Raw genomic sequence first — 56,801 nt, 5'->3', positions numbered from 1 at the left:
TGGCGGGCGAGGGCGGCCTGGTCGCCACCCGGGACGCCGCGCTCGCCGCGACGCTGCGCACCGCGCGCGACTACGGCAACCCGGGCGACTACGACACGCTCTTCCCCGGGCTGAACGCGCGGATGAGCGAGCTGCACGCGGCCGTGGGCCTGGCCTCGCTGGCGGGGCTGCCCGAGCGGGTCGCGCACCGCGGCGCGCTGGTGGCGGCGTTCGCCGCGGAGGTGGCGGGTGTGCCGGGCCTGCGGCTGGCCCTGCCGGAGCCGGGTGACACCTCGACGTTCAAGGACCTGACGCTGATCGTCGACGACGCGGAGGCGTTCGGCCTGGACGCGGCGCAGCTCGGCCGGGCGCTGAAGGCGGAGGGGGTCGACAGCCGGCGGTACTTCCACCCGCCGGTGCACCGGCAGCGGGCCTACGCGCATCTGGGGCAGGCGGAGGCGCTGCCGCTGACCGACCGGCTGGCGGGCTCGGTGCTGACGGTGCCGCTCTGGTCGCACATGGAGGAGGCCGCGGTGCGCGGGGTGGCGGGCGCGGTGCTGAAGGTGCAGGCGCACGCGGGGGCGCTGCGCGCGGCCGGGATCTGACGCCTCTCCCGTCGGCGGGCCCGTGCGGTACGACAACTCACCGGAACAGGTGAACTCGGCTGGACCGCACGGAGCTTGCGTCGGCAGGATGGCGGGCCGGGCCTCCGTCGGCCCGGCCCGCCCAGGCCCGTACGGCCTGACGTACGTTTCGAGGAGTCACCCGGTGTTCAAGGGATTCCGCAGCTTCCTGCTGCGCGGCAACGTCGTCGACCTCGCGGTCGGCATCGTGATCGGTGCGGCCTTCACGGCCGTGGTCACCGGCTTCGTCACGGCGTTCCTGACCCCGCTGATCGGCGTGGCGACGGGCGCGGTGGGTGATTTCAGCAAGGAGGCGTTCAGCGTCGCGGGCACGACGTTCCCGTACGGGGCGTTCCTGAACGCGCTGATCGGCTTCCTCCTCGTGGCCGCGGTCATCTACTTCGCGGTGGTCGTGCCGGTCGGCCGGCTGCAGGCCCGGTTCGAACCGGTCAAGGACCGGCCGGTCGCGAAGACGGACTGCCCGGACTGCCTCAGCACGGTGCCGGCGGCGGCTGTGCGATGCGCGCACTGCACGAGCGGGCTGGCCGGCCGTCCCGGGTTTCCCTCGCAGCCCCTCCAGGTGCACTGACCGGCGGTTTCGTTCCTCCGGCCCGGCTCCGCACCGCGGGGCCGGGCCGGACGGCACGTGCAGCCGGTGCGCACGCCTCCGGTTCGGACGGCGGAGGGTCGGCCGGCCGACGGCGGGGGTTCGCCCCGCGTTCGACGGGCCGTCGGCAGGGCAGGTTGGCCGGAAGTCGCCGACAATATGTCGGATATGAACACTTTCGAGCCGTCGGATCGAGCGAAGACTGTGTAAACAGTCGAAATCCCACCTCTTCCACTCTCCTCAGCAGGCATGTTGTGGGCTTACGGTATGCCCCATGACCTCGCCCCGCTCCTACGACGGAGTCGGCTACCCCTCTCCGTCCTTTGCCTCCGGCACGCCCATCTACGACAGCCTCGTCGCAGAACGCGGTGTGCCCCAGATCGCCCCCATCAACGTGCCGGCGGCCCTGCCCCCGGCCTCCTCCTACGGCAGCGGCTACACCGGTGGCTACGCCACCGGCTACGGCAGCGGCTTCGACTCCCCCGCGTCGAACCTGCCCGCGCTGCCCCCGGCCCGCCTCGCCCTGGGTCCCGGCCCGAGCAGCGGCCCGGCCACCTCGTACATCCCCGCGCAGACCGGCCCGGCGATGTACCAGTCCGCCCCGCAGCCCGCGGTGCCGGGCTACGGCAGCGCCCCGCAGTCGTACGCCCCGCAGCAGCAGGGCGGCAACCCGGGCCAGTTCGGCGGTCAGGGACAGTTCGGCGGCAGCCAGGCACAGTTCGGTGGTCAGGGACAGTTCGGCGGCGGCCAGGGCTTCGGCCAGAACAGCTTCTCGTCGGCGCCCACCGGGATGACCGGCCAGCCGTTCGGCGCGCAGGGCTTCGGCGCCCAGGGCCAGCCGCAGGGCTTCCCCGACCAGAGCTTCGGCGGCAACCAGCTGCGCCCGGCCGCGCCCGTCGCGCCGGTGCGCCCCGTGCCGCAGTACCCCGGTCAGGCCTACTACCCGCAGGCCGGCTGACCGTACCCGTCCATCCGGCGGAGCGCGCGCCGGCCAGCGCAGGGCAAGGTCTCTCCGGGGCCGTCCGGACCGCCTACCACGGCGGACCGGGCGGCCTCCGCGCATTCCCGGGCACCGCACCGGGGATCCGCCGCCGACTGGCAGGATGGTGGCATGCCGCAGCTGACAGGACTCCACGTCTACCCCGTCAAGTCGACCTACCGGCTCAGCCCGACCGACGCGCGGGTCGAGCCCTGGGGACTCGCGGGCGACCGGCGTTGGATGCTCGCGGGCCCCACCGGCCGCGCCGTCACCCAGCGTGACGAGCCCACGCTCGGCCAGTACCGCGTCCGGCCCCACGAGGACGGCTCGCTCACGATCACCGACCCCGCCGGCGCCCGGGTGCACGTGCCCGCCGCCTCCGCCGCGGCCGGCGACCAGGCCGCGCAGGGCGACGTGTTCGGCACCCTCTTCCCCGCCGTCGAGGCCGCCAAGGAGGTGCAGGTCTGGCTCGCCGACCGCCTCGGCGACGTACGGCTGCTGCACCTCGACGAGCCCGCCACCAGCCGGCAGATCGACCTGGCGCACGCCCGCCCCGGCGAGACCACCAGCATGGCCGACGGCTTCCCGCTGCTGCTCGCCACCACCGCCTCGCTGGACGCGCTCAACCGGCACCTCGCCGCCGACCACCCCGGGGACGACCGGCGCGCCGAACGGCTGCCGATGGAGCGCTTCCGCCCCAACCTGGTCGTCTCCGGCACCGCGCCCTGGGCGGAGGACGGCTGGCACCGCATCCGCATCGGCGCCGTGGAGTTCCGGGTGGCCAAGCCCTGCGGCCGGTGCGTGGTCACCACCACCGACCAGGAGAGCGGCGAACGACGCGGCCCCGAGCCGCTGCTCGCCCTCGGCCGGCACCGCCGCTTCGGCAAGAAGCTCGTCTTCGGCCAGAACCTCGTGCCCGAACGCCCCGACGGCGTCGCCGGCGACGACCTGGGCACCGTCCGCCTCGGCGACGAGGTCACCGTGCTGGAAGAGGGCCCGCGGCCCGAACCGGACCGGCGCCGCTGACCGGCACCGCCGACCGGCACCGTGCCGTCGCCCGCTCGTTGGAGACGGAGACGGCCGCCGCCCGCCGGACGGCGGCCGCACCGGACGGGCGGCCAACCATCGCAGGGCCTCGACGAAGGTGGGAACACAGACCGCATGGCTGAGCACAGGGTCCGGGTCACGCAGGACAGCGGATCCCGCTGGCGCCGCCGCGCCGGGGAGTACGAGACGCTCCGGGAGGGCCTGGAGGCCGCCGAACCCGGCGACACCGTGACCGTGCGGGCCGGCACCTTCCGCGAGAACCTCCTCGTCGACAAGCCCGTCACCCTGCTCGCCGCCGACGGGCCGGGCAGCGTACGGATCAGCCCGCCCTCCGGTGTGCCGCTGACGCTCACGGCCGCCGCCACCGTGCACGACCTCGTCGTCGAGGGCTCCGACCGCGCGCTGCCCGCGGTGCTCGTCGACGCGGACGGCGCCCGGCTCTCCGGCTGCCGCATCGACACCCAGGCCTCCGTCGGCGTCGAGATCGCCGACGGCGCCTCCGCCGTCCTGCGGTCCTGCACCGTCGCCAACCCGGCCGGCCTCGGCGTGCGGCTGCGCGCCGGCTCCCGCGCGGGCCTCCAGGAGTGCGAGGTGTCGGCCGCCGGCCAGGCGGGCATCGCCGTGCTCGGCGGCGCCGCCGCCGTCCTCGACCGCTGCCGGGTGCACCACACCGGCGGCGCCGGCCTGCTGATCACCGGTCACGGCAGCGGCGCCGAGGCCACCGGCTGCGAGATCTACGAGATCCGCGGCAGCGGCGTGCAGGCGGAGGACGGCGCGGTCGGCCGGCTCACCGACTGCACCGTGCACCGGGTCACCGGCAACGGCCTGACCCTCGACACCGGGGCCGAGCTCTCGCTCACCGGCTGCCGGATCCACGAACTCCCGGAGAACGCCGCCGACCTGCGCGGCCGCGCCCGCCTGCGGCTCGACCGCAGCACCCTGCACGGCTTCGGCCGCGGCGCGCTCTCCGTGTGGGATACCGGCACCGAGGTGGAGGCCACCGGTACCGAGATCCACTCGGCGGGCGGCGACTACCCGGCGCTCTGGGTCAGCGACGGCGCCCGGATCGCCCTCACCGACTGCAGCCTGCACGACCTGCCCGACGCCCTCTTCGTGCTCGACCGCGACTCCCGGGCCTCCGCGGTCGACTGCTCCTTCAGCCGCATCCGGTCGTCCGCGGTGTCCGTGAGCGGCGGCGCCACCGCCGACCTGACGGGCTGCCGCATCCAGGAGGCCGGCACCGGCCTGTGGTTCCGCGACCACGGCAGCGGCGGCCTCCTGACCGGCTGCGAGATCGCCGACGTCGCCTCCGGCGTGATCATCGCCAAGGGCGCCGACCCCGTCCTGCGCGACTGCACGGTGCGCGGCGCCGGCGACGCCGGCGTGTACGTCTCCGCGCAGGGCCGCGGCAGCTTCGAGGACTGCAGGGTGTCGCACGGCCGCGGCTTCGGCTTCCACGTCATCGACGGCTGCCGCACGGTGCTGACCCGCTGCCGGGCCGAGCAGAACGGCCGGGCGGGCTTCGAGTTCTCCGAGGCCGGGCCGGTCACCGAGGGCTGCGTGTCGGACGACGTCGCGCCGCCGCCGGCGCTGCCGGTGCCGCGCCCCGCGCTCCCCCCGGCGGCCGTCCCCGCCGCCGCTCCCCCGGCGGCCTTCCCGCCGTCGGCGCCGCAGCTCGTCGCGGCCACCGCCCGGCTCACCAGCGCCGGCCCCGCCGCGGCGGGCACCGCGATCGCGCCGATCCCCGACTGCCGTCCCGCCGACGAGGCGCTCGCCGAACTCGACGCCCTGGTCGGCCTGGCGACCGTCAAACAGGAGGTGCGCACCCTGATCGACCTGATCACGGTGGGCCGGCGCCGCCGCCGGGCCGGCCTCAAGGCACCGTCGCTCCGCCGCCACCTGGTCTTCACCGGCGCCCCCGGCACCGGCAAGACGACGGTGGCCCGGCTCTACGGCGAGATCCTGGCCGCGCTCGGGGTGCTGCAGCGCGGCCACCTCGTCGAGGTGGCCCGGGTCGACCTCGTGGGCGAGCACATCGGCTCCACCGCGATCCGCACCGCGGCCGCCTTCGACCGGGCCCGCGGCGGGGTGCTGTTCATCGACGAGGCGTACGCCCTCGCCCCGGAGGACGGCGGCCGCGACTTCGGCCGGGAGGCCATCGACACCCTGGTGAAGCTGATGGAGGACCACCGCGACGAGGTGGTGGTCATCGTCGCCGGGTACACCGCCGAGATGGAGCGCTTCCTCGCCGCCAACCCGGGCCTCTCCTCCCGCTTCTCACGGACGGTCACCTTTCCCGACTACAGCGCCGACGAGCTGCTGGAGATCGCCCGGGCCCAGTGCGCCGAGCACGAGTACGCGCTCGCCGACGCCACCGAGGACGCCCTGCTGGTGCACTTCGCCGCCCTGGAGCGCGGCCCGGGTTTCGGAAACGGCCGCACCGCCCGCCAGGTGTTCGAGACGATGGTGGAGCGGCACGCCGTACGGATCGCGCATCTGGACGACCCGTCGACGGAGGAGCTGCAACTGCTCGTCCCGGCGGACCTGCCCGGCTGACCCGGCGGCACCGGGGCCGGGCGACCGCGTGCGAGGATGGGCCCCGCACCCGACCGGAGGAGGACCCGTGGCCGACAACGCCAACCTGCTCGCCGAGCAGCGCCGTGCGCTGATCCTCGACGAGGTGCGGCGGCGCGGCGGCGTCCGGGTCAACGAGCTCACCCGGCAGTTGAACGTCTCCGACATGACGATCCGCCGCGACCTCGACGCGCTCGCCCGGATCGGCGCGATCGAGAAGGTGCACGGCGGGGCGGTGCCCGCCGGGGCCGCCAGCACCCACGAGCCCGGCTTCGAGGCGAAGTCGGCGCTGGAGCTCTCCGCGAAGGAGCAGATCGCCCGGGTGGCGGCCGCCCTGGTCGCGCCGGGCGCCGCGGTCGCGCTCTCCGGCGGCACCACGACGTACGCGCTGGCGCTGGAGCTCGCCGCCGTCGAACGCCTCACCGTCGTCACCAACTCGGTGCCCGTCTCCGACGTCTTCGAGGCCGCGCACCGGGCGGGCGGCCCGGCGTCGACGGTCGTGCTGACCGGCGGGGTGCGCTCGCCCTCCGACGCGCTGGTCGGGCCGGTCGCCGACCGGGCGATCCGCTCGCTCCGCTTCGACGTGCTGTTCCTCGGCACGCACGGGATCTCGCCGGAGGCCGGGCTGTCGACGCCGAACCTCGCCGAGGCGGAGACCAACCGGGCCCTGATCGCCTCGGCCCGGCGGACGGTGCTGGTCGCCGACCACACCAAGTGGGGCACCGTCGGCCTGTCGACCTTCGCCGGTCTCGCCGAGGTCGACACCTGGGTGACGGACTCCGGCCTGCCCGCCGCGGCGGCGGAGACCGCCCGCGAGTACATCGGCGAGGTCCTGCTGGCCGGCCGCGACGACTGACGCCCGCCGCCACCCGGCCGCGACGACTGACGCCCGCCGCCGCCCGGCCGGGACGGCGGGCGGCGACGGGCGACGGCGGGACGTCGTGCGGGGCCGGACTCAGCCGATCCGGTGGCTCTCCGGCGGGCCGAGGTAACTGGGCCGCAGGCCGCCGGTGTCGACCACCAGCTTCTGCAGCACCACCGTCGGGTCGACCATCCAGAACCTCAGCACGTGCACGCCCGCGCCGGTGACGGTGTGGGTGGTGGCGGTCAGGCTGACGTTGTCGGAGGTGCGGCGGGCCCACTGCGGGTTCATCGTGCCCGCGTCGGAACCGCTCACCGCGACCGTGTCCACGGTCTGCGGCGACGCGTCGTCGAAGGAGACGGCGTACGCGAGCCCCTTGCCGGGGAGGGCGTCGTTGCGCGGCGACAGGTACGCCCAGACCCTGACCTGGCCCGGGGTGAACAGGCTGACCCGGTATTCCAGGTGCGGGGAGGAGCCGCCCGGGGTCTGCCGCGGCGCGGTGACGGGCACCGGCGTCATGCCGTCGCCGGTGCGGCCGATGCCGGGGATGCGCTGCCAGGCGATGCCGTCGCGGCCGACGGCCCCGGTGTGGTGCGCGGCTTCGACGGAGATGTGGCCGCCCGCCTCGACGTGCCCGGCGAGCCCGCCGCGCGGCACCGCGGGGCGGCGCACGACGGCCTGCACGGTGACGGTGCGGCCGGCCCCGGTGACCGTGACGGGCAGCTCGGTGGTGCCCTTCGGGGCCCGCGCCCAGTCGACGGAGAAGGTGACGCGCTGCTGCGCGTCGACCCGGCCGCGGGGCCGGTCGGCGGTGAGCCACGGCACGCCGGTGGTGATCCGGTAGTCGAAGGGCCGCCGGCCGCGGTTGAACACCTCGACGTACGGCGCGGGCCCGGTCCGGTACGGGCTGAACTCCGGCAGCACAGCAGGCCGTTGCTCGTGCGGCCACCACGCGGCGGAGCCGTCCACGGCCACGCCCATCTCCGCGGTGTCGGGCAGCTCGATCCGGGTGACGGCGGGGAAGATCACGTCGGCGATGGCGACGTTGTCGCGTTCCGGCTGCTGCCAGGGGGCGTTGGGGCCGTACCGGTCGACGTCGCCGTAGTCGATGTGCGGCTGGGTCTGGAAGCCCCGCCACTTGCCGTTCGCCACCGCGGTGTTGAAGCGGTCGGCGAGGGCGAGGTCGTCGGCGAGCCGGGCCTCGGCCGCGGCGGCGAGGTCGTTGGTGAGGGCCCGGCCCTGCGGCGCGTAGTGGAGGTTGGTGAACTCCGCCTCCCGCAGGGCGTAGAGGTTGGCGGTGGCGGCGACCTCGTAGCCGACCAGCTCGAACCAGGCGTCCTGGGCGGCGGCGGGCAGGCGGCGGCCGATGCGGTCGGCGTCCTCGGCCAGCTCCTGCCAGCGGGCCGTGACGCGTTCGAGCTCGCGGTGGTCGGTGAGGCTGAACGGCGTCGCCCGGTCGTCGTACACGACGGCGGCCGGGTCGGCGGGGTTCCTCGCCGGGTCGAGGGTGATCCGGCGGTTGAGCAGCTCGGGCTTGCGCACCGACTGCAGCTGCCCGTACGCGGCGAGGAGGTCGGCGATCTCCTGGGCCTGCTGCTCGCCGAAGTGCTGGCGGGCGTAGCCGAGTTCCCACTCGGGGAGGCTCTCCAGCGGCCAGCGGTCCGGGGCCCAGGCGTAGTCGAGGAAGAACTGCGTGGGCAGCTCGTTGCCCTTGAGGTCGCCGACGTTGGCGACCCACAGGCCGTGGTTGCCGTAGGCGTGCGACTGGCGGAGCTGGTCCCACAGGTTGGGCAGCGGGGTGGTGTCGACCCACTTGTAGTTGCGGCCCTGGCCGACGTAGTCGAAGTGGTAGTAGAGGCCGTAGCCGCCGCCGCGCGGGTCGTTCGCGAGGTCGGGGAGCTTGCGGACGTTGCCCCAGTTGTCGTCGGTGAGCACGACGGTGACGTCGTCGGGCACCCGCAGCCCGCGGTCCCAGTAGCGCTGGACCTCCTTGTAGAGCGTCCAGACCTGCGGGATGCCGGTGACGTCGCGGCCGGTGACGTCGGCGAGGATCGTGCGCTGGGCGGCGATGATCTCGGTCATCAGCTCGATGCCGTCGCCGTCGGGCAGGCCGACGTCGCCGTTGCCGCGCATGCCGAGGGTGACGACGCCCTCGATGCCCTGCTCGGCCATCCGGCGCACGCCGTCGGCCCAGTACGCCTTCACCGCTTCGGCGTTGCGGCGGAACGACCACTCGCCGGTGCCGCCGTACGGGTCGTGGCCGGGGGTGGTGATCGCGCCGGAGCCGTCGCGGACGGCGGGCACGGCGTGCCGGTTCCACTCCTCGATGCCGCGCATCATGGGCGCCTCGTGCGAGGTGCCCATGACGATGCCGTACGCGGTGGCGGTGGCGTGGTTGAGCGGGTCGTCCTCGGCGAAGGCGCGCCCCCAGACGGCGGGCCAGAGGTAGTTGGCCCGGAGGCGCAGCATCGCCTCGAAGACCCTGGCGTAGAAGTCGGCGTTGAAGCCGCCGGGGAAGCCGGGGGCCTTGCCGGGGCCGAAGAAGGCGGGTGCCCAGGTGCCGAGGGCGGGGTTCTCGTCGTTGATGAAGATGCCGCGGTACTTCACGGCGGGCGTGCCCTGGCTGTGGCGGCCGGGCAGCGCGTACACCGCCTCGCGGCGGCGGGGCCGCACGTCGTCCCACCAGTACCACGGGGAGACGCCCATGCCGCGGGAGGCGTCGTAGGCGCCGTAGATCGTGCCGCGCTGGTCGCTGCCGACGATGACGAGGGCGCGGTCGACGCCGGGCAGCGGGCGCTCGACGACGGTCTGCAGGGAGGTCTCCCACCGGCCGGTGATGCCGGTGACGTCGAGGCGGCCGGCGGCGATCAGGGCGTCGATCAGCGGGCTGCGGCCGATGGTGCCGACGATGACGGCGGTGCGGCCGCGCGGCACGGTGTCGCGGACGACGGCGGGGCGCACGCCGGTGACGCGTTCGACGTCGGCCTGGAGGTCGCCGACGGCGCGGACGACGCCCGGGTGGTCGGCGCCGCTGACGACGATCGGGGCGGCCCGGCCGTTCTCGACGAGGGCGAGGGCGCCGGGGCGGGGGGTGAAGGAGATCCAGTTGCCGGGGTCGGTCGGCCGTCCGGTGCCTGCGGCGTCCCCGGCGGGGCGGGCCGCGGCGTCGGCGGCGTGGGCCTCGCCGGTCAGCCCGAGCAGCGGGCCGAGCGGGGTCGCGGCGAGGGCGGTGAGGCCCAGGCCGAGCCCCAGGACGGCGCGGCGGCCGGTGCGGGGCTGGGCTGGTCGGTCCATGGCTGTTCTCTCCCGTGGGGTGGGGGTGGTGGGGCGGGTGCGGTGCCGGGCCCCGGCGGGCGGCGCGTCCTGCGGCCCGCCGGGGCCCGGGGCTCAGCGGCGGCGGGCGGCGAGCATGAGGTCCTGGCGGACCGTGTTGGTCGCGGGCTTGGTGCGGTAGTCGTCGGTGAGGAGGTTGGCGTAGCCCTGGCCCGTGAAGACGCCGGGCACCCACGAGTACTTGTCGGTGAAGCCCCAGACGGTGAAGTCGGTGCAGTGCTCGGTGAGCAGGCAGCCCTGCAGGAGCACGCTGTACGCCTGGGCCTGGGCCTCGATCTCGGTGGCGTCGGCGGGCAGCGTGATGCGCACGTCGGCCTCGGTGATCGCGGTCTCCAGCCCGAGGGCGTCGAAGCGGGCGAGGTTGTCGGCGATGTCGTGCGGGGCCGGGTACTGCACGTCGAGGTGGCCCTGGACGCCGAAGCCGTCGATCGGCACGTGCTGCTTCCGGAGTTGGACGACGAGGTCGTAGAGGGCGGTGCTCTTCGCGTTGACGCCCTCGACGTTGTAGTCGTTGATGTAGAGCCGGGCCTTCGGGTCGGCCTCGTGGGCCCAGCGGAAGGCGTCGGCGATGTAGCCGGGGCCGAGCTTCCGCAGCCAGATGCTGTCGCGCATGGTGCCGTCGTCGTTGAACGCCTCGTTGACGACGTCCCACTGCCAGATCCGGCCCTTGAAGTGGGTGACCTCGTCGGTGATGTGGCGGTGCAGGATGTCGCGCAGCTGGGCGGTGGTGAAGTCGCCGGCGGTGAGCCAGGCGGGCAGCTGGCTGTGCCAGACCAGGGTGTGGCCGCGCACGAGCTGGTGGTTGGTGCGGGCGAAGGCGACGAGCTCGTCGGCGGGGGCCCAGTCGTAGGTGCCGCGGGTGGGCTCGACGGCCTCCCACTTCATGACGTTCTCCGGGGTGACGGAGCCGAACTCGGTGGCCGCCTTCTCGCGGTAGGTCTGGTCGGCGGCGAGGGCGGCCATGTCGACCGCGGTGCCGATCCGGACGCCGGCGCGGTCGCCGAGTTCGCCGAGGGTGCGGGAGGCGGGTGCCTTCGACCGGTTCGCGCCGCCCTCGGGGGCGGCGGAGGCGGCGGGCAGGCCGAGGACGGTCGCGGCCACGGCTCCTGCGGCGGTACAGGCCAGGGCGGTGCGGGCGGCCTTGAGCGTCGTGGTGACGGTCGATCCGGACACGAGGTGTCCCTTCGGGTGGGGGTGAGAGCTTTTCGAAACATTTCGGAGTAAGTTCCGGAAGTTTCACGGCAACCTACGGGGAGATTTTCGAAGGGGTCAATCCCCCTGCGTACAGATTCCGTGCGGAGTTGACGCACGCTCCGGTCAACCGCCGCGCCGGTTCCGGCCACACCAATCGGACGGGTCCGGGCGATGTCTGCCCAGGTACTGGCCGAAACTCTCGGACTGTCCTACGATCGGGCCGCCCCCGCACCGGGGCACGGCCGGACCAGGACGCGGAGACCGACGCGCGCCCGGAACGGCACAGGAGGGACCGGGGCACGAGGACGGCCGGCCGAACGGCCGCCGGACGACTGCCACGGGTGCGGCGGAACGGTGGGACGACCGCTGCGCGGTGCACGGCACCACGGGCGGGCCAGGAGCCGGTCAGGGGCTCACGGCCCGCCCGCGGCGCGCCCGCACGCCCTCGGGACTCGGACGGGGAGCACGGGGACCCGCACGGCACCGGCAGGCCTGCCACGGAAGGACTCACGTGGAGGGCCGCCGGTGCGAACCGTCGACGGGCCGGGCAGTCGACGGACCGTCACGATCACGGACACACCGCGATCAGCGCGCGGTGGTCGGCCGCCCCGTCGGCCGCCACCGGCCGCCACCGGCCACGGCCGCCTGCGGGCGCGCGGCACAGCGGTGCACAGGCGCGGCGGCCGGCAGGGGCAGTGGCCGACAGGCGCGGCGGCCGGCAGGGGCGGTGGCCGCCGGTGGTCAGCGGGCCGAGGGCGCCTCGTAGTACTTCAGCTCGTCGTCCTCGCGCACGAGGACCATGCCGGCCGCGGTCATGACGCGCTGTGAGGGCACGTTGTCGTGCGTGGTGTTGGCGGTCACCAGCGCGGCGCCGTGGGCGGCGGCCAGGCCGACGAAGGCCCGCAGCGCCTCGGTGGCGTACCCGTGGCCGCGGGCGGACTCGGCGAGGCCGTAGCCGACCTCGACGGTGCCGTGCTCGTCCGGTCCGCCGTGGAAGCCGATGCCGCCGACCGCCAGGCCGTCGGCGCGCAGCCGTATCTCGTACCCGCCGAAGGGCTGGGGGTCGCCGACCGCCTCACAGGCGCGGAGGAACATCCGGGCGCCGGTCCGCTCGCCGTCGGCGGGGTAGTCGGCCGCCCACCGGGTGTCGGGGGTGCGATCGCCCGCGGCGATCCGGGCGGCCTCCGGCGCGGTCAGCGGGTGGAGGGCCAGGCGTTCGGTCAGAAGATCGTCCATGGCCGTATGCCTACCATCCGGTGCGGCGCCTCCACCACCCGTACCGCAGGGATCCGGTGATGCGGCGTCAGCGGAGGCCGATCGCGGTGCCGTCGAGGAAGGCGTCGAGCTCGGCGACGTACGGCGCGATGTCGAGACCCTGCGCGGCGAGCCAGCCGTCGGCGTAGTACTTGTCGAGGTAGCGGTCGCCGGGATCGCAGATCAGGGTGACGACGCTGCCCCGCCCGCCCGCGGCGCGCATCTCGGCGACGATCCGCAGGGCGCTCCACAGGCCGGTGCCGGTGGAGCCGCCTGCCTTCCGTCCGAGAACGCGTTCCAGCACGCGGACGGCGGCGATCGAGGCGGCGTCGGGCACCCGCATCATCCGGTCGACGGCGCCGGGCACGAAGCTGGGCTCCATGCGGGGCCGGCCGATGCCCTCGATGCGCGAGCCGGTGGTGCAGACGGCGTCCGGGTCGTGGTCGATCCAGCCGTCGAAGAAGCAGGAGTTCTCCGGGTCGGCGACGCAGATCCGGGTGTCGTACTGCATGTAGTGCACGTAGCGGGCGATGGTGGCCGAGGTGCCGCCGGTGCCGGCGGTGGCGACGATCCAGGCCGGTTCGGGGTGGGGCTCCAGGCGGAGCTGGGCGAAGACCGACTCGGCGATGTTGTTGTTGCCGCGCCAGTCGGTGGCGCGCTCGGCGTAGGTGAACTGGTCCATGTAGTGGCCGCCGGTCTCCTCGGCGAGCCGCGCGGAGACCTCGTAGACCTCGCAGGGGTCGTCGACGAGGTGACATCGGCCGCCGTGGAACTCGATCAGCTCGATCTTCGCGGGGCTGGTCGTGCGGGCCATCACCGCGATGAACGGCACGCCGATCAGCTTGGCGAAGTACGCCTCCGAGACGGCGGTGGAGCCACTGGACGCCTCGATGACCGGCTTGCCGGGTCTGATCCAGCCGTTGCACAGGCCGTAGAGGAAGAGCGAGCGGGCGAGGCGGTGCTTGAGGCTGCCGGTGGGGTGGGTCGACTCGTCCTTGAGGTAGAGGTCGATGCCCCACTCCTCGGGGAGGGGGAAGCGCAGCAGGTGGGTGTCGGCGGAGCGGTTGGCGTCCGCCTGGACTCGGCGGACGGCCTCCTTGAGCCAGGCCCGGTAGGCGGCGTCGGACCGGTCCACGTCCACGGTGTGCAGGGCCATCACGAGCCTCCCTCGGGCGGGTGCCGCTCCGGCACCCTGGGTCGGACGGGGCACCCGTGTCCCTGCGGCACCACCTCCACCGAGTGTAACAGGCAACTACGATAAGTGACTGTTACCGCATCTCCAGTGAACCCTTATCGGCGGGGTGCCGGCTGGCAGGCCGGCGCGGGTGCCGGCTGGCAGGCCGGCGCGGGTGCCGGAGGCCAGGTCGGCGCGGGTGCCGGAGGCCAGGTCGGCGCGGGTGCCGGAGGCCAGGTCGGCGCGGGTGCCGGAGGCCAGGTCGGCGCGGGTGCCGGAGGCCAGGTCGGCGCGGGTGCCGGGCGAGGGCCCCACGACCCGTCCGCGCCCCACCGACACCCCGCCCGCGCCCTCCGCCACCGCCTCGCCGCGGGGCGGAGCGGGGCGGGGCGGGGCGGGGCGGGGGTCAGTCGGCCGCGATCGCCCGCAGCACGTCCAGCCGCGCCGCACGCCCGGCCGGGCGCAGCCCCGCGACCGCCCCCGCGACCAGCCCGGCCAGCAGCACCACCGCGAGGCGGCCCGGCGGCAGGGCGAACGAGCCGGTGCCCGCCGCGTCCGAGGCCCGCACCAGCGCCCAGCCCAGGAACGCCCCCAGGCCCAGGCCGCCGACCGTGCCGAACGCCGCCACCAGCACCGACTCCCAGCGGACCATCGCCCGCAGCGCCCCCCGCGTCTGCCCGACGGCCCGCAGCAGGCCGAGCTCCCGGGTGCGCTCGTGCACGGCCAGCGTCAGCGTGTTGGCGATGCCGAGCAGCGCGATCAGCACCGCCAGCGCCAGCAGCGCGTACACCACCGACAGCATGACGTCGACGCCCCCGGCGGCGCTCGCCGCGTACGCGTCGCGGTCCTGCACCTGCGGGCCGCCGAACTCCGCGGCGACCCGCTCGACCGCCGCCCGGCCCTCCGCGAGGCCCACCCCGGGCCGCAGGGCGACCGCGACCATCCCGTCGCTGTCCTGCGCGCGGTGCGGCGCCCACGCCTCACGCGTCATCAGGTAGTCGCCGGCGACGCCGCCGCCCTCGAACAGCGCGCGCACCGTGAAGCGGGCCGTGCCGTCGGTGAACGCCACCGGCACGACCGTCCCCACCCGCCAGCCGCGGGCCGCGGCCTCGGTGCGGGAGACCGCCAGGCCGTCCGTGCCGAGCGCGGCCAGGTCGCCGTCGACCCGGCCGAGGTCGACCACGCCTGCGAGCCGGCCCGGGTCGGTGACGGCCGGTTCGCGACCGCGCCCGTCGATCCGGGCGACGCCGCGGCCCAGCCCGACGGCCTGCCCGACCTCCGGCAGCTGCCGGAGCGCGGCGGCGAGCTGCGGGCTGACCCCGCTGCCGCCCGCGCCGAACGACGGGGCCGTCACCGCGAGATCACCCGCGAACGAGCGGTCGACGGTGTCGTCCAGCGTCGCGCGGATCGAGGCGCCGAAGACGGTGAAGAGCGTCACCACGGCCACGCCCGTCATCAGGGCGGTCGCGGTCGCCGCCGTCCGCGACGGGTTGCGGGCCGCGTTCCGCCGGGCCAGCACCCCGCTGACCCCGCGCAGCCGCGCGACCGGCGCACCGAGCAACCGGACGGCCGGCACCGCCGCGACCGGACCGAGCACCACCGTGCCCGCGAACGCCGCCACCGCCCCCGCCGCCGTCAGCACGACCGACGGCCCGCCGGTGGCTCCGACGGCCGCCGCCGCGACCCCGCCCGCGAGCAGCACACCGCCCGGCACGACGCGGACGGCGCCCGCCCGGCCGGTCGCCGCACCGTCCACCGCGCTCTCGCGCAGCGCCGCGAGCGGTGCCGTCCGGCCCGCCCGGACGGCCGGCACCAGCGCCGACCCGAGCGTGACCACGACGCCCACCGCGAGCGGCAGCATCACCGACCCGGCGGCCACCACCATGCCGCCCGCCGGCAGTGCGAAGCCGAGCCCGGCGAACAGCGCCTTCAGACCCGCCGCCACGCCGAGCCCGCCGAGCAGTCCGGCCGCGGAGGCGAGCACCGCCACCACGGCCGCCTCGGCGAGGGTGCCGCCGAGCACCTGGCGGCGGCTCGCACCGAGCGCCCGCAGCAGGGCGTTCTCCCGGGTGCGCTGGGCGACGACGATGGCGAAGGTGTTGTGGATCGTGAACGTCGCGACCAGCAGCGCGATCCCGGCGAACACCAGCAGCAGCGTGGTGAACATCGTGAGGAACCGTCCCGAGACGTCCGCGGTCGACTCGGCGGTCGCCGCCTGCCCGGTCAGCGCCTCGACGCCGTCCGGCAGCAGCGGCGCCACCCGGGCCACCAGCTGCGCCTGCGTCAGGGTGTCCGAGCGCAGCCTGATCGCGGATGCCTGCCCCGCGCCCTTCGGCGTGAGGTGGCGCTCCGCGTCGGCGAGCGTGAGGGCGGTGAAGGTGGACGGGCCCATGCCGTCGGCGTCCGCACCGAACGTCGCGATGCCGACGACCGTGATCCGCACCGGGTCGGGGGTGCGCAGCACCGTCGTGTCGCCGAGGTGCAGGCCGCCCGCCTTCGCCGCGCCCCGGTTGACGACCGCCTCGCCGGACGCGGCGGGCGCCCGGCCCTCCACCAGCCGGTACGGGTTGAGGGTGGCGTCGGCCAGCCAGTTGCCGGCCAGGGTCGGCGGGCCCTTGCCGCCGACCGGTTGCCCGTCGTGGCCGACGAGTTGTCCGGCGCCCTGCACCGAGGGCTCCGCGGCGCTCACCCCTGGCACGGTGCGCAGCCGGTCGGCGAGGGCCGCGTCGACCGGCGCCCGGACGCCGCCGGGGATGTTCTCGGCGGGCAGCACGTCGGCGCTGCGCACCACGGCGCCGGTGCCGGCGTTCGCGTCGGCGAAGAGGGTGTCGAAGTTGGCCCGCAGGGTGTCGCCCAGCACCATCGTGCCGGTCAGGAAGGCGACGCCGAGCAGCACGGCCAGCACGGTGCCGGCCAGGCGGCGGCGGTGGGCGCGGGCGGAGCGCAGGCCGATCCGCAGAGCGGTGTTCACGACGCACCGCCGACGGTGTCGGGGCGGCCGGTGGTGTCCCGGCGACCTGCGGTGTCGGGGCGGGCGGCGGCGCCGTCGAGGGCCTTCATCCGGTCGAGCACCCGGTCGGCGGTCGGCGCGCGCATGCGGTCGACGAGCCGGCCGTCGGCGAGGAACAGCGCCTCGTCGGCGTACCCGGCGGCGGTGGGGTCGTGCGTGACCATCACCACGGCCTGGCCCATGGTGTCGACGGCCTGCCGCAGCAGGCCGAGCACCTCGGCGCCGGACCGCGAGTCGAGGTTGCCGGTCGGCTCGTCGGCGAACACCACCCGCGGGCGCCCGGCGAGTGCGCGGGCGACGGCGACGCGTTGCTGCTGACCGCCGGAGAGTTCGGAGGGGCGGTGGCGCAGCCGGTCGCCGAGGCCGACCACGTCGATCAGCGCGTCCACCCACGCGCGGTCGGGTGCGGTGCCGGCCAGGTCGAGCGGCAGGGTGATGTTCTCCCGCACGGTGAGGGTGGGCACCAGGTTGAACGCCTGGAAGACGAAGCCGATCCGGGCGCGGCGCAGTTCGGTGAGGCGGCGGTCGTCGAGCGTGCCGAGCTCGGTGCCGCCGATGTACGCGCTGCCGGCGGTGAGGGTGTCCAGGCCGGCGGCGCAGTGCATCAGGGTGGACTTGCCCGAGCCCGACGGGCCCATGATCGCGGTGAGGCGACCGGCCGGGAACTCCACCGTGACGTGGTCCAGGGCCCGCACCCGCGTCTCCCCGGTGCCGTACACCTTGACGGCGTCGGCGACGCGCGCCGCCGCGTGCAGGTCGACGACGGTGCTCACACCGCACCGCCGGACGGGTCGGCGCGGTCGGGCCGCTCGGTGAGGACGGTCCGCTTCGCGCGGTACTCGTCGGCGTCGATCTCGCCGCGGGCGTACCGGTCGCCGAGGGTGGCGAGCGGGCCGGTGCCGCGTCCGCAGCCGCCGCGGCGCCAGGCCGTGCGGCGCAGCACGAGCACGACCAGCAGCACGACGGCCGCCCAGAACAGCGGGACCAGCAGGATCCACGGGCCGGGGCCGGCCCACCGGCCGTCGGCGTGTGCCAACAGGACGTCCATGTCGTCCAACTCCTCGGGTGCGGGGGTGTCTCGGAATGCTCCGAGCCTCCCGCGGCGTCCCCGTGCGGCGCGTCCTCCGGGCAGCGGCTCCGCGGCTACTCCCGGCGCAGTACGGCCGGCGGGGTGAACCGCTCCCGGCGGGCCCGGACCGCGCGGCCGCCGTGCGAAATCCGCTGGCCGCGGCGGCGGCGTACTCGTAGCATCCGCACGGATCGAGCTCGGACCGACCGACGAACGGGAGCCACCCATGACCACCGCCGCAGCCGCGGAGTCCGACACCGACGACACCGACGACATCCACGGCACCCACGGCACCCACGGCACCGGGACGGGCCGTCCGACCGCCCTGCACGGCCGGCTCGTCGCCCTCGCGCCGCTGGACGTCGACGATGCCGAACTCCTGCACGGGTGGCGTTCCGACGCGACGGCCGTGCACGAGATCGGCATCTGGCCGCGCCCGCTCTCCGCGCTGCGCGCCCGGGTCGAACGGGACGTCGACAACAACGACCGTGACGACTTCCTGATCCTGCTGCCCGACGGCACCCCGGTGGGCCACTGCGCGGTCTTCGAGCAGGACTTCGCCGACGGATCCGCCGAGCTGGAGCTGATGCTCGCCCCCGAGCACCGCCGCCGCGGGCTGGCCGTGGACGCGCTGCGCACCCTGACCGACCTCGCCTTCGGTGAACTCCCCTTGCACCGGCTGGAGGCGAACACCCACACCACCAACGCCGCCGCCCTCGGCACGCTCGCCGCGGCGGGCTTCACGCGGGAGGGTGTCCGGCGGGAGGCGTGCATGCACCGCGGACGGCGCCACGACATCGCCGTGCTCGGCCTGCTGCGCCCCGAGTGGGAGGCCCAGGACCGGCCGCGGGCGTGGGACGTGTGACCTCCCGTCCGCTCCCTTCCGGTGCCGCGGCCTACCCCAGCCAGCCCGGCCGGACGAGGCCGGACTCGTAGGCGGTGACGACGAGCTGGGCGCGGTCGCGGGCGCCGAGCTTCACCATCGCCCGGCTGACGTGGGTCTTGGCGGTGAGCGGGCTGACGACCAGCCGGCGGGCGATGTCCTCGTTGGTCAGGCCGAGGCCGACGAGGGCCAGCACCTCGCGCTCGCGGTCGGTGAGGGCGTCGAGCGGTCCGGGGGCACCGGGCCGCGGGGCCTTCGAGCGGGCGGCGAACTCCCCGATGAGGCGGCGGGTCACGCCCGGGGAGAGCAGGGCGTCGCCGGCCGCGACGACCCGGACGGCCCGCACGAGTTCGGCGGGTTCGGTGTCCTTCACGAGGAAGCCCGCCGCGCCCGCGCGCAGCGCCTCGAAGACGTACTCGTCGAGCTCGAAGGTGGTCAGCACGACCACGCGCACGCCGTCGAGGCCGGGGTCGGCGCCGATCCGGGCGGTCGCCTGCAGGCCGTCGAGCCGGGGCATCCGGATGTCCATCAGGACGACGTCGGGGCGGAGTTCCCCGGCGAGTTCGACGGCCTGCCCGCCGTCGCCCGCTTCGCCGACGACCTCGATGTCGGGCTGGGCGTCGAGCAGCGCCCGGAAGCCCGCCCGTACGAGCGCCTGGTCGTCCGCCAGCACCACCCGGATCACGTTCGGCTCCTCACCGCTCCACGGGCAGCCGGGCCCGCACCCGGAAACCGCCGTCCCGCGGTCCCGCCTCCAGCGTGCCGCCGACCGCCGCCAGCCGCTCCCGCATGCCGGTCAGCCCGCTGCCGGATCCGCCGGGTTCGCCGCGGCCGGCCGGCCCGGGGTCGTCGATCTGCACGGTCAGCCCGTCGGACGTCCAGCGGAGCAGGACGTCGGCCCGCCGTGCCACCGAGTGCCGGAGGACGTTGGTGAACGCCTCCTGGACGACCCGGAACGCCGTGAGGTCGAGCCCGGCGGGCAGCGGACGCGCCCGCCCCTCCACCCGGACGGCCACGGCCAGCCCGGCCTGCCGGGCCTGTGCCACCAGCTCGTCGAGCCGGGCCAGCCCGGGGGCGGGGCTGCGCGGGGCGGCGGCGTCCGGGCCCCGCAGGGTGCCGAGCACCTGCCGGACCTCGCCCAGCGCCTCCTTGCTGGCCGCCTTGATGGTGGTCAGCGCCTCCCGGGCCTGCTCGGGGCGCGCGTCGAGCAGTTCCAGGGCCACCCCGGCCTGGAGGTGGATCAGGGAGATGCTGTGCGCCAGGATGTCGTGCAGTTCGCGGGCCATCCGCAGGCGCTCCTCGTCGGCACGCCTGCGCCGGGCCTCCTCGGCCGCGGCCCGGACGGCCTCCATCCGCTCGCGGCGAAAGCGCAGGATCTCGGCGACCGCCAGCACGAGGAGCAGCCACGCGGCGACGCCCAGCTCCTGGAAGCCGTTCAGCCCGGCGGCCGTGCCCCGCACCCACCCGTCGGGCAGCACGAACGAGGTCAGCAGGTGTGCCGTGTAGAAGGCGCCGGCCGCCACCCACGCGGCCCGCCGGTGCCCCTGCTGCACGGCGGAGCAGACCGCCACCACGAGGCTCACGAACACCGGCCCGTAGGCGTATCCGGCCAGCAGGTAGGCGACCGTGACCACGGTGGTGCCGGCGACCACGGCGACCGGGCGGCGGAGCCGGAACACCAGCAGCGCCGGGCCGAGCAGCAGCAGCACGTACGCGAGCGCGTCGAGCGGCACCCGTCCGGCCTGGTGGCGGGCCGCCGCGGCGGTCCCGGCCACCTGGAGCACGGCGACGAGCACGGACGACGCCACCGGCCACCCGGCCTTCGCCGCGCGCACCCACGGCGGGCGCCAGGGCAGGGCGTCGGCGGCGTCGTCGTCGGTCATGCGGGGAAGGCTAACCGCCGGCACCCCGCCGCGGCGTCCTCCGGACGGCGTTGGCGCGCCTGCTCCCGGCGGAGTACGCCCGCCGCGCCTCCGCCCGGCTGCGGGCTTCCACCCGGCTGCGGACCGGCGGTCGGATCAGCGATCGGGTCAGCCCAGCGGGACAGCGGTCGGGTCAGCCCAGCGGGTCGGGGATCCGGACCGCGTTGCCGCTGACCCGCACCCGCCCGTCGCCCTCGCGGAGCTCCACCGTGAGGACGCCCGGCCGGCCGAGGTCCTCGCCCTGGTGGAGCGTGAGCACCGCCCGGCCGAGTCCCTCCAGCTCGCGCAGGTAGGCGCCGAACGCGGCGGCGGCGGCGCCGGTCGCCGGGTCCTCGACGACACCGCCCACCGGGAACGGGTCGCGGACGTGGAAGACCCGGTCCGACACGCGGTGCACCAGTTGCAGCGTGGTCAGGTCGAGCCGCGTCATGAGGCGGGCCAGCCGGTCGAAGTCGTAGGCCAGATCGGCCAGTCGGCGGCGGGTGGCCGTGGCGAGCACCAGGTGGCGGGCGCCCGCGTAGGAGATCTGCGGCGGCAGGGTCTCGTCCAGGTCGTCGCAGCTCCAGTCGAGGGCGGCGAGCGCCTCGGCGAGGTCGACGTCCGTGACGGCCTCCACGGACGGCTCGACGCTGGTGAGGGTCGCCGTCAGGACACCCTGCGCGTCGGCCACCACCGTGACGGGCACCGGACCGGCCTTGGTCTCGAAGAGCAGCTCTCCCGGCCCGACCCGCTCGGCGAGCGCCACCGCCGAGGCGATGGTGGCGTGCCCGCAGAACGGCACCTCCGCCAGCGGGCTGAAGTACCGCACCGCGTAGGTCCGCTCGCCGGTGCGGGCGAGGAAGGCCGTCTCGGAGTAGCCGAGCGCGGCGGCGACGGCGAGGGCCGTCCCGTCGTCGACCTCGGCGGCGTCCGGCACGACCCCGGCCGGGTTGCCTCCGGCCGGGTCGGTGGTGAAGGCGGCGTAGCGGAGGATCTCGGCGGAAGGCGGCAGCGGCGTGCCCGGCAGTACGGTCATACCCGGCCGAACGTGCCGCGACGGCTCCGGATTCCCGCAGGCGCGGCCGGCGGGCTGCCCGGGCGGCCCGCCGGCACCGGCGCCCGGCACCACGGGCGGGGCCTCGCCCGGCCGCCGTAACACCGGGGGCGGTGCCGACACCGTTACGTAACCTCCGGTCGCCGATCGGCCATGAAAGTGAGACCCGCCTGCAAACCTGATGTCATGACGGCACGTCATCCTTGAGGTCAGAGGTAATCAGCCGAAAGGAACTCCAAATGAGCGACTACTCCGTACTCGTTGCAGCCCTCGTCGAGCTGTCCGGCGGCGACCGGGACCGCGGCGTCGGCGCGCCCGCCGCGGTGCGCGGCCACGAGGCCGACCGGCTCGCCAGTCTCGCCCGGGGAGCCGACGAACCGCCCACCCATCGCCGGGCCCCGCTGCTGCGCCTGCTGGGCCGCCGCACCGTGGGCCGCCTCGGCTACTCGGTGTGAGCCGCGGCCTCCTCCGGCACCCGGCTCTCCCGACGGCCCGTCACCTCTCCCCGGTGACGGGCCGCCGCGCGTCCACCTCGATCTCGATCCTCATCCGGGGGTCGGCGAGACCGCAGACCATCATGGTGGCGGCCGGCCGCACCGCGCCGAACGCCCGGCGCAGCACGGGCCAGCAGGGCTCGAAGTCGTCGCGCTCGGGCAGCAGGTAGCGCACCCGCACGACGTCGGCGAGCGTGCAGCCCGCCTCGGCGAGCACCGCGGTGATGGTGCGCAGGCACTGCTCGGCCTGTTCGACGACGTCGTCGGAGATGGTCATCGCCGCGTAGTCGAAGCCCGTGGTGCCGGAGACGTGCACCCGGTCGCCGTCGACCACCGCCCGGGCGTAGCCGATCTGTTCCTCGAAGGTGGATCCGCTCAGGATCGCGCGCCGCTCTCTCATGCCCGAGACGCTAGGCAGCCTACGGTGATACGTCCAATACCTCCCGGGTGCCCCTGTGATATCGCTGGACGTATGGACGGACCCGAACTCGCCCTGCACCAGTTGCACGCCTTCACCGTGCTCGCCGAGGAGCTGCACTTCGGCCGGGCCGCGGAACGCCTCGGCACCGCCCAGCCGCCGCTGAGCCAGCAGATCCGCCGGCTGGAGGCGAGGGTCGGCCATCCGCTGTTCCTGCGCGGGCCGGGCCGGGTGTCGCTCACCCCGGCCGGGGAGGAACTGCTGCCCGCCGCCCGGCGGGCCCTGGACGACGTGGCGGTCGGTCTGCGGGCGGCCCGGCGGGTCGCCTCGGGCGAGGCGGGCCTGCTGCGGATCGGCTTCGCCGCCTCGCTCGCCCCGACCGTGCTGCCGGAGCTGCTCCGGGCCTTCCGGGACCTCCACCCCGGGGTGGAGCTGGAGATCCGCGAGATGACCACGGCCCCGCAGGTCGCGGCGCTGCTGGAGGGAGCGCTGGACGTCGGGCTGCTCCGCGAACCGCCGGACGAGCCGGGACTCGCCGTCCGGCCGCTCCTCACCGAGGGGTTCGTCGCCGTGCTGCCCACCGGGCATCCGCTGGCCGCGCGCCGGGTGGTGCCGGTCGCCGCCCTGGCCGCGGAACCGTTCGTGCTGCTGCCGAGGGCCGACGGGCCGACCGTGCACGACCGCATCGTCGGGGTGTGCCGGGAGGCGGGCTTCGAGCCGCGGGTCGTGCAGCGTGCCGTGGAGTGGCAGACCGTCGCCGCGCTGGTCGCCGCCGGCTTCGGGGTGTCGCTCGCGCCCGAGAGCGTCCGCCGGCTGCGGCTGCCCGGCGTCGCCTACCGCCGCACCTCGCCGGCGGCCGCCCGCACCTCCGTCGCGGTGGCGTGGCGGGCCGGTGACGACCGCCCGCTGCCTGCCCACTTCCTGGCGGTGGCCGCGGAGGCAGGGCGGCACCGGGCCCGGTGAACCGGTGAACGGCGGACCGGCGGGCTACTGCTCGCCGAGCACCATCCACTTGTCGGACGCCGCCAGCGGTGCGAAACCGGCCTTCGCGTAGACCCCGTGGGCGTCCGCGGTGGCGAGCAGCACCCGGCGCAGCCCGTACGGCGCGAGATGCTCGCGGACGGCGGCCGCGAGGGCGGTGCCGAGGCCGAGGCCCCGGGCGCCGGGGGCGATGTAGACGTCGCAGAGCCAGGCGAAGGTCGCCCGGTCGGTGACGATGCGGGCGTAGCCGACCTGGGCGCCGGTGCCGGTCTCGTACACGCCGAGGTTGAGGGAGCTCGCGATGGCGGCGTCCTGCTTCTCGCGCGAGCGTCCGCGGGCCCAGTACGCGTCGCCCGACAGCCAGCCGTGGATGCGTTCCGCGTCGAGGCGGGCGGGGTCGGCGGAGATCTCGAAACCGTCCGGCAGGGGTACGGGTGTGTCGTCCATGAGGGGGATCCAAGCAGCCCGCCGCACCGGACGGCCAGCCGATATCCCGACCGGTGTGCCCCGGCGACCAGTCGGCGACCCGCCCTCCGCGTTGATCGACTCGGCTTCACAGCAGAGCAGGTCACGGCATCGCGGGGCCCGACCGGCGTCCCACACGCCCGGGCCCGCGCCGCGCCGCGCCGCGGTGCGGTGCGGTGCGGTGCGGTGCGGTGCGGTGCGGTGCGGTGCGGTGCGAGGCGGTGCGAGGCGCGGGCCGTCGGTGCTCAGGCGAACACCGTGGTCCGCGCGTGCAGGGTGTCGAGGTACTCGCGGACGTCCGCGAGGCGGCCGTCGCGGACGGTGATCACGGCGAGGCAGTGCTGGTCGTAGCGGTGCCCCGTGCGGGTGGTGGCCCGGGTGTTCCACTCGGCGAGCACCCGGTCGCCGTCGGCGAGCAGGCCGTCCACCTCGAACTCCATGGTCTCGGGGAGCAGCCGGGCGACCATCGCGGGCACGAACTCGCCGAGGATCTCGTCCGGGCCGGTCCAGGTGCGGGAGAGCGGCAGGTCGCCGGCGAGGGTCCAGGTGGAGTCCTCCCGGAAGAACGCCCGGAGCCGCGCGAAGTCCCCCTCGGTCAGGGCCTCCAGGTAGGCGAGGACGACGGCGCGGCTCTCCTCCGTACGGGTGCCGCGGTCGGCCCCGGCGGTGCGGTCGGTACGGGTGTGGGTGTCCATCTCCGCGGTCCCCTCGTGCAGTTCGGCTGCCGGTTCCTCCGGCATCCCGAACGCTATTCGCGCCGGGCGTCCGGGCGGAAAGACCGGTTGCGGCAGCCGTCATGCCGGTCCTGCATCACGCCAGGCGACAGGGGGTCCTAGGCTGCGCGGTATGCCCGAACTCCACCTGCTCCGGCACTTCCTGGTCGTCGTCGAGGAAGGCAGCGTCACCCGGGCCGCCGCCAGGCTCCACCTCGCGCAGCCCGCGTTGAGCCGCCAGCTGCGCCGCCTGGAGGACGAGTTGGGCGTGCAGCTGCTCGAACGGACCTCGCAGGGCGTGCGGGCCACCCCGGCCGGGGCGGTCCTGGCGGAACGCGGCCGGGTGCTGTGCGCCGATGCCGACCGGCTCCGGGAGGACGTCCGGGCGACGGCCCGCGGCGAGGTGGGGGAGCTCGACGTCGGGTACGGCACGAGCGCCAGTTACGAGACGGCGCCGCTGCTGCTCGCCGACTTCGCCGAGCGGCACCCCGCCGTGGCCGTCGCCACCCGGTTGCTGCCGGCCGCAGGGATCGTCGCCGGGGTGGCCGACGGCTCCCTCGACGCCGGGATCGTACGGTGCGCGCCGCCCACGCCCGACCTGGTGCGCACCCTCGTCCGGCGGGAGCCGCAGGGCGTGCTGGTGCACGCCGGGCACCGGCTGGCCCGCACCGGGACCGTCGGCATCGCGGACCTCGCAGGCGAGACCGTGCTGCTCCACCCGCGGGAGGCCAATCCGGGGCACCACGACGCGATCACGGCACTGTTCCGGGACGCCGGCGCCACCCCCGACCTGCTGGTGCGGCGGCTCGCGTTCGACGCGGCCCACCTGCCGGTGGCGCGGGGCGAGGCGGTGTCGGTGGTCGGCGGGTCCGCCCTGCCGGGCCTTCCTGCGGGCCTGGTGTGGATCCCGCTCGCCGGCACGCCGACGATCGGGATCCACCTCCTCACCCGCGCCCGGCCGGGCCGCCGCGCGGTGGCCGCCCTGCTGCGGTCGGCCGCCGGGACGGCCCGCGAGCGCGGCTGGCTGCGCCCCTGAGTGCGGACACGCCACGGCTCGCGTGGGCGGGGCACCGAGCACCGTCTCAGGGGCCGTCGGTCTCCGCGTAGTGGCGGGCTTCGAGCACGTTGCCGTCCGGGTCGGCGAAGTAGAAGGCGCGGGGAGCTGTCCCGCGGGCGCCGAAGGAGTCGGCGGTGTAGGGGGTGACGTGGTGGCCGCCGGCGGTGAGGCGGGCGTGCAGGGCCTCGAACCCGGCGGCGGTGGTGGCCAGGCAGACGTGGTTGTGCTTGTTGCCCGCGCTGCCCTCCGCTCCGGGGGCGGCGTTCAGGCCGTCGGCGAGGTGCAGCGGCACGAGGTCGACGAGCGTGCCCGGGCCGATGCGCAGGCTGACGAACGGCGCCTCCCCGGCCTCGTACGCGGCGAGGCGGACGGGTTCGAGGCCGACGGTGTCGCGGTAGAAGGCGGCGGACCGCACCGGGTCGGCCACCCAGAGCACCACGTGGTCGAGTTCGTACGCCACGGTCGGTCACCTCTCCGTCCGCCGCGCCCGGGCGGGACGTCTCCACGGTAGCGGCGGACGGGCGCCCGGCGCGGCGGGTCCCAGGGCCGGGTCCCGGAGGGCCGGGCTCAGGCGCGGCCGGTGGGCACCGCCTGCGGGTCCTGGAGGTAGGGCTCCCAGGCGAGTTCGGCCGCGCCGGCGAGGCCTGCGTGGTCGACCTGGGCGGGCACGATCGGCACGCGTCCGCTGCGGCCCCAGAGGCAGCGGTCGGCGACGACCGCCGCGAGGCGCTCGGGGGCGACGGCGAGCAGGTCGAGGTGGAGGCCGCTGAGGACGATGCGGTCGGGGTTGAGGATGTTGACCAGGCCGGCCAGGCCGAGGCCCAGGCGGTCGACGACGTGGGCGACGGCCGCCTCGGCGACGGGGTCGGGCGGGTCGGCGGCGGCGGAGCGGGCGAGGGCGCGGGCCTGCTCGAAGAGCGGGGTGCGCGGGTCGGGGGTGAGCCCGGCGGCGACGAAGAGGGCTTCGGGGTCGGTCTCCGCGTTGAGGCAGCCGCGGTTGCCGCAGCCGCAGGGGCGGCCGAGCGGGTCGACGGTGACGTGCCCGACCTCCAGGGCGAGCCCGGCGCTGCCGGTGTGCAGGCGGCCGTCGATGACGAGCGCGCCGCCGACGCCGCGGTGGCCGGAGGTGACGAGGAGCAGGTGGCGGGCGTCGCGTCCGGCGCCGTGGCGGTGCTCGGCGAGGGCGGCGAGGTTGGCGTCGTTGGCGACGGCGCTGGGCAGCGGGGTGCGGGCGCGGGGGCCGAAGTCGGCGCGCCGCACCTCCTCGTCGAAGAGGTCGGCGACGGGGGTGCCGCTGGGCCAGGAGAAGTGCAGGGCGGCCAGGGCGGTGCCGTCCGGCTCGGTGACCGGGTTGGGGAGGGCGAGGGCGATGCCGAGGCAGCGGCGGTGGGTGCTGCGGGCGAGTTCGGCGCCCGCCTCGGCCACGGCGCGCAGCATCCGGACGGGGTCGGTGGCGGCGGGCAGCGGCAGGTAGCGGGGTTTGTCGAGGCTGCCGCCGAGGCCGGCGAGGGTGACGCTGAGGCTGTCGGCGTGGATCTGGGCGGCGACGACGACGGGGCCGGCCGGGTCGATGGCGAGCCGGTGCGAGGGCCGGCCGCGGCCGCCGCCGGCGGGGCGGGAGTCGACGGTGATCAGGCCGAGCGCCTCCAGTTCGCCGGTGACGGCCCCAGCGGTGGCGCGGGTGACGTCGAGTGCGGTGGTGAGGGCGGAGCGGGTGGGGGCGCGGCCGGTGTGGACGAGCGCGAGGGCCGGTCCGAGCAGGGTGCGGCCGCGGTCGGGCGCCGCGCGGCGGTGCTCGGCGCCGGTGGGGCGGGGCCCGCCCGGGGTGCGGGATCCGGCCGGGGGCTGCGGGTCCGGCGGGGTGCGCGGATCCGCCGGGCGCTGCGGACCCGTCGGGGGCTGGGCACTTGTGGATGAGGTGGGCACTCCCCTATTCTTACTTTGTGCCGCTACTGAACAAAACAGACGCCCGGTCCTCCGCCGCCGACAGCCCCGCCTCCGCCCCCCGCATCACCCGCACGGCCCCCGGCAGCACGCCCCGCACCTGGTCCGCCGCCCGGCTCGCCCTGACCGCGTTCTTCGCGGTCGACGGCTTCCTGTTCGCCGCGTGGGTGGTCCGCATCCCCGACATCCGCCTGCAGGTGCACGCCTCGCACAGCGCGCTCGGGATGGCCCTGCTCTGCATCTCCGCCGGAGCCGTCGCCACCATGGCCCTGGCCGGCCGGCTCGTCGTGCGGTACGGCAGCGGCCCGGTCACCGTCGGCTCGGTCGCCCTGGTCGCCCTGGCGGTGCCGCTCCCGGCGCACACCCACTCGGTGGCCGCGCTCGGCGGCGTCCTCCTGATCTTCGGCGCCGGGTACGGCGCGGCCAACGTCAGCATGAACAGCGCCGCGGTCGAGCTGGTCTCCGAGCTGCGCCGCCCGGTCATGCCGAGCTTCCACGCCGGCTACAGCCTCGGCGGCCTGCTCGGCGCGGCGGTCGGCGGCCTGCTCGCCGGCACGCTCAGCGCGGCCTGGGCCCTCGCCCTCGGCGGGGCCGTGGGCCTGGTGGTCACGGCCGCGGCCGGCGTCGTCCTGCTGCGCAGCCGTCCCGCCGCCCGCCCGGCCGTGCGGACCGCCCCCGCGGCCAGGCCGGCCGCCAAGGCGTCCGGCACTCCGCGGCACACCCGCCTGCTGGTGGTGCTGCTCGGCCTGACCGCCCTCTTCACCGCCTACGGCGAGGGCGCGCTCGCCGACTGGGCGACCCTGCACCTGACGGACGACGTCCACGCGAGCGCCGGCATGGCCGCCGCCGGGTACGCCGCCTTCGCCTTCGCGATGACCGCCGGACGCGTCAGCGGCACCTGGCTCTCCATCCGGCTCGGGGCGACCCGGCTGATGCTGCTCGGCGGCCTCACCGCCGCCACCGGCATGCTGATCGCGGCACTGGTGCCGTCCGTCCCCGCGGCACTCGGCGGGTTCGTCCTGGTCGGCATCGGTCTGGCGAACATCTTCCCGCTGGCCATCGGCCGGGCCGGCGAGACCGGCGGCCCGCAGGGCGTCGCCACCGCCTCCGCCCTCGGCTACGCGGGCATGCTGATCGGCCCGCCGGTGATCGGCTTCCTCGCGGACGCCGTCGGCCTGCCGCTGGCGCTGACCAGTGTGGCCGCGGCCGCCGGAACGGCCGGCGTGCTGGCCCTGGTGGTCGGCCGCCGCCCGTCCCGGACGGCCTGACCGGCCCGCACGACTCCTGCGCGGCGAACGGCACCGCACGGGAACGGCCGGTGCCGGTGGTCCCCGACCACCGGCACCGGCCGTTCCGTCCGCCCCCGCCCCCGCTCCCCCGCCTCCGGGCCGGGAGTGGGGGCGGCGTCGTCACCCGGCGATCCGGTCGAGGAACGCGAAGAGGTTGGCCCGGGTGCGTTCGGCCTGCTCCGCCACGGTGAGCGACTCGCTCATGCGGCCGCCCGGCCCGGCCGTCCGCAGGCCGCGCACGTAGAGCGGGCAGGCGAGGTCGGCGCAGAGGTACAGGCCCACCGTGTTGCCCTGGCGGCCTGCCGCGCCCGAGCGGCGGGCCGCCATCAGGTTCACGCCGTCGCCGGGGTGCACGGTGAGGCAGAGCGAGCACATGTTGCTGCGCAGCAGGCCGCGCCGGCCGGTGTTCGCCCGGAGCACGACGCCGACCGGCGCCCCGTCGCGCTCCGCGACGAGGTAGCCGCGGTCGGGTGCCGCGGGGTCGCGCCAGCCGAGGAAGTCGAGGTCGTCCCAGGGCCGGTCCGCGAGGTCGCGCGGCACGGCGAGCCGGCCGGCCTCGCCCTTGGAGCAGTTCAGGAACGAGCTGCGGATGGTCTGTTCGGTCAGCGCCTTCATGCCGGCGACGCTAACGTACCTACACCTCTCAGGCAACTTCTTAATGGTCCTAGGTTGTAGGTTGGAACCCTACGGCGCAGGGCGAGGAGAGAGTGACCCGATGGCACGAGCAGGCCTGACGACCGACCGCGTCGTCCGCGCCGCGGCGGACCTCTCGGACGAGGTCGGCTTCGACCGGATCACCGTCTCCGCCCTCGCCCGCGGGTTCGGCGTCAAGGACGCCAGCCTGTACTCGCACGTCAGAAGCCTGGAGGACCTCCGGATCCGGGTCGCGCTGCTCGCCATCGACGACTTCGCGGCACGCATCACCGACGCCGTGGCCGGCCGGGCCGGCCGCGACGCGCTCGGCGCGTTCGCCCACGCGTACCGGCGGTTCGCCCGCGACCACCCCGGCCGGTACGCCGCCACCCAGCTGCGGCCGGTCCCGGCCGCCGTCGCCTCGTCCCCGGGCGCGCAGCACATCCTGCGTTCCACGTACGCGCTGCTCCTCGCCTACGGGCTCGCCGAGCCGGACGCCACCGACGCCGTGCGGCTGCTGCGCAGCACCTTCCACGGCTTCGCCGACCTGGAGGCGCGGTCCGGGTTCGACCATCCGCGGCCGGTCTCCGTCTCCTTCGACCGGGCCGTCGACGCCCTGCACCAGGTGCTCGGCCGGTGGGCGGCGGCGCCGTCCGCCGAGAACGGCTGACCGCGGGCGACGGACGGCGGAAGGCGGAGGGCGGAGGGCGCCCGGCTACTGGGCCGTCGAGGCGACTCCGACACCCCGGGCGGCGGCGCGCCCCGCCCGACGCGGGCCGGGATGCGAAGCTCGACGGATGATCGACCGCATCCGTGCAGGCGCCACCCGATGGACCGTCACCGTGCCGCTGCTGGCGCTGGTGGCCCTGGCGCTGACGTGGGGGCGGTCGCTGCCGGGCGCGGCGGTGGCCGTGGTGGCGGTGTTCCTGGCGGGCGCGGTGCTCGCGGCGGTGCACCACGCGGAGGTGATCGCGCACCGGGTGGGCGAACCGTTCGGGTCACTGGTGCTGGCCGTGGCGGTGACGATCATCGAGGTCGCGCTGATCGTGACCCTCATGGCCGGTGCGCCGGTGAAGAACGCGACGCTCGCCCGCGACACCGTCTTCGCGGCCGTCATGATCACGTGCAACGGCATCCTCGGGCTGTCGATCCTGCTGACGGCCCTGCGCCACCGCATCGCCGTCTTCAACGCCGAGGGCACCGGCGCCGCCTTCGCCACCATCGCGACCCTCGCCACGCTCAGCCTGGTGCTGCCGACGTTCACCACCAGCGCGCCCGGCCCGCAGTTCAACACCGCGCAGCTGACCTTCGCCGCCGTGGCCTCGCTCGGGCTGTACGGGCTCTTCGTCGCCACCCAGACGCTCCGCCACCGCGACTACTTCCTGCAGGTCACCGCCGAGGGCGAGCTGCTGGACGAGGACGACCACGGCGAACTGCCCAGCTCGCGGACCGCCCTGACGAGCCTCGGCCTGCTGGCGGTCGCCCTGGTCGCGGTGGTGGGCCTGGCGAAGGTCGTCTCGCCGACCATCGAGTCGGCCGTCGCCGACGCGGGCCTCCCGGCCTCGGTGGTGGGTGTGGTGATCGCGCTGCTCGTCCTGCTGCCGGAGACGATCGCGGCGCTGCGGGCGGCCGCCGGCAACCGGGTGCAGACGAGCCTCAACCTGGCGCTCGGCTCCGCGCTGGCGAGCATCGGGCTGACCGTGCCCGCGGTGGCGGTGGCCTCCCTCTGGCTCAGCGGCCCGCTCGTCCTGGGCCTGGGCCCGACGCACATGGTGCTGCTGGCGCTGACGGTCGCGATCGGCACGCTGACGGTGATCCCGCGCCGGGCGACCCCGCTGCAGGGGGCCGTCCACCTGTCCGTCCTCGCGGCGTACCTGGTGCTCGCGGTCAGCCCCTGACCGTCGCCACCGCAGCTGCACGGCGCCCGGCGACCCGCGATCGGCGATCGGCGACCGGCGACCGGCGCCCGGCGCCCGCCAGCGGCCGGTTCGGGGGCAGGCCCGCACCGGTTCCGTCCCATCTCCTTGACCGGCCATCGGGGTTGACGTATCGTCACGGCCGTTCTCACAGCAGAACGCTGTTCAGAATACGGAACGTCGTATCGACGCCCGAGGGATGCCCTTCCCACCATGCCAACCCCCCATTGGCGCCTGCGGCCACCCCCGCAGGCGGTGAAAGGAAGACCTTGTGCCCATGAGGAACACGCACGTCAGAAGGCGCGGCCGGCGTACGGCCGGTGCGCTGACCGCCACCGTCGCCCTGCTCGCCGCAGGACTCACCGCCCTGCTTTCCGGGGGCCCGGCAGCAGCCGCCCCCGCCGCAGGCTCGTACAACCTGAGGAACGCCGCCAGCGGGCTCTGCCTGGACGTCCCCGGCTCGTCGACCGCCGTCGGCACCCAGCTCGCGCAGAACGCCTGCAGCGGGTCGGCCGCGCAGACCTGGCGTCTCACCGCCTCCGGCGGCGGGTACACCCTGGCCGCCGCGCACAGCGGCAAGTGCGCCGGCGTCAAGGACGCCTCCACCAGCGCGGGCAAGGCCGTCGAGCAGCAGACCTGCAGCGGCGCCGCGACCCAGCAGTGGACGCTCACCCTCGTGAGCGGCACCACCTACCAGGTCGTCAACGCCAACGGCGCCAAGTGCCTGAACGTGAAGGACAGCTCCACCGCCGCCGGCGCCCTCGTGCAGCAGAACTCCTGCGACTCGGTGACCAGCAAGCAGTGGACGTTCACCGCCGCGGGCAGCACCCCGACCGCGTCGCCGACCGCCTCCCCCACGGCGTCCCCGACGTCCACCACCCCGCCGAGCACGCGCCCGGCCTGGCCCACCGCCACCGGCACCCAGCCGGTCACCGCCAGCATCCCGGTCTCCGGGGTGTTCGACGGCGGCCTCAAGCGGTACTACGGCAGCGGCGACCTCGGCACCGGCAGCCAGGACGAGGACCTGCCCGCGATGTTCGAACTCGCGGACGGCGCCACCCTGCAGAACGTCATCCTCGGCTCACCCGCCGCGGACGGCGTGCACTGCGCCGGCGCCTGCACGCTCAAGAACGTCTGGTGGGAGGACGTGGGCGAGGACGCCGCCACCTTCCGCGGCAGCTCCGCCTCGCTCGTCCGCACCGTCGACGGCGGCGGCGCGAAGCTCGCCGAGGACAAGGTCTTCCAGCACAACGGCGCCGGCACCCTGATCGTCAAGAACTTCCAGGTGCAGGACTTCGGCAAGCTCGTCCGCTCCTGCGGCAACTGCTCCACCCAGTACGCCCGGCACGTCCAGCTGCAGAACATCTGGGCCACCACGCCGGGCGAGGCCCTGGTCGGCATCAACACCAACTACGGCGACACCGCCCGCTTCTCCAAGATCACGGTCTACAACGACAGCGGACGCGACCTCGACATCTGCCGCAAGTACACCGGCGTGACGTCGGGCGAGCCCAAGGAGACCGGCAGCGGCGCGGACGGCACGAACTGCATCTACGCCGCCTCCGACGTGACGTACGTGAACTGACCGGCCCGCAGTACCGGCCGCACGCACGGCACCTGCAACACCTGCAACACGTACGGCACGTACGGCACACGCAGCACCGCGGCACGCGGCGGCCGCGCACCCCCGGGGCCACCGGGGGTGCGCGGCCGCCGCGCCGCGTCCGGGGGCCGTCAGCCCTGGCCGGTGAGCTCCGTGCCGTCCACCTGGCCCGGTATCCGCAGGTCCCAGCCGACCAGGGCGCGGAGCTGCTCCGCGGTGACCCCCTCGGGCACGGGCTGCGGCGCGTCGTGGCGCAGCGGCGGCTGCCAGCCGCCGTCCGGGGTCCAGCTGCGTACGACCTTGGCCGGGGCGCCCGCCACCACCGCGTGGTCGGGGATCTCCCCGCGGACGACCGAGCCCGCCGCGACGACGACGTTGCGGCCGATCCGGGAGCCGGGCAGGATCACCGCGCCGGTGCCGATCCAGGAGCCCGCGCCGATCTCGACGGGCTCGTTGCGCGGCCACTGCTTGCCGATCGGCAGGTCGGTGTCGCGGTACTCGTGGGCCTGGTCGGTGATGTAGACGTTCGGGCCGGTCCACACGTCGTCGCCGAGCACGATCGACTGGTGCCCGACGATGTGGCTGCCGCGGCCGATCACGCAGCCGCCGCCGATCCGCACGATCGGCTCGGGGCCGAGGTCGAGGCCGGGCAGGAAGCCCGCCGAGATGGTGACGCGCTCGCCGATGATCGAGAAGGGGCCGATGGTGATCCACTGCTCGTTGAAGACGGCGCCCAGCGGGAACGCCAGCTTGGTGCCGTCGCCGAGCTCGCCGAACCGGTACGGGCCGGGGCTCCGGTTGGTGACCGCACCGGTCTCCTGCACCAGCTTCCAGGCACGGTGCACGGCCCGGCCGGCGGCACGGCGGCCCCCTGCGCGGGCGGCGGTCAGGAGCGTGCGGAGGCTCGGCATGCGCCCACCGTATCGGCCGCACGCCCGCCGGACGGCGGTTGGGCGATCAACATCACACCGGGCCCCTGGCAGACTCCCCGCATGGAGATTCCCGAGCTCGTGGACGTGCTGCGCCGAGAGGGCGGCCTGCTCGCCGCGACGGCCGACCGGACGGCCCCGGACGCGCCCGTACCGACCTGCCCCGAGTGGCGGCTGCGCGACCTCGTGCTGCACACCGGCCGGGTGCACCGCTGGGCCACCGCCCTCGTCCGCGACGCGCTGACCGCACCGATCGACGCGGAGGGCACCGCCGCCGTGTGGGGCGAGGAGCCCTCCGACACCGACCTGGTCGCGTGGTTCCGCGAGGGGCACTTGTCGCTGCTCGCCGCCCTGGACGGCGCCCCCGCCGACCTGGCGTGCTGGAGCTTCCTGCCGGCACCGTCGCCCCTGGCGTTCTGGGCGCGGCGGCAGGCCCACGAGACGGCGGTGCACCGGGTGGACGCCGAGTCCGCGGCCGGCGCCGGGCCGTCCCCCGTCGACCCGGCCTTCGCCGCCGACGGACTGGACGAGCTGCTGAACGGCTTCCTCGTGAGGCCGCGGACGAAACTGCGCAGCGAGGACACCCGCACCCTGCTCGTCCTCCCGACCGACCGGCCGGAGAGCTGGCTCGCCACGATCGGGCCCGACCCGCTGCGGGTGCAGCCCGGGCCGGGGCCCGCCGACTGCACGGTGACGGGCCCGGCCCAGGAGCTCTACCTGCTGCTCTGGAACCGCCGCCCGGTCGACGGGATCGGTGTCACCGGCGACCGTTCGCTGCTGGAGCTGTGGCGGTCGTCCGCGCAGATCCGCTGGAGCTGACCGCCCGTCCGCCCACCGGGCCCGGCCTCGCCCCCGCCCCGCCCCCGGTACGGCACCGCTTTCAGGGCAGCGCCTCATGCCGGCGTGTCGCCGCAGCGGCACGGCGGCACGGGCCCGCATCACCTCGCCGCCGCGGCGCGGACGTCACTGCGCCCAGGGGGCCGGCCGTCGCTCCAGGAAGGCCCGCATGCCCTGCTGGGCCTCGTCGGAGCCGAACAGCCGCGCCGACTGGGCGACCCGCTCGTCGGAGTCCCGTTCGAACGACTCCACCACCGCCGCGTTCGCGAGCCGCTTCGACTCGGCGAGGCCCTGCGGGGAGCCGAGCCGCACCGCGTCCAGCAGGGACTTCAGCGCGCCGGCGACGTCCTCGACGGCCTCCGTGATCAGTCCGATCCTGGCGGCCTCGGCCGGGCCGAACGTCTCACCCGTCAGGTAGTAGCGGGAGGCGGACCGCGGGTCGAGCTTGGGGCGCAGCGGCAGCGAGATGACGGCGGGCGCCAGGCCGAGCCTGACCTCGGTGAAGGCGAACGTCGCGGCCGGCCCGGCCAGGGCGAGGTCGGCCGAGCCGAGCAGGCCCAAACCGCCCGCGCGCGCGTGGCCGTCGATCGCGGCGATGACCGGCTTGGGGCAGTCGACGATGGCCCGCTGGATGTCGACGAGGCCGCGCGGGCCGACCGTCGGGTCGCTGCCGGTCGCCTCGGAGAGGTCGGCTCCGGCGCAGAACACCCGGCCGGTGTGGCCGAGCACCACGGCCCGCACGGCCGGGTCGGCGGCGGCCTCGGTGAGCGCGGTGGCGAGCTCGGCCATCAGGCGGGTGGAGAGGGCGTTGCGGTTGTGCGGGGAGTCGAGTTCGAGGGTGGTGACCGCGTCGGCGGTGGTGATGCGGACGAGGGGTGTCATCGCCTGGGCCTGCTTTCCGGCTGAGGGTGGGTCGGACGGCTCGCACAGGACTCTGGCACGCCGAACGTCCGGTCGGCCAGTGTGCCCCCGCCCGGTCGGGCGGATTGCCCCCGGCCGGTCGGGCACGGTGCTCCGGCAGGTCGGACGCAGTGCCCCCGCCCGGTCGGGCACGGTGCTCCGGCAGGTCGGACGCGGGTCGGGAAATCCGCTGGCCGGGACGGGCCGGCTGCGGCAGCATCGCTCGGCATGTCCCTCCTCCTGCTCGCCCCGCGGATCAACGAGACCGGTCTCCGGTTGCTGACCTCGGCCCGGCGCCGCGGCCTGCGCGCGCACACCGCGACCCGCTGGGAGGTGCCGGCCGAGCTGGCCGGCCTGCGCCCGGCGCACCTGTACGGCGGCCCGCTCTTCGCGGACGTCGCGTCGGCGGCCCTCGGCGTGGCACCGCTGGAGCCCCCGGCGGACTGGCTGACCACGCTGCCGTCCGATCTGCTCGGCCGCCGGGTGGAGTGCACGACGCTCGCCGAGGCCCGGCGGCTGCGGCGGCCGGCCTTCGTCAAGCCACCGGTGGACAAGCTCTTCCCGGCCCGGATCTACCCGGACGGCAGCGGCCTGCCCGGCCCGGACGCACTGGACGACGACACCCCGGTGCTGGTCAGCGACATCGTGGCGTTCACCGAGGAGTTCCGGCTGTTCGTCCTGGACGGTGCCGTGCGCGCGGCGAGCAGGTACGCCGTCGACGGCGCGCTCGCGGTGTCGCCGTCCGTCGGCCCTGATGCGCGGGCGTTCGCCGCCGACGTCCTGGCGGCCTGCGCGCACGGCGGGGCCGACGGCAGCACCGGGAGCGGGGTCGGGGTCGGCAGTGGGGTCGGCCTGCCGGGCGCGGTGGTCGTCGACATCGGCCGGACGGCCGACGGGTGGGCCGTCGTCGAGGCCAATCCGGCCTGGGCGAGCGGAGGTTACGCCTGCGACCCGGACGCCGTGCTCGACGTGGTGCTGCGCGCCGCCGGTCCGGCCGAGCTGCTGACCGCCGTGGACGCGCCGTTCGTCCGGCCGGTGTGCACCGTCGTCCGGTGAGACGGGCCGGCACCGGTCTGCGGTGCACCTCCGGCCGCGCGGCACACGGTCGGTGACGGCTCGGCAGCGGCACGGCGGCGCAGCGGCGGCACGGCTGCTGCACGGTGGCTACACGGTCGGCCGCCGGGAGCCGCCGCGGGCCGCCAGCACCTGCATCGCGACGGCGGCCCAGGTGACCGGCTCGACCGGCGGCAGGCCGAGCGGCCGCGGGCGGCCGAGGGCGAACGTCAGCCAGGCCGCCCAGCTCTCCAGCACGTCCGGCAGGGTGTGGTGCGCCCAGCTGCCGGCGGTCGGCCGCACCACGTCCGCCGCTGCCGTGCGGTGCCGGGCGAAGTCGGCGGCCAGGACCTCCAGCAGGGCGGCGAGGTCGTCGGGGCCGCACACGTCCGGCTCGTCCGTCGGCCCGTCCGCCGCGGGCACGGCGCCCCCGGTCGGCGGAGCCGCCAGGGCGGCCCGCACCTGCGCCGCCAGTCCCGGCCAGCCCGGTGCTGCGGCCGGCAGGCCGGGGAGGAGGGCCGCCCAGCGCAGCAGGAAGTCGTCGACGGCCGGGGCGTCCGGCCCGAGTGCCGCGGCGAGGCGTGCCAGCAGAGCGGCGAAGTCCGCGCCCGAGGCGACGGCGTCACGGGAGTGCGTCACGCGGCGGAGCGTACGGGCGGGCCGTTCCCGCTGTCGACCGGGCCCGGCGGGGTGGCGGTCCGTTGCCGGCCACCGCCGTGGCGGGCCGGGCGGCTACCCCGCCGACTGCGGTGACGGCCGCGCCGCCGTCCGGGCCGCGGACCGGCGCAGCGCCCAGGCCACGGTGGGCACCATCGCGACGCTCGCCGCCGCGAAGAGCAGTGCGAGGCCGATCCAGCCGACCAGGCCGTTGCCGATCACCGCCGTCGTGACGAGCACCGGACCGAGCATCATCGCCGCGGAGAGGCCGGTGTTGAAGACGCCCTGGTACTCGCCGTGCGCGCCGTCCTCGGCGAGGTCGTAGCCGAGCGCCCAGCTCGCGGCCTGGCCGAGCACCTCGCCGAGCGCCTGCAGTGCGGCGGCACCGAGCAGCACCACGACGGCGAGCCAGGCGGGCAGGCCGTGGGCGAGTGCCAGGGCCACGCAGGAGGCGGCGACGAGCAGGCCGCCGCGCCGGAAGATCCGTGCCGCGGCGGCCGGTGCCTCGGTGCCGCGGGTGGCCCGCACCTGGAAGACCACGACGAGCGCGGTGTTGACGACGAAGGAGGCGGCGACGAGGAAGCGCGGCGCCTCCGTGTGCCGGACGATCCACAGCGGCACGCCGATCTCGATCATCGCGAACTGCAGGCCGAGCAGGCCGCTGAGCGCGGTGACGGCGAGGTAGGGGCGGTCGCGCAGGGCCGAGCGGCGGAGTCCGCCGTCCGGGCCGGTCGCGGCACGCGCGGCGCGTACGGGCGTCGGCAGCGCCGCGTACATCACGCCGACGACGGCGAAGCTGACCGCGTCGGCGAGGATCGCCGCGGTGTACGCGGGCCGGGTGTCGGCCTGCAGGGCGAGCGCGGCCAGGGCGGTGCCCGCGCCGATGCCGACGTTGGTGACGACCCGCAGGTACGCGCGGCCGGCGACCCGGCCGTCGGCGGGCAGCACCTCCGCGTACAGCGCGTTGCGCACGGTCGCCGAACCGCGGTCGGCGGCGGTGACGGCGCAGGCGAGCAGGACGAACGCCGTGTAGCCGTGCACCAGCGGGTAGCAGGCGGTGCCGACGGCCTCCGCCGCGACGAGGGCGAGCAGCGCGGGCTTGGTGCCCCAGCGGTCGGCGGCGCGCCCGGCCGGGACGCCGACGAGCACCCCGCACAGCCCGGCGGCCGTCAGGGCGATGCCCACCTGGCCGAGGCCGAAGCCGAGCACGCGGGTGAAGTAGAGCGCGCCGAGGGTCATCAGCAGGCCGTTGCCGAGGGTGTTGACGAGCGTCACGGCGGCGAGGCGGCGCACCGTGCGGTCGGGGTGCAGCAGGCGTGACGAGGCCCGGGGCGTGGTGGACGCCCCCGTGGAGGTGGTGGTCATGCGCCGATCAGACCGCACCCGGGGCGGGCGCGGAATTCATTTAGGCTGGGGCTGACGAATGGGGGGTCACGTGCACCGGTTCCGGCTCGGCCTGGAGGACCTGGCGTCCGCGTCGTTCGCGTGCTCGCCGCTGCAGGAGGTGACGCTGAGTCTGCGGATGTGGGTGCACCCGGGTGTGTACGTGCACCAGACCGCCGCCTTCGAACGGCTCCGGCCGGCCTTCGAACGGCTCGACGGCGTCGAGCTGCTGCGCAGCCTCGTGGCGACGGCCAACCGCTACCAGCCGGACTTCCTGACGCCCCGGCCGACGACGCCGTTCCCCGACGTGCGCGCCGAGCTGGAGACCGTCCGGGCCTTCCCGCCGGACCGGCTGCGCGGCGAGCTGGAGCAGACGTTCCTGCCGCACGACCGTCGGCTGCCGCCGCTGCTCGACGCCGGGCTCGACGACCCGGCCCGGCTGCTGGCGGACATCGCCGACGCGCTGGAGGAGTACTGGGTGCACTGCCTCGAACCGGAGTGGTGGCCGCGGGCCCGGTCGGTGCTGCACGCCGACATCGTGCACCGCTCGCGGATCCTCGCCGAACGCGGCGCGGCGGCGCTCTTCGCCGACCTCGACGGCCGGCTGCTCTGGGGCGACGGCGTGCTGACGATCCGCCGGGACTGGGGCGACGGCGACACCGACATCGCCGTGGACGGCCGCGGCCTGGTCTTCACCCCGACGTTCTTCGCCCGCGGCGCGATCACCTGCATCAGCGACGAGCACCCCCCGGTGATCACCTACCCGGTGCGCGGCGGGGCGACGGCGGCCGCCCCGCCGGTACCGGGCCCCCGCGCGCTGGAGCGGCTGATCGGGGCACCCAAGGCCCGACTGCTGGCGATGCTCGACGAGCCCACCAGCACCACCGAGCTGGCGCGGCGGCTCGGGGTCACGCCGGGCGCGGTCAGCCAGCACCTGGCGGTGCTCGCGGAGACCCGGCTGGTCACCCGCGCCCGGCACGGCCGGGTCGTGCTGTACGGGCTCAGCCCGCTGGGCGAACAACTTCTCCGATAGATCGTCAGTTCCCTTCTGGTATGGACCTGTTGACCGCAGTGGTCCAGTCCACCTACAGTTCCGGCAGGCTTCCCGGCACCCCTGTACGGCACCCCCACACCAGACAGGGAGACCCACCATGCACGTCCGGTCGCACCGACCGGCCAGGGCCAGGATCCTCGCCCTGCTCGCCGCCCTCGCACTGCCGATCGCGCTCCTCGCCGCAGCCCCGGCGCACGCCGCGGGCCGCCTCACCGCCGCCTTCACCAGCGCCGACAACGGCTCCTGGTGGAAGGGCACCCTCGTCGTCCGCAACGACAACGCCACCGCCGTCACCGGCTGGACCCTGGAGTTCGACCTGCCCGCCGGTGTGACCATCGGCAGCAGCTACAACGGCCAGGCCACCGTCACCGGCCGGCACGTCACCGCCGTCAACGCCTACTACAACGGCACCGTGCAGCCGCACGCCACCACCGAGCCGTACAGCTTCTGGTTCGTCGCCACCGGGCCGATCGCCGCCCCGACGGGCTGCCGGATCAACGGCGACAAGTGCGACGGCACCCCGGACGTGCCGCCCGGCGCACCCGGCGCACCGCAGGTCACCGACAGCACCGCGCACACCCTCGCCCTGAGCTGGCCCGCGGCCACCGCCGGCGACTTCCCGGTCGCCTCGTACGACGTGCTCTCCGGCAGCACCGTGCTCGGCAGCTCCACCACCACCTCGACCACCCTCACCGGACTGACCCCCGCGACGGCCTACACCCTCACCGTGCGCGCCAAGGACGGCCGGGGCAACACCGGCCCCGTCGGCCCCGCGGTCACCGCCCGCACCGTCGACCCGGCGACCGACACCGTGCCGCCGACCGCACCGGGCGGCCTGCGCACCACCGCGGTCACGTCGAGCAGCATCGCACTCGCCTGGACGGCCGCCACCGACAACCAGCGGGTCGCCGCCTACGACGTCTACCGGGGCGGCACCCTCGCGCAGACGGTCACCGGCACCACGGCGACCGTCGCCGGCCTCTCCCCCAGCACCACCTACACCTTCACCGTCCGCGCCCGCGACGCCGCCGACAACGCCTCACCCGCCTCGGCGCCGCTCACCGCCGGCACCGCCGACATCGTCGGCCCCGGGAAGTACGCCCGGGTCGGCTACTTCACCCAGTGGGGCATCTACGGCCGGCAGTACTTCGTCAAGAACCTCGACACCTCCGGCAGCGCCGCCAAGCTCGACGTCGTCAACTACGCCTTCGAGAACATCGACCCGGTCAACCTGACCTGCCTGGCCGGCGTCACCAAGGGCACCACCGCCGACCCGCAGGACCCGGACCAGGGCACCGGCGCGGGCGACGCGGACGCCGACTACTCCCGGCCGTTCAGCGCCGCCCAGTCCGTCGACGGCGTCGCCGACGACGGCTGGGCCCCGCTGCGCGGCAACCTCAACCAGCTGAAGAAGCTCAAGGCGAAGTACCCGAACCTCAAGATCGTCGTCTCGCTCGGCGGCTGGACGTACTCCAAGTACTTCTCCGACGCGGCCGCCACCGACGCCTCCCGCAAGAAGCTCGTCTCCTCCTGCATCGACATCTGGATCAAGGGCAACCTGCCGCTCTCCAACGGCGCCGGCGGCCCCGGCACCGCAGCCGGCATCTTCGACGGCATCGACCTCGACTGGGAGTGGCCCGGCTCCCCCGACGGCCACGCCGGAAACCACTGGTCAGCGAACGACAAGGCCAACCTGACCGCCCTGCTCGCCGAGTTCCGTACGCAGCTCGACGCGCTCGGCGGCCCGCACCGGCTGCTCACCGCCTTCACCCCGGCCGACCCGACCAAGATCGCCCAGGGCTGGGACCTGTCGAAGATCTTCCAGTCCCTCGACATCGCCAACGTGCAGGGCTACGACTTCCACGGCGCGGGCAGCGACAACTCGTGGGAGCCCAACCGCGCGGGCCACCAGGCCAACCTCTACGCCGACACTCAGGACCCGTACGGCTTCCACTTCTCGGTGGACGCCGCAGTGCGGGCCTACCTCGACGCGGGCGTCAACCCGCGCAAGCTCACCATCGGCTTCCCGTTCTACGGCCGCGGCTGGCAGGCCGTCACCGACGGCGGCGTGTCGGGCGAGTGGCAGGCGGCGGGCGGCGCGGCACCCGGCCAGTTCGCCGAGGAGGCCGGCACCCGCGGCTACGCCAACCTCCTCGCGAGCGTCCCGAACCTGACCGTCCACCACGACACCCAGTCGATCTCCACCTACGCCTACACCGGCGCGGGCGGGCAGTGGTGGACCTTCGACGACCCGTGGTCGATCGGCCAGAAGACGGCGTACCTGAAGTCCCGGGGCCTGCTCGGCGCGATGATCTGGGAGATGTCCGGGGACACCCCGTCCGGCACCCTCATCGGCGCGCTCGACTCCGGCCTGAAGTAGCCGAACCGGGCGGAACCGGGCTGGACCGGGATCGAACTGCTCCGGCACGGAGACGCTCGGTCCCGGAGGCACCCCGGAGACCTCGGCCCCGACATGACCCGGGCCCGAGATGTTCCGGTCCAGAGATGTTCCCGTCCGGAGATGTTCCCGTCCGGAGCGATCCCGGGCACAAGCGATCCCGGTGCCGAGCTGCTCCGGCACAGAGATGTTCGGGCCAGGAGCGATCCCGGCTCGGAGAAACCGCACGGGCCCCGGCGCGCATCCGCGCTCCGGGGCCCGTGTGCGTCCGGCGCCTCAGCGTGCGGCGATCGCGGCCAGCCTGCGCGCCGCCCGGTGCTCCCGCATCACCTGGGCGAAGGTGGTGTGGCCCTGTGTGGTCCGGGCGAACGCCCGCCATGCCGGATTGACCAGGCACACGGCCGCGTGGAAGAGGTGCGGCCGCCGCTCGAAGGCGTTCAGCATCACCTTGCCGGCCCGCATCTCCACCCCCAGTCCGGCCTTGACCGCGAACGCGTAGTTCAGCGCCTGCCGCCGCACGTCCGCCGCACCACCCGCCTCGGCGACCTTCGCCGCCCACTCGCCGGCCAGCCGACCCGAGCGCAGCGCGTACGAGATACCCTCGCGCGTCCACGGCTCCAGGAGTCCGGCGGCGTCACCGGCGACCAGCACCCGGCCACGGGAGAGCGGCGAGTCCTCGGCGCGGCAGCGCGTCAGGTGTCCCGACTCGATGGACGGTTCGAAGCCCGAGAGCCCCAGCTGCCGGATGTAGTCGGCGAGGTACTGCTTGGTGCGCTCGCCGTCGCCGCGGGCCGAGATCACGCCGACCGTCAGCGTGCCCGAATCGGTCTTCGGGAACACCCAGCCGTACGAGCCGGGCAGCGGGCCCCAGTCGAGGTGGATCCGGCCCGCCCAGGCGCGCGAGACCTCCTCCGGCACCGGGATCTCCGCCTCCAGGCCGAGGTCGATCTGGTCGAAGGTGACACCGACGTGCCGGCCGATCCGGCTGGCGGAGCCGTCCGCGCCGACCACGGCGCGGGCCTCGATCCGCCGCCCGTCCGCGGTGGTGACGAACGCCGTACGGCTGTCGCCGTCCTCCTGCTCGACGCCGGTCGCGGTCACGCCGGTGACCAGCACGGCGCCCGCCTGCTCGGCGGACTGCACCAGGCGCAGGTCGAACTCGTCGCGGTTGACGAGGCCGAACAGCATCCGCTTCGAGCGGCGGGTGCGGGTGAACCGCCCGCCGAGGGCGAACGTCACCGCGTGGATGCGGTCCTGGAGCGGCAGTTTGAAGTCGGCGGGCAGGGTGTCCCGGGAGGGACCGATGATGCCGCCGCCGCAGGTCTTGTAGCGGGGGTGCTCGGCCTTGTCGAGCAGCAGCACCCGGCGCCCCTGCGTCGCGGCGGCGTACGCGGCGGACGAGCCGGCCGGGCCGGCGCCGACCACGACCACGTCCCAGACGCCGGCGAGCGGGTCGGGCCCGGCTGCCTCGCGGTCGGCGGCCTCCTGGTCGGCGGCCACGGGGCCGGTGGCAGCGTGCTCGGTGGCCGCGTGCTCGTCGGAGTTCTGGTCGAGAGAGCTACCGGAGTCAGTCACGATCGTTCATCCTAGACCCGCCGCCGACCACCGCGACCAGGGACGACACCCTCCGCGTCGTGCCGACCGGCAAATCGGCCCCGCACCCTGGACCACGGGCCCCTGACGGCCCGGCAGCCGTACGCCGTCACTCCCCTCGCGTGGCGTGTCCGCGGTACCGCGCCCTGCCCCGCCGGACCACCGGCCACCGCCCTCGCGGCGAGGGCGTAGCCCACCGACCCCACGGCCAGTCCCGCCCCGGCGCCGAAGCAGAGCTCGGCGACGACCCCGCGCTCGCGGCGGCGCAGCCGGTGGACGGCTCCCACCGCCGTGCACAGCGCCAGCCCTGCCGTCGCCGCCCGCCGGGCGGCGGGTCCGGGCCGCACCGCCGGCAGGGCACCGTCGCCGGTCCGCGCCGTCCCCGCCGTCCGTCCGGCCGCCCCCGCGAGGACGGCCAGACCGACCAGCGACGTGCCGTACTGCAGCACCGTGCAGCCCGGCACCCCGGCCACCCACGGCCGGGACAGCACCGGCACGGCCCGCACCCCGGCCCGCCCGGGGTGGGTGAAGGAGTCCCACACGACGTGGGTGGCGGCGCCGACCGCCGCACCGGCGGCGAGGCCGGCGACCGACCCGCCGGACGCCGCAACGGGCCCGGCCCCTGCCGTCGACGCAGCCGCAGCCGCGAGGCGCGCCGGCAGCAGACCGGTCAGCGGCGCGCGCAGCAGCCCCTGCCAGACGGCGGCCATGCCGGCCGCGATCACGACGTCGACGGTGGGCACGGCCCACCAGCGATGCGTGACCGCGCCGTGCCGGTAGACCCCGGGCAGCAGGGAGGCGGCGAAGAACGGCACGTCCGGCGCCATGCTGCCGGCCACCAGCCCGACGGCCGTCCACGGCCGGCACCACGGCCGGCCGAGCGCCGGGAGGACGGCGGCGGCGTGGCTCAACGTGAACGGCATGCGCCCATCCTGCCCCTGCCAAGGCCTCGCACGCCCGGTGGCCGCCACGCCCCCGCTACGCCCCGTCCGGCGGCCCGGGCTGACGTGCAGGGCGCCGTGGAAGTAGTCGAGGTCGTGCGCTGCGGGCAGTCCCTCGGCGTCCGGGTCGATCGTCCGCGCGGTCAGCGACCGGCCGGTGGCGGGGTCTGCGGCGTCGAGGCGGTTCCAGGCGGCCCGGTGGACGAGCACCGTCCGTCCCTCGTGCTCGGCGAACGCCAGCGCGAACGGCACCGTCGCCGGAAGGTACGCGCCTCCGTCCAGCACCATCGTGCGAGTCCCGGTCGTGAGGTCGAAGACCTCTCCGGCGGAGCCGGCGGAGCCGTGATCGACCACCACCGCGGCGAACCGTCCGTCGGCGGAGGCGTGCAGGTGCAGCCGGGGCAGGTGCCCGTCCCACGGCGCGGCGTCGGCGGGCACGGTGACGGATGTCGTGGCGAGCACCCGGCGCGTGCCGGTGTCGCTCTCCCAGCGGGTGAGCCGCCCGTCCTCGGTGAGCAGCAGCCGGCAGGTGCCGGGCCCGGCGATCCCGGCCAGGTCCACGACCGGCGCCGAGCCGGCGGGCAGCGGCGTGGCCCGCACCGTCGCGTCGGCCGGGGCGGGCCGCGCAGGCCGCCCGGCCGGGCCCGGTGCACGGGCCGCCGCCGCGGGGCCGTCCCCGGCCGCCCGGGGACGGGCGCGCACCGGCGACGCCTCGTCCGTCGTGACGTGTCCGTCCTCCGGCTGCCCCACCCTGGACCTCCCCCTGCCGCCGCCCAGTCACCGCCCTGCTGCCGCCGCCCTGCCGCCGCCCGGTCGGCGGTGTGTCCGGCGAACGCATCCGGCTCCGCTCCAACCCGGCTCCTGGGGGCGTAGGTCCCGGTGGCCTGCCGTCAGCCCGCCTTCGCCGCCCCGAGGGCGGCGGGCAGGCCGGCCTCCAGGTAGCGGAGCTCGCCGCGTTCGCGAGCGTCAAGCGCTGCGGCGAGGCGGCGCAGCCGGGCGGCGGGGAGCAGGTCGGCGGCCTCGTCGAGGGTGACGAAGCGCCAGCTGCGCAGTTCGTCCGCCTGCAGGCGCAGTTGCTGCTGGTCGCGGGGGTCGAGGCGGCCACCGTCGTAGACGAGCCGCAGGCCGCCGCGGCGGGGGCCGGTGCGGGGCTCCCAGTCGACGGCGAGCAGGCGCAGCGCGGGGGCCTCCAGGTGCAGGCCGAGTTCCTCGGCGGTCTCGCGGAGCGCCGCGTCGGTGGGTGCCTCGCCGCGTTCGACGACGCCGCCGGGGAACTCCCAGGCGGGCTTGTAGACGGGGTCGACGAGGAGGACGCGGTCGTGTTCGTCGAAGAGGAGGACGGCGGCGGCGACGGTGTCGCCGGTGGTGTCGGGGCTCTGCACGATGGGGCAGCGGCCGGTGCCCTCGTCGACGAGGCGGGCGAGGTGCCGGGCGGTCTGCCGGGGGTCGAGGGCGGTGGTGTCGACGAGTTGGGCGTCGCGGCGCAGCCATCGCCGGGCGGTGCGGTAGGCGGGGAGGTGGTCGAGGCACCAGCGGCGGACGCGGTCGTTGTGGGCGTCGTCGCCGGGGTACTCCTCGCGGGTCGCTATCCGTTCAAGCAGAATCGTTTCTTCCGGATCCAGGACGAAGTGGTGCACGGCCAGGCCGCGGGAGGCCAGGCCCCCGAAGATCTCGTCCCGGTAGTCCTCGCGCAGCAGCGTCATCGGCACCACCAGCGGCCCCGGCACCTCCGCCAGCAGGGCGGCCGCGACCTCGGGAACCAGCCGCCGCCAGGACGGCAGGTCCTGGAAGTCGGTGACGGGCGTGAGCCGGTCCGCGGGCAGCATCCGGCAGAGTCCCTCGCCGACGAGTTCGGGGTCGAAGAGCAGGCTTCCGGGGAGGAGCTCCACCAGTTCCCGGCACGCGCTCGTCTTCCCCGCGCCGAACGTGCCATTGACCCAGACGATCACAGAGCATCCCCTGCCCTCGGACCACCCCGGTGCCCGACGCACCGGGCGGCGGGAACCGACCAGCGGCCCCACGCCATCCCGGTGGTACCCGCACGGACGCCGTTCCCATACCTCGGACGGCGCGCGACCGTCGCCGACCGGCCACCCGGCACATGCCGGGCGCAGTCGCCCGCCGCACCCGGCCGTGCCCGGCCGCGGCCCGGACCTGCCGGTCCGGGGCGCCGGTCAGGCCCCGCCGAGCCCCGGCAGCTGCTTCTTCAGCACCTTGCCCATCGCGTTGCGGGGCAGGTCGTCGACCAGGACGACCCGTCGGGGCCGCTTGTGCACGGAGAGCCGCTCGGCCACGAACGCGGTCAGCTGCTCGCCCGTCACCGGGCCGTCGGCGACGACGTACGCCACCACGGTCTGGCCGAGGTCCTCGTCCGGGGCACCGACCACGGCGGCGTCGGCGACCGCGGGGTGGTCGCGCAGCGCGGCCTCGACCTCGCCCGCGCCGATCTTGTAGCCCCCGCTCTTGATGAGGTCGACGGAGGCGCGGCCGACGATGCGGTGGAAGCCGTCCGCTCCGATCACGGCGACGTCGCCGGTCCGGAACCAGCCGTCGGCCGTCCACGCCTCGGCGGAGGCGTCAGGACGGTTGAGGTAGCCGGCGAACAGCGTCGGACCGGCGACCTGCAGTTCGCCGACGCTCTCGCCGTCCCGGGGCACGGGGCTGCCGTCCTCCGCCGCGAGCCGGGTGCGTACGCCGTCGAGCGGCAGTCCGACGCTGCCGGGCCGCCGTTCGCCGTCGGCCCGGGTGGAGAGGGTGATCAGTGACTCGGTCATGCCGTACCGCTCGATCGGGGCGTGTCCGGTGAGTTCCGTGAGCCGTCCGAAGACCGGCACCGGCAGGGGTGCGCTGCCGGAGACCAGCAGCCGGGCCCCGGCGAGTGCCCGCGCCGCCGTCGGGTCGCCCGCGACCCGGCCCCAGACCGTCGGCACGCCGAAGTACAGGCTGCCCCGCGCGCCGGCGTACGCGCCGGGCGTGGGCCGCCCGGTGTGCACCAGGCGGCTGCCGGTGCGCAGCGCGCCGAGCACGCCGAGCACGAGCCCGTGCACGTGGAAGAGCGGCAGGCCGTGCACGAGGGTGTCCTCGGCGTCCCACTGCCAGGCCGTGGCGAGCGCGTCGAGTCCGGCGGCGACGGCGGCCCGGGGGATCACCGCCCCCTTCGGCGCGCCGGTGGTGCCGGAGGTGTAGAGCACGAAGGCGGTCCGCCCCGGCTCAGGTTCCGGCCCGGTGAAGGCCGCGCCGCTCCGGGCGTCCGCGTCGACGGGCAGGAGTTCGACGCCGTCCGGAAGCCCGTCCGCCCGGTCGGCCGGATCGCCCGCCGGGTCACCGGCGGGCACGGCCAGGAGCCGGGCTCCGGAGTCGCGGAGGATGTGCGCGCGTTCCTTGGGTCCGGAGTCGGGCGGCAGCGGCACCACGGGCACGCCGGCCAGCAGTCCGCCCACGACGGCCACGACGGTCTCCGCGACGGGCTTCGCCAGCACGGCGAGCGTGCCGGCGCCCGCCACCCGTTCGGCGACGGCACCCGCCGCGCCGAGCAGCGCCTCCCGTGACATCGCCCGTCCGTCGACCACCACCGCGTCGCCGCGGTCGCCGTACCCGCCCTCAAGTGCCGTCAGCAGTCCCATGTCCGGGGACTCTACGCGTCACCGGGCGGCGGTCGGCGGACCGGCCAGGCGGCGGACCGGCCGGTGGCGGACCAGGCGGTCGGGCAGGCAGGCAAGCGGCCGGGCGGTCGGGCAAGCAGACAGCCTGCCGGACGGGAACGCCGAAGGGCGCGGCCCCGGTGGTCCGGGAGCCGCGCCCTTCCGAGCGGAGCGGGGATCAGCCCTTGCGGGTCTTGACCTCGGCCGTGAGCTGCGGCAGCACGGCGAACAGGTCGCCGACGACGCCGTAGTCGACGAGCTCGAAGATCGGGGCCTCGGCGTCCTTGTTGACGGCCACGATGGTCTTCGAGGTCTGCATGCCGGCCCGGTGCTGGATGGCGCCGGAGATGCCCGCGGCGACGTACAGCTGCGGGGAGACCTGCTTGCCGGTCTGGCCGACCTGGTTGGTGTGCGGGTACCAGCCGGCGTCGACGGCGGCACGCGAGGCACCGACGGCCGCGCCGAGCGCGTCCGCGAGCTCCTCGACGACACCGAAGCCGTCTGCGGCACCGACGCCGCGGCCGCCGGAGACCACGATGGCGGCCTCGGTCAGCTCGGGGCGGCCGGAGGAGACGCGCGGGGTGCGGGCGGTGACCTTGGCGGCGTTGCCGGTGAACTCCACCGTGACGTTCTCCACCGCGCTGGCGGCCGGGGCGGCCTCGGGGCTGGTGGAGTTCGGCTTCACGGTGATGACCGGGGCGCCGGTGGTGACGGTCGACTTCACCTGGAACGAGGCGGCGAACACCGACTGGGTGGCGACCGGACCGGAGGCACCGGCCTCCAGGTCGACGGCGTCGGTGATGATGCCGGAGCCGAGGCGCAGCGCCACGCGGGCGGCGACCTCCTTGCCCTCGCCGGAGGAGGTGACGAGCACCGCGGCGGCGTCGTTGGCCTTGGCGATCTGCGCGAGCGCGTCGACCTTGGGCACGACGAGCTGGTCGGCGAACTCGGCGCCGTCGGCGACGTACACCTTGGCCGCGCCGTACTCGCCGACCTTGGCGGCGATGTCGGCCGCGGCGGAACCGGCGCCCAGGACGACCGCCGAGGGCTCGCCGATGCGGCGGGCCAGGGTCAGCAGTTCGAGGGCCGGCTTGCGGACCACACCGTCGGCGTGGTCCACGAGAACCAGGATCTCAGCCATGATTCTTGCTCCTGATCGATCGTGAGATGCGCGAACGGCGGGTCAGATGAACTTCTGGTCGGCGAGGTACGCGGCGAGCTGCTTGCCGCCCTCGCCCTCGTCCTTGACGATGGTGCCGGCGGTGCGGGCCGGGCGGGCCGTGACGTCCTCGACCTTGGTCCAGGAACCGCCGAGGCCGACCTCGTCCGCGTCGATGCCCAGGTCGTCCAGGTCGAGCGCGGTGACCGGCTTCTTCTTCGCGGCCATGATGCCCTTGAAGGACGGGTAGCGGGCCTCGCCGGACTGGTCGGTGACCGACACGACGGCGGGCAGCGCGGCCTCGACCTGCTCGGTCGCGGCGTCGCCGTCGCGGCGGCCCTTGACCACACCGCCCTCGACCGACACCTCGGACAGCAGGGTGAGCTGCGGCAGGCCCAGGCGCTCGGCCAGCAGGGCCGGCAGCACGCCCATGGTGCCGTCGGTGGAGGCCATGCCGCAGACGACCAGGTCGAACCCGGTCTTCTCGAGGGCCTTGGCGACGATCGCGGAGGTGCCGATCACGTCGGTGCCGTGAATGTCGTCGTCGTTCACGTGGACGGCCTTGTCGGCACCCATGGACAGGGCCTTGCGCAGCGCGTCCTTGGCGTCGTCCGGGCCGACGGTCAGCACGGTGACCTCGGCGTCGCCGGAGGCCTCGGCGATGCGGAGCGCCTGCTCCACGCCGTACTCGTCCAGCTCCGAGAGAAGGCCGTCCACGCCCTCCCGGTCGGTGGTGGTGTCGTCCGCGAAGCGACGGTCACCGGTCGCGTCGGGCACGTACTTCACACAGACAACGATCCTCAAGCTCACGGCCTGTCTCCTGTACTGGTCCTGTCCGGCGGCTGCGGCTGTGCAGATGGGCGGAACATGTGCTCCGGAGCCCACGCGGGCCGCGTCTTTCCTGCGCCCGTCCGGAACTTCCTGGCAGCATACTCGCCAGTAGCTTAGCCGTCACTACTGGCCGGTAGCTTAGCGCTGCGGAGCTCCGGCCGAGCGCCCCGGCTCCGGCCGCACCTCCTGGGGGAGCGGACCGTCCGGGACGGCTGCACTACCGTCTGCGCCCATCCTGCCCCAGGCGGCGGTCCCTACCACCTGACCTGGCGGCAGATCTGCTGTGAGATTGAAGGTCTTGACAACACCCACGGTGACGGACGAACCCGTGCCACCCCGCGGAGCAGTCCTCAGACCGCCTCTCCCAGCGCCGCGATGACGTCCGCGCGGCGCGGCTGACCGGACGCCCGGCGGATCACCCGGCCGGCGGAATCCAGCACCAGCACGGTCGGCGTGCGCAGGATGTCCAGGCGCCGGACCAGCTCCAGCTCCGCCTCCGCGTCGAGCTCCACGTGCGCCACGCCGTCCACCATTCCCGACACCTCGGCCAGCACCCGCCGCGTCGCCCGGCACGGCTGGCAGAACGCCGTGGAGAACTGCACGAGCGTCGCCCGCTCCCCCAGCACGCCGCCCAGCTCCGCCGCCGACAGCCGCACCGCCTCGTCCTTCGTCCGCACCCGCAGCCTCCCGTCCCGGCGCGCCCGCAGCAGCCCGAAGGCACTCGCCAGCACCAGCACCGCGACACACACCACCAACCCGGTCATCCCCCCAGTGTGCTGCACCTCCCCCCGGGCTCGACCGGCAGCCTCCGCGGCGCCTACCATCGCCGCATGGACTCCGCGCACCCCCGACCGCCCCGGCTCACCAGCCGCCGCGTCGTCGACCTGTGCCGGGCCACCGCCTCGCGCTGTCGCTGACACGCCCCGCACCCAGCGACCCGCCGGCCGACGCCGGCCCAGCCACCGAGCGCCCAGGAGTCCCCGTGCCACCCGCCAACGCCGCCCTCGTCGACCCGCGCGGCCCCCGCTTCGCCGCAGCCCTCACCTCCGTCGTCCTGGCCGCCGTCCTCCTCACCGGCAGCGGCGTGCTGCTCGCCCTCCAGGCCGCCGTCTTCGCCGTCGGCGCCCTCGCCGGCCTGCAGTACTCCCCGTACGGCCTGATCTACCGCACGCTCGTCCGGCCGCGGCTCGCCCCGCCCCGCGAACTCGAGGACGAACGGCCGCCCCGCTTCGCCCAGGGCGTCGGCCTCGCCTTCGCCCTCACCGGCACCGTCGGCTACCTCGCCGGAGCGGACTGGCTCGGCCTGACCGCCACCGCGCTGGCGCTCGCCGCGGCCTTCCTCAACGCCGCGTTCGGCTACTGCCTCGGCTGCGAGGCCTACCTGCTCCTGCGCCGCGGCGGCGCCCGGCTCGGCGCGGGAGCCTGACGCCCCCTCCGGGCGGACGGCGGACGGCCCGCCGGGCGGCCCTCCGCGTCCGGCGCCTCCGCCCCCGGGCCGCGACGGGGCGTGGTCGCCCACGGACACCCCGCGACGGGCGGCCGTCCTGCCGGTGAGATGCAGGTCTCACGTGACGTAGAACTCGCCACCGAATCGGACCCCGCCCGACCCGCGGCGTGACAGCGGGCACATCTTCGGGGGATCATCGGGCTGAAACACCCGTGGCCGTCGCGGCGTGCCGCGCCCATCCCGGCCGGTCCCGCGAGTCCGGGTTCCGCCGGACCGGGCACCAGGCCCGACGACAAGTAGGGCTGACCGTGGCTGAGTTCGTGTACCCGCCGGTGATCCGCACCGCATTGACCGCGTTCAAGGCCCTGGACGTGCGGATCTCGATCATCGGCGCGGAGAACGTGCCCGCCACCGGCGGCGCCGTACTGGTCAGCAACCACATCAGCTACCTCGACTTCATCTTCGCCGGCCTCGGCCCGTGGCGCGGCGGCCGCCGCCTCACCCGGTTCATGGCCAAGGACGACGTCTTCAAGCACCGCGTCTCCGGCCCCCTGATGCGCGGCATGAAGCACATCCCGGTCGACCGCGCCGACGGCCAGCCCGCCTACGAGGCCGCTGTCGGGGCCCTGCGCGACGGCGAGATCGTCGGCGTCTTCCCCGAGGCCACCATCAGCCGCTCCTTCACGCTGAAGAAGTTCAAGACCGGCGCCGCCCGCATGGCCGCCGAGTCCGGCACCCCGCTGCTGCCCGTGATCCTCTGGGGCACCCAGCAGCTCTGGACCAAGGGCCGCCCGAAGACCCTCACCAAGCGCCATGTGCCGGTCACCATCGTGATCGGCGAGCCCATCGAGCTCACCCCGCAGGACAAGCCCGTCATGGTCACCCGCCGCCTGCGCGCAGCCATGACGGAGATGCTCGACCGCGCCCAGCGCGACTACCCGGGCGCCCCGGCCGGCCCCGAGGACTCCTGGTGGCTCCCCACGCACCTCGGCGGGACCGCCCCCACCCTGGAGGAGGCCGAGGCCGCCGACGAGGCCGAGGCCAACGAGAAGGCGGAGCGCCGCGCCGCACGCTGAGCGGCGCGCACCGGCTGCCCGCCGGAATCCCGCTTCCGACCGGGCTGCCGGACTGCCGGACTGCCGGACTGATCATGCGACCCCGGACCGTTCGACCCCGGACCGTTCAGCTCCGGTCGTTCAGCTCCCGCGCGCTCACAGGTGGCGGCAGAACGCGCGGTCGCGCTCGGCCAGACGGTCCCGGGGCCCGGCCGACCTGAGCACCACGTCCAGCACCCGGTCCGGCGTGCTCGCGTAGGAGTGGCTGAACCAGGGCATGTTCGCCTCGACGACCGCCCAGCGCTCCGCGCCGGTGGGATCGTCCGCCCGGGTCAGCAGGCCGACGTCCAGTACGACGGCGCTCGGCAGCCCGTCCCGGTGCGCCGCCAGCAGCTCCGCCGCGAACGCCACGGCACCGGCGCCGTCCGGGCAGTCCCCGAGCGGTGCCACGTCGAGTCGGCCGTGGCGCGCGTAGCGGCTCCCGGTCACCACGGCACAGTCCAGGACGAAGAGCCGGAACTCCGACACCCAGGACACCACCTCGGCGATCTGCACCGGCGTACCCGCGGGCAGGCCCGGCAGTGCAGGGAGACGGCTGCCGTCCGCGTACACGGCCGCGGGGAAACCCTTGTCGGTCGGCGGCTTCACGAAGGCCGGCCGCACCAGCCGCCGCGCCTCGGCCAGCGTCGCGGCCCTGATCCCGCGCCCGGTGTACGCCTCCGGCAGCAAGGTCAGCCATGCGTCGGTGGGCTCCAGCAGCGCCAGCCCCAGCTCGTCCACCATGTCCGCGGCGTACAGCGGACCACCGTAGTAGTGCGCGTTCCCCCGACGGGCGGTCGGCAGCACCTCGACCCGCATACCGCGCCGCTGCGCGGCCTCCGCCAGGAGGACCGAGGTCGAGGTGGTCCGCGGTGACACCGCCAGGAAGTCGCTGTTCTGCACCCGCAGAGCCTGCCCACCGGCGGCCGGGGTGTCCACCGCATTCCGCGGTGTGCCCGCAGGAACCGTCAGGGGCGCCGGCCCGCGTCAGCGGACGCGGGCCCGCGCCCGGCCCAACCGTGTACGGCCCAAGCGGCACCGGCCCCGACCACGTAGCAGAGCAGATCGGGCGCGTTGAAGGTCGAACCCAGCACCAGCCGCGCAAGCCCGCTCCGCATCGACCACTCCGCCGACAGCCCGGTGAGCTGGAAGAACTCCACCGCCCAGCTGAATCCCACGGCGACGCCCGCTGCCGTCCGGGGCCGTATCCGCGGGATCACCGCGACGCACACGGTGTACACGAGGACGGTGTACAGCGCGTCGCCCAGGTACTTCGCGACGTCACCGGTGAAGACCGCCCGGCTTCCCAGACCGGCGGCCACGACCACCGGAACTGCCAGGATCGCCACCATCCGCAGCCGCCCTGCGACCATTTCTCCCCCTCGGTCCCGTAAACGCAGTGAAGCCCCCTCCCGGACGGGAGGGGGCTTGACTGGAATGATTGTTCGGCGGCGTCCTACTCTCCCACAGGGTCCCCCCTGCAGTACCATCGGCGCTACGAGGCTTAGCTTCCGGGTTCGGAATGTAACCGGGCGTTTCCCTCACGCTATGACCACCGAAACACTATGAAACTGTCACCACCCACCCGCGAACTCAGGACACAGCCTGGTGCGATGGGGGTCGTTGTTTCAGAACAACACAGTGGACGCGAGCAACTGAGGACAAGCCCTCGGCCTATTAGTACCGGTCAACTCCACCCCTTACAGGGCTTCCATATCCGGCCTATCAACCCAGTCGTCTACTGGGAGCCTTACCCTCTCAAGGAGGTGGGAGTGCTCATCTCGAAGCAGGCTTCCCGCTTAGATGCTTTCAGCGGTTATCCCTCCCGAACGTAGCCAACCAGCCATGCCCTTGGCAGGACAACTGGCACACCAGAGGTTCGTCCGTCCCGGTCCTCTCGTACTAGGGACAGCCCTTCTCAACACTCCTACGCGCACAGCGGATAGGGACCGAACTGTCTCACGACGTTCTAAACCCAGCTCGCGTACCGCTTTAATGGGCGAACAGCCCAACCCTTGGGACCTACTCCAGCCCCAGGATGCGACGAGCCGACATCGAGGTGCCAAACCATCCCGTCGATATGGACTCTTGGGGAAGATCAGCCTGTTATCCCCGGGGTACCTTTTATCCGTTGAGCGACGGCGCTTCCACAAGCCACCGCCGGATCACTAGTCCCTACTTTCGTACCTGCTCGACCCGTCAGTCTCACAGTCAAGCTCCCTTGTGCACTTACACTCAACACCTGATTGCCAACCAGGCTGAGGGAACCTTTGGGCGCCTCCGTTACTCTTTAGGAGGCAACCGCCCCAGTTAAACTACCCACCAGACACTGTCCCTGATCCGGATCACGGACCCAGGTTAGACATCCAGCACGACCAGAGTGGTATTTCAACGTCGACTCCACCATGACTGGCGTCACGGCTTCAAAGTCTCCCACCTATCCTACACAAGCCGAACCGAACACCAATATCAAGCTATAGTAAAGGTCCCGGGGTCTTTCCGTCCTGCTGCGCGAAACGAGCATCTTTACTCGTAATGCAATTTCACCGGGCCTGTGGTTGAGACAGTCGAGAAGTCGTTACGCCATTCGTGCAGGTCGGAACTTACCCGACAAGGAATTTCGCTACCTTAGGATGGTTATAGTTACCACCGCCGTTTACTGGCGCTTAAGTTCTCAGCTTCGCCCGACCGAAATCGGACTAACCGGTCCCCTTAACGTTCCAGCACCGGGCAGGCGTCAGTCCGTATACATCGCCTTACGGCTTCGCACGGACCTGTGTTTTTAGTAAACAGTCGCTTCTCGCTGGTCTCTGCGGCCACCCCCAGCTCAGAGTGCAAGACTCATCACCAGGAATGGCCCCCTTCTCCCGAAGTTACGGGGGCATTTTGCCGAGTTCCTTAACCACAGTTCACCCGAACGCCTCGGTATTCTCTACCTGACCACCTGAGTCGGTTTGGGGTACGGGCCGCCATGAAACTCGCTAGAGGCTTTTCTCGACAGCATAGGATCATCCACTTCACCACAATCGGCTCGGCATCAGGTCTCAGCCTCAATGAACGGCGGATTTGCCTACCGTTCGGCCTACACCCTTACCCCGGGACTACCACCGCCCGGGCTGGACTACCTTCCTGCGTCACCCCATCGCTCACCTACTACCCCGTTGGGTCACCGGCTCCACCACGTCCCATTGTCCGAAGACTCCGGGCCGGCTTCGCGGGCTTAGCATCAAGAGGTTCGACGTTGGCGCTTCAAAGCGGGTACGGGAATATCAACCCGTTGTCCATCGACTACGCCTGTCGGCCTCGCCTTAGGTCCCGACTTACCCTGGGCAGATCAGCTTGACCCAGGAACCCTTGGTCAATCGGCGCAAGAGTTTCCCACTCTTGTATCGCTACTCATGCCTGCATTCTCACTCGTGAACCGTCCACAACTGGATTCCTCCGCTGCTTCACCCGGCACACGACGCTCCCCTACCCATCCACAGCGCCGTTGGGCGTATTCTGTGAATGACACGACTTCGGTGGTGTGCTTGAGCCCCGCTACATTGTCGGCGCGGAATCACTTGACCAGTGAGCTATTACGCACTCTTTCAAGGGTGGCTGCTTCTAAGCCAACCTCCTGGTTGTCTCTGCGACTCCACATCCTTTCCCACTTAGCACACGCTTAGGGACCTTAGTCGGTGTTCTGGGCTGTTTCCCTCTCGACCATGGAGCTTATCCCCCACAGTCTCACTGCCGCGCTCTCACTTACCGGCATTCGGAGTTTGGCTAAGGTCAGTAACCCGTTGAGGCCCATCGCCTATCCAGTGCTCTACCTCCGGCAAGAAA

General features: G+C 74.6%; 49 protein-coding genes and 2 rRNA genes (2 of these 51 only partly in view). 20 read left to right on the top strand and 31 right to left on the bottom strand.

The features are described from left to right. The 6 genes from OG335_RS29765 to OG335_RS29740 all read left to right on the top strand — a co-directional run. Positions 1 to 584 carry the 3' portion of a DegT/DnrJ/EryC1/StrS family aminotransferase gene (locus tag OG335_RS29765; protein ID WP_405014218.1) on the top strand. It extends 655 nt beyond the left edge of the window, so only the last 584 of its 1,239 coding nucleotides appear in the window; its start codon lies beyond the left edge, outside the window; its stop codon occupies positions 582 to 584. Between the two features lie 163 nt (positions 585 to 747). Then, a complete protein-coding gene (gene mscL, locus OG335_RS29760; RefSeq protein WP_405014217.1) occupies positions 748 to 1,191 on the top strand; it encodes a large conductance mechanosensitive channel protein MscL in 444 nt (147 codons plus the stop codon). Positions 1,192 to 1,483: 292 nt separating this feature from the next. After that, the gene (locus OG335_RS29755) at positions 1,484 to 2,167 is read left to right on the top strand and encodes a DUF6643 family protein (protein WP_405014216.1); all 684 of its coding nucleotides are present in this window, start codon (positions 1,484 to 1,486) and stop codon (positions 2,165 to 2,167) included. Positions 2,168 to 2,320: 153 nt separating this feature from the next. Further along, positions 2,321 to 3,214 carry an MOSC domain-containing protein gene (locus tag OG335_RS29750; RefSeq protein ID WP_405014215.1) on the top strand — a complete coding sequence of 298 codons (894 nt, stop codon included), beginning with the start codon at positions 2,321 to 2,323 and terminating at the stop codon, positions 3,212 to 3,214. Between the two features lie 135 nt (positions 3,215 to 3,349). Further along, positions 3,350 to 5,791: a right-handed parallel beta-helix repeat-containing protein gene (locus tag OG335_RS29745; protein WP_405014214.1), complete on the top strand. Its 2,442-nt coding sequence runs from the start codon at positions 3,350 to 3,352 to the stop codon at positions 5,789 to 5,791. 67 nt (positions 5,792 to 5,858) lie between these two features. Then, on the top strand, positions 5,859 to 6,665 hold the full coding sequence (locus OG335_RS29740; RefSeq protein WP_405014213.1) for a DeoR/GlpR family DNA-binding transcription regulator: 807 nt from the start codon (positions 5,859 to 5,861) through the stop codon (positions 6,663 to 6,665). A gap of 99 nt (positions 6,666 to 6,764) precedes the next feature. On the opposite strand, the gene OG335_RS29735 is transcribed toward OG335_RS29740, so the two are convergent. From OG335_RS29735 to OG335_RS29705, 7 genes are all read right to left on the bottom strand, one after another. After that, positions 6,765 to 9,965: a glycosyl hydrolase 115 family protein gene (locus OG335_RS29735; RefSeq protein WP_405014212.1), complete on the bottom strand. Its 3,201-nt coding sequence runs from the start codon at positions 9,963 to 9,965 to the stop codon at positions 6,765 to 6,767. 93 nt (positions 9,966 to 10,058) lie between these two features. After that, on the bottom strand, positions 10,059 to 11,177 hold the full coding sequence (locus OG335_RS29730; RefSeq protein ID WP_405014211.1) for an endo-1,4-beta-xylanase: 1,119 nt from the start codon (positions 11,175 to 11,177) through the stop codon (positions 10,059 to 10,061). A 762-nt stretch (positions 11,178 to 11,939) separates the two neighbouring features. Further along, positions 11,940 to 12,434, bottom strand: coding sequence for a GNAT family N-acetyltransferase (locus tag OG335_RS29725; RefSeq protein WP_405014210.1), 495 nt, complete (start codon positions 12,432 to 12,434; stop codon positions 11,940 to 11,942). Between the two features lie 67 nt (positions 12,435 to 12,501). After that, entirely contained in the window at positions 12,502 to 13,608 is a 1,107-nt protein-coding gene (locus OG335_RS29720) for a PLP-dependent cysteine synthase family protein (RefSeq protein ID WP_405014209.1), read from the bottom strand. A 424-nt stretch (positions 13,609 to 14,032) separates the two neighbouring features. Then, positions 14,033 to 16,597, bottom strand: a complete 2,565-nt coding sequence (locus tag OG335_RS29715; RefSeq protein ID WP_405014208.1) for an ABC transporter permease — start codon at positions 16,595 to 16,597, stop codon at positions 14,033 to 14,035. Next, entirely contained in the window at positions 16,594 to 17,409 is an 816-nt protein-coding gene (locus OG335_RS29710) for an ABC transporter ATP-binding protein (protein ID WP_405014207.1), read from the bottom strand. The genes OG335_RS29715 and OG335_RS29710 overlap by 4 nt, the downstream gene beginning before the upstream one ends. After that, the gene (locus OG335_RS29705) at positions 17,406 to 17,684 is read right to left on the bottom strand and encodes an SHOCT domain-containing protein (RefSeq protein WP_405014206.1); all 279 of its coding nucleotides are present in this window, start codon (positions 17,682 to 17,684) and stop codon (positions 17,406 to 17,408) included. Before OG335_RS29705 ends, OG335_RS29710 begins: the two co-directional genes overlap by 4 nt. 247 nt (positions 17,685 to 17,931) lie before the next feature. Between OG335_RS29705 and OG335_RS29700 the strand changes: the two genes are divergently transcribed. After that, positions 17,932 to 18,570: a GNAT family N-acetyltransferase gene (locus tag OG335_RS29700; RefSeq protein ID WP_405014205.1), complete on the top strand. Its 639-nt coding sequence runs from the start codon at positions 17,932 to 17,934 to the stop codon at positions 18,568 to 18,570. Positions 18,571 to 18,601: 31 nt separating this feature from the next. On the opposite strand, the gene OG335_RS29695 is transcribed toward OG335_RS29700, so the two are convergent. The 3 genes from OG335_RS29695 to OG335_RS29685 all read right to left on the bottom strand — a co-directional run bounded on the left by OG335_RS29695 (position 18,602) and on the right by OG335_RS29685 (position 21,525). Continuing rightward, on the bottom strand, positions 18,602 to 19,273 hold the full coding sequence (locus OG335_RS29695; protein ID WP_405014204.1) for a response regulator: 672 nt from the start codon (positions 19,271 to 19,273) through the stop codon (positions 18,602 to 18,604). A gap of 10 nt (positions 19,274 to 19,283) precedes the next feature. Beyond that, positions 19,284 to 20,471, bottom strand: coding sequence for a sensor histidine kinase (locus OG335_RS29690; RefSeq protein ID WP_405014203.1), 1,188 nt, complete (start codon positions 20,469 to 20,471; stop codon positions 19,284 to 19,286). Between the two features lie 172 nt (positions 20,472 to 20,643). Beyond that, positions 20,644 to 21,525 carry a PhzF family phenazine biosynthesis protein gene (locus OG335_RS29685; protein WP_405014202.1) on the bottom strand — a complete coding sequence of 294 codons (882 nt, stop codon included), beginning with the start codon at positions 21,523 to 21,525 and terminating at the stop codon, positions 20,644 to 20,646. 257 nt (positions 21,526 to 21,782) lie between these two features. On the opposite strand from OG335_RS29685, the gene OG335_RS29680 reads away from it, so the two are divergent. Beyond that, positions 21,783 to 21,998 (top strand): hypothetical protein, encoded by a 216-nt coding sequence (locus OG335_RS29680; RefSeq protein ID WP_405014201.1) that lies wholly within the window; start codon positions 21,783 to 21,785, stop codon positions 21,996 to 21,998. Positions 21,999 to 22,038: 40 nt separating this feature from the next. On the opposite strand, the gene OG335_RS29675 is transcribed toward OG335_RS29680, so the two are convergent. Continuing rightward, positions 22,039 to 22,437, bottom strand: a complete 399-nt coding sequence (locus OG335_RS29675; RefSeq protein ID WP_405014200.1) for a RidA family protein — start codon at positions 22,435 to 22,437, stop codon at positions 22,039 to 22,041. Positions 22,438 to 22,509: 72 nt separating this feature from the next. Here OG335_RS29675 and OG335_RS29670 point away from each other — a divergent pair, with 72 nt between their 5' ends. After that, complete coding sequence (locus tag OG335_RS29670; protein ID WP_405014199.1) at positions 22,510 to 23,418, top strand: LysR family transcriptional regulator; 909 nt, start codon at positions 22,510 to 22,512, stop codon at positions 23,416 to 23,418. A gap of 24 nt (positions 23,419 to 23,442) precedes the next feature. On the opposite strand, the gene OG335_RS29665 is transcribed toward OG335_RS29670, so the two are convergent. Together OG335_RS29665 and OG335_RS29660 are read right to left on the bottom strand one after the other, a co-directional pair. Next, on the bottom strand, positions 23,443 to 23,883 hold the full coding sequence (locus OG335_RS29665; protein WP_405014198.1) for a GNAT family N-acetyltransferase: 441 nt from the start codon (positions 23,881 to 23,883) through the stop codon (positions 23,443 to 23,445). 263 nt (positions 23,884 to 24,146) lie between these two features. Next, the gene (locus OG335_RS29660) at positions 24,147 to 24,641 is read right to left on the bottom strand and encodes a nuclear transport factor 2 family protein (RefSeq protein WP_405014197.1); all 495 of its coding nucleotides are present in this window, start codon (positions 24,639 to 24,641) and stop codon (positions 24,147 to 24,149) included. 106 nt (positions 24,642 to 24,747) lie between these two features. On the opposite strand from OG335_RS29660, the gene OG335_RS29655 reads away from it, so the two are divergent. Then, complete coding sequence (locus tag OG335_RS29655; RefSeq protein WP_405014196.1) at positions 24,748 to 25,650, top strand: LysR substrate-binding domain-containing protein; 903 nt, start codon at positions 24,748 to 24,750, stop codon at positions 25,648 to 25,650. A gap of 46 nt (positions 25,651 to 25,696) precedes the next feature. On the opposite strand, the gene OG335_RS29650 is transcribed toward OG335_RS29655, so the two are convergent. Together OG335_RS29650 and OG335_RS29645 are read right to left on the bottom strand one after the other, a co-directional pair. Beyond that, on the bottom strand, positions 25,697 to 26,131 hold the full coding sequence (locus OG335_RS29650; protein ID WP_405014195.1) for a VOC family protein: 435 nt from the start codon (positions 26,129 to 26,131) through the stop codon (positions 25,697 to 25,699). Positions 26,132 to 26,238: 107 nt separating this feature from the next. Beyond that, complete coding sequence (locus tag OG335_RS29645) at positions 26,239 to 27,597, bottom strand: ROK family protein (protein ID WP_405014194.1); 1,359 nt, start codon at positions 27,595 to 27,597, stop codon at positions 26,239 to 26,241. 17 nt (positions 27,598 to 27,614) lie between these two features. Here OG335_RS29645 and OG335_RS29640 point away from each other — a divergent pair, with 17 nt between their 5' ends. After that, entirely contained in the window at positions 27,615 to 28,883 is a 1,269-nt protein-coding gene (locus OG335_RS29640; RefSeq protein ID WP_405014193.1) for an MFS transporter, read from the top strand. Positions 28,884 to 29,024: 141 nt separating this feature from the next. On the opposite strand, the gene OG335_RS29635 is transcribed toward OG335_RS29640, so the two are convergent. Beyond that, a complete protein-coding gene (locus OG335_RS29635; RefSeq protein WP_405014192.1) occupies positions 29,025 to 29,519 on the bottom strand; it encodes an FBP domain-containing protein in 495 nt (164 codons plus the stop codon). Between the two features lie 100 nt (positions 29,520 to 29,619). On the opposite strand from OG335_RS29635, the gene OG335_RS29630 reads away from it, so the two are divergent. The 3 genes from OG335_RS29630 to OG335_RS29620 all read left to right on the top strand — a co-directional run bounded on the left by OG335_RS29630 (position 29,620) and on the right by OG335_RS29620 (position 33,038). Further along, positions 29,620 to 30,207: a TetR/AcrR family transcriptional regulator gene (locus tag OG335_RS29630; protein WP_405014191.1), complete on the top strand. Its 588-nt coding sequence runs from the start codon at positions 29,620 to 29,622 to the stop codon at positions 30,205 to 30,207. Positions 30,208 to 30,334: 127 nt separating this feature from the next. Continuing rightward, on the top strand, positions 30,335 to 31,435 hold the full coding sequence (locus tag OG335_RS29625) for a calcium:proton antiporter (protein ID WP_405014190.1): 1,101 nt from the start codon (positions 30,335 to 30,337) through the stop codon (positions 31,433 to 31,435). Positions 31,436 to 31,730: 295 nt separating this feature from the next. Further along, complete coding sequence (locus OG335_RS29620; RefSeq protein WP_405014189.1) at positions 31,731 to 33,038, top strand: pectate lyase; 1,308 nt, start codon at positions 31,731 to 31,733, stop codon at positions 33,036 to 33,038. Between the two features lie 149 nt (positions 33,039 to 33,187). Here OG335_RS29620 and OG335_RS29615 read toward each other — a convergent pair whose 3' ends face one another. Further along, positions 33,188 to 33,967, bottom strand: a complete 780-nt coding sequence (locus OG335_RS29615) for an acyltransferase (RefSeq protein WP_405014188.1) — start codon at positions 33,965 to 33,967, stop codon at positions 33,188 to 33,190. An 81-nt stretch (positions 33,968 to 34,048) separates the two neighbouring features. Between OG335_RS29615 and OG335_RS29610 the strand changes: the two genes are divergently transcribed. Then, positions 34,049 to 34,804, top strand: coding sequence for a maleylpyruvate isomerase family mycothiol-dependent enzyme (locus tag OG335_RS29610; protein WP_405014187.1), 756 nt, complete (start codon positions 34,049 to 34,051; stop codon positions 34,802 to 34,804). A 144-nt stretch (positions 34,805 to 34,948) separates the two neighbouring features. On the opposite strand, the gene OG335_RS29605 is transcribed toward OG335_RS29610, so the two are convergent. Beyond that, a complete protein-coding gene (locus OG335_RS29605) occupies positions 34,949 to 35,704 on the bottom strand; it encodes an enoyl-CoA hydratase family protein (protein ID WP_405014186.1) in 756 nt (251 codons plus the stop codon). Positions 35,705 to 35,950: 246 nt separating this feature from the next. On the opposite strand from OG335_RS29605, the gene OG335_RS29600 reads away from it, so the two are divergent. Next, positions 35,951 to 36,778 (top strand): ATP-grasp domain-containing protein, encoded by an 828-nt coding sequence (locus OG335_RS29600; protein WP_405014185.1) that lies wholly within the window; start codon positions 35,951 to 35,953, stop codon positions 36,776 to 36,778. 108 nt (positions 36,779 to 36,886) lie between these two features. On the opposite strand, the gene OG335_RS29595 is transcribed toward OG335_RS29600, so the two are convergent. After that, entirely contained in the window at positions 36,887 to 37,414 is a 528-nt protein-coding gene (locus tag OG335_RS29595; RefSeq protein ID WP_405014184.1) for a hypothetical protein, read from the bottom strand. Between the two features lie 93 nt (positions 37,415 to 37,507). Next, positions 37,508 to 38,797: an MFS transporter gene (locus tag OG335_RS29590; RefSeq protein WP_405014183.1), complete on the bottom strand. Its 1,290-nt coding sequence runs from the start codon at positions 38,795 to 38,797 to the stop codon at positions 37,508 to 37,510. 70 nt (positions 38,798 to 38,867) lie between these two features. Between OG335_RS29590 and OG335_RS29585 the strand changes: the two genes are divergently transcribed. Both OG335_RS29585 and OG335_RS29580 read left to right on the top strand, forming a co-directional pair. Continuing rightward, entirely contained in the window at positions 38,868 to 39,848 is a 981-nt protein-coding gene (locus tag OG335_RS29585) for an ArsR family transcriptional regulator (protein ID WP_405014182.1), read from the top strand. Between the two features lie 118 nt (positions 39,849 to 39,966). Continuing rightward, a complete protein-coding gene (locus OG335_RS29580; protein WP_405014181.1) occupies positions 39,967 to 42,249 on the top strand; it encodes a glycosyl hydrolase family 18 protein in 2,283 nt (760 codons plus the stop codon). A gap of 294 nt (positions 42,250 to 42,543) precedes the next feature. Here OG335_RS29580 and OG335_RS29575 read toward each other — a convergent pair whose 3' ends face one another. The 7 genes from OG335_RS29575 to OG335_RS29545 all read right to left on the bottom strand — a co-directional run bounded on the left by OG335_RS29575 (position 42,544) and on the right by OG335_RS29545 (position 51,196). Beyond that, entirely contained in the window at positions 42,544 to 43,767 is a 1,224-nt protein-coding gene (locus tag OG335_RS29575; protein ID WP_405015573.1) for a geranylgeranyl reductase family protein, read from the bottom strand. A gap of 86 nt (positions 43,768 to 43,853) precedes the next feature. After that, positions 43,854 to 45,551: a DUF4184 family protein gene (locus OG335_RS29570; protein ID WP_405014180.1), complete on the bottom strand. Its 1,698-nt coding sequence runs from the start codon at positions 45,549 to 45,551 to the stop codon at positions 43,854 to 43,856. 140 nt (positions 45,552 to 45,691) lie between these two features. Next, positions 45,692 to 46,750, bottom strand: a complete 1,059-nt coding sequence (locus OG335_RS29565) for an NUDIX domain-containing protein (RefSeq protein WP_405014179.1) — start codon at positions 46,748 to 46,750, stop codon at positions 45,692 to 45,694. Positions 46,751 to 46,975: 225 nt separating this feature from the next. Then, positions 46,976 to 48,424, bottom strand: coding sequence for an acyl-CoA synthetase (locus tag OG335_RS29560; RefSeq protein WP_405014178.1), 1,449 nt, complete (start codon positions 48,422 to 48,424; stop codon positions 46,976 to 46,978). Positions 48,425 to 48,620: 196 nt separating this feature from the next. Next, positions 48,621 to 49,583 carry an electron transfer flavoprotein subunit alpha/FixB family protein gene (locus tag OG335_RS29555; protein ID WP_405014177.1) on the bottom strand — a complete coding sequence of 321 codons (963 nt, stop codon included), beginning with the start codon at positions 49,581 to 49,583 and terminating at the stop codon, positions 48,621 to 48,623. Positions 49,584 to 49,625: 42 nt separating this feature from the next. Beyond that, positions 49,626 to 50,411, bottom strand: a complete 786-nt coding sequence (locus tag OG335_RS29550) for an electron transfer flavoprotein subunit beta/FixA family protein (RefSeq protein WP_405014176.1) — start codon at positions 50,409 to 50,411, stop codon at positions 49,626 to 49,628. A gap of 371 nt (positions 50,412 to 50,782) precedes the next feature. Next, positions 50,783 to 51,196 (bottom strand): thioredoxin family protein, encoded by a 414-nt coding sequence (locus OG335_RS29545; RefSeq protein ID WP_405014175.1) that lies wholly within the window; start codon positions 51,194 to 51,196, stop codon positions 50,783 to 50,785. 218 nt (positions 51,197 to 51,414) lie between these two features. On the opposite strand from OG335_RS29545, the gene OG335_RS29540 reads away from it, so the two are divergent. After that, positions 51,415 to 51,858 (top strand): DUF4395 domain-containing protein, encoded by a 444-nt coding sequence (locus tag OG335_RS29540; protein ID WP_405014174.1) that lies wholly within the window; start codon positions 51,415 to 51,417, stop codon positions 51,856 to 51,858. 329 nt (positions 51,859 to 52,187) lie between these two features. Further along, entirely contained in the window at positions 52,188 to 52,955 is a 768-nt protein-coding gene (locus OG335_RS29535) for a lysophospholipid acyltransferase family protein (protein WP_405014173.1), read from the top strand. Between the two features lie 135 nt (positions 52,956 to 53,090). Here OG335_RS29535 and OG335_RS29530 read toward each other — a convergent pair whose 3' ends face one another. From OG335_RS29530 to OG335_RS29515, 4 genes are all read right to left on the bottom strand, one after another. Next, the gene (locus OG335_RS29530; protein WP_405014172.1) at positions 53,091 to 53,876 is read right to left on the bottom strand and encodes an ATP-grasp domain-containing protein; all 786 of its coding nucleotides are present in this window, start codon (positions 53,874 to 53,876) and stop codon (positions 53,091 to 53,093) included. Positions 53,877 to 53,941: 65 nt separating this feature from the next. Next, positions 53,942 to 54,346, bottom strand: a complete 405-nt coding sequence (locus tag OG335_RS29525) for a DUF2809 domain-containing protein (protein ID WP_405014171.1) — start codon at positions 54,344 to 54,346, stop codon at positions 53,942 to 53,944. A 70-nt stretch (positions 54,347 to 54,416) separates the two neighbouring features. After that, positions 54,417 to 54,533 (bottom strand): 5S ribosomal RNA (gene rrf / locus OG335_RS29520). A 97-nt stretch (positions 54,534 to 54,630) separates the two neighbouring features. After that, positions 54,631 to 56,801: ribosomal RNA gene (locus OG335_RS29515) — 23S ribosomal RNA — on the bottom strand (it continues 938 nt past the right edge of the window).

This window comes from Kitasatospora sp. NBC_01539 (assembly GCF_045040525.1).
GTDB lineage: Bacteria > Actinomycetota > Actinomycetes > Streptomycetales > Streptomycetaceae > Kitasatospora.
This window is presented reverse-complemented; position numbering and strand designations above follow the sequence as displayed.

Excerpts from the sequence above, each read along its gene's own strand:
- OG335_RS29680 (WP_405014201.1), top strand. The coding sequence starts at position 21,783 with ATGAGCGACTACTCCGTACTCGTTGCAGCCCTCGTCGAGCTGTCCGGC.
- OG335_RS29675 (WP_405014200.1), bottom strand. The coding sequence starts at position 22,437 with ATGAGAGAGCGGCGCGCGATCCTGAGCGGATCCACCTTCGAGGAACAG.
- OG335_RS29600 (WP_405014185.1), top strand. The coding sequence starts at position 35,951 with ATGTCCCTCCTCCTGCTCGCCCCGCGGATCAACGAGACCGGTCTCCGG.
- OG335_RS29685 (WP_405014202.1), bottom strand. The coding sequence starts at position 21,525 with ATGACCGTACTGCCGGGCACGCCGCTGCCGCCTTCCGCCGAGATCCTC.
- OG335_RS29635 (WP_405014192.1), bottom strand. The coding sequence starts at position 29,519 with ATGAAGGCGCTGACCGAACAGACCATCCGCAGCTCGTTCCTGAACTGC.
- OG335_RS29755 (WP_405014216.1), top strand. The coding sequence starts at position 1,484 with ATGACCTCGCCCCGCTCCTACGACGGAGTCGGCTACCCCTCTCCGTCC.
- OG335_RS29620 (WP_405014189.1), top strand. The coding sequence starts at position 31,731 with ATGAGGAACACGCACGTCAGAAGGCGCGGCCGGCGTACGGCCGGTGCG.
- OG335_RS29615 (WP_405014188.1), bottom strand. The coding sequence starts at position 33,967 with ATGCCGAGCCTCCGCACGCTCCTGACCGCCGCCCGCGCAGGGGGCCGC.
- OG335_RS29725 (WP_405014210.1), bottom strand. The coding sequence starts at position 12,434 with ATGGACGATCTTCTGACCGAACGCCTGGCCCTCCACCCGCTGACCGCG.
- OG335_RS29555 (WP_405014177.1), bottom strand. The coding sequence starts at position 49,583 with ATGGCTGAGATCCTGGTTCTCGTGGACCACGCCGACGGTGTGGTCCGC.
- OG335_RS29630 (WP_405014191.1), top strand. The coding sequence starts at position 29,620 with ATGGCACGAGCAGGCCTGACGACCGACCGCGTCGTCCGCGCCGCGGCG.
- OG335_RS29525 (WP_405014171.1), bottom strand. The coding sequence starts at position 54,346 with ATGGTCGCAGGGCGGCTGCGGATGGTGGCGATCCTGGCAGTTCCGGTG.
- OG335_RS29610 (WP_405014187.1), top strand. The coding sequence starts at position 34,049 with ATGGAGATTCCCGAGCTCGTGGACGTGCTGCGCCGAGAGGGCGGCCTG.
- OG335_RS29665 (WP_405014198.1), bottom strand. The coding sequence starts at position 23,883 with ATGGACGACACACCCGTACCCCTGCCGGACGGTTTCGAGATCTCCGCC.
- OG335_RS29690 (WP_405014203.1), bottom strand. The coding sequence starts at position 20,471 with ATGACCGACGACGACGCCGCCGACGCCCTGCCCTGGCGCCCGCCGTGG.
- OG335_RS29670 (WP_405014199.1), top strand. The coding sequence starts at position 22,510 with ATGGACGGACCCGAACTCGCCCTGCACCAGTTGCACGCCTTCACCGTG.
- OG335_RS29745 (WP_405014214.1), top strand. The coding sequence starts at position 3,350 with ATGGCTGAGCACAGGGTCCGGGTCACGCAGGACAGCGGATCCCGCTGG.
- OG335_RS29720 (WP_405014209.1), bottom strand. The coding sequence starts at position 13,608 with ATGGCCCTGCACACCGTGGACGTGGACCGGTCCGACGCCGCCTACCGG.
- OG335_RS29605 (WP_405014186.1), bottom strand. The coding sequence starts at position 35,704 with ATGACACCCCTCGTCCGCATCACCACCGCCGACGCGGTCACCACCCTC.
- OG335_RS29660 (WP_405014197.1), bottom strand. The coding sequence starts at position 24,641 with ATGCCGGAGGAACCGGCAGCCGAACTGCACGAGGGGACCGCGGAGATG.
- OG335_RS29560 (WP_405014178.1), bottom strand. The coding sequence starts at position 48,424 with ATGGGACTGCTGACGGCACTTGAGGGCGGGTACGGCGACCGCGGCGAC.
- OG335_RS29750 (WP_405014215.1), top strand. The coding sequence starts at position 2,321 with ATGCCGCAGCTGACAGGACTCCACGTCTACCCCGTCAAGTCGACCTAC.
- OG335_RS29580 (WP_405014181.1), top strand. The coding sequence starts at position 39,967 with ATGCACGTCCGGTCGCACCGACCGGCCAGGGCCAGGATCCTCGCCCTG.
- OG335_RS29735 (WP_405014212.1), bottom strand. The coding sequence starts at position 9,965 with ATGGACCGACCAGCCCAGCCCCGCACCGGCCGCCGCGCCGTCCTGGGG.
- OG335_RS29705 (WP_405014206.1), bottom strand. The coding sequence starts at position 17,684 with ATGGACGTCCTGTTGGCACACGCCGACGGCCGGTGGGCCGGCCCCGGC.
- OG335_RS29700 (WP_405014205.1), top strand. The coding sequence starts at position 17,932 with ATGACCACCGCCGCAGCCGCGGAGTCCGACACCGACGACACCGACGAC.
- OG335_RS29545 (WP_405014175.1), bottom strand. The coding sequence starts at position 51,196 with ATGACCGGGTTGGTGGTGTGTGTCGCGGTGCTGGTGCTGGCGAGTGCC.
- OG335_RS29655 (WP_405014196.1), top strand. The coding sequence starts at position 24,748 with ATGCCCGAACTCCACCTGCTCCGGCACTTCCTGGTCGTCGTCGAGGAA.
- OG335_RS29625 (WP_405014190.1), top strand. The coding sequence starts at position 30,335 with ATGATCGACCGCATCCGTGCAGGCGCCACCCGATGGACCGTCACCGTG.
- OG335_RS29590 (WP_405014183.1), bottom strand. The coding sequence starts at position 38,797 with ATGACCACCACCTCCACGGGGGCGTCCACCACGCCCCGGGCCTCGTCA.